Here is a 57,671-nt window from a genome sequence, read left to right on the forward strand (position 1 = left end):
CTCGGGGTGCCGGGAGAGGGCGATGAGCGCGCCGATGGAGGACATCCGGCTGGACTCGTCGCCGCCGAGGATCAGGCTGTAGCAGTTGAAGACGACCTCCTCCTGGCTGAGCGGCTCGCCGTCGACGGTGCCGGTCGCCAGGGCGCTGATCACGTCGTCGCCGGGGTGCTTGCGCCGCTTGGCGGCGAGGTCGGAGAAGTAGAGCAGGATCTCGTTGCGGGCCAGCCACTCCTCGGTCGCGGTGTGCTCGGCGCTGGTGCGGGAGAGGGTCTGGGTGTTCCAGTGGACGAGGCGCTCGCGGTCCTCGACCGGGACGCCCATCAGGTCGCCGATGGTGTTGATCGGGATGTGGTCGGCGAGGTCGGTGACGAAGTCGAAGGAGCCGCGGGCCAGGCCCTCCTGGAGCAGCGCGGCGGTCCGCTCGTGCACGCCGGCCACCACCGGGGCCAGCACCCGGGGCGAGAAGGACCGGAGCATCAGGTTGCGGATCTCCCGGTGCCGCGGCCCGTCGGTGACGGCGAGCATCCGGCGGGAGGCGGAGTCCTCGCCCTGCAGCAGGGTGGCGAGCACGTTGCCGCGTTCGGAGGTGAACCGCTTGTTGTCGCGGTAGACGGCGAGCACGTCGGCGTGGCGGGAGACCGCCCAGAACGGCGGGCCCTGGTCGGTCGCCGGGTGCAGGTGGACGGGCTGTTCGGCGCGGAACCGGGCCCACATCGCGCGGACGTCGAGGTCGAGGTAGGTGTGCGGGTCGGTGAGGTCGATCGTGGCGAGGTCGACGGTGGCCAGGTCGACGGGCGGGGAGGCTCCGTCGACCGTCGGGGGCTGGAGGGGCATGGTCGGCCGTTTCTGTGACGGGGGCGGGTCAGGAGGACGGCGCCGGGACGGCGGGGTCAGGAGACCGCGGACCGGTAGCGGCGCAGGCTCAGCAGCACGGTGACGACGAAGACGGTCCCGAGCGAGGCGGCGATGGTGAGCGAGAGGCTCGGGGTGGCGGCGCTGCCGGCCGCGTCCGGGTTGCCCCACAGCCGCCGCAGGGCCGTCACCACGGCGCTGACCGGGTTCCACTCGGCGACCAGCCGCAGCCAGCCCGGCAGCCGGTCGACGGACTGGAAGGCGTTGGAGAGGAAGGTCAGCAGGACGGTGACCAGCCCGGCGACGACATTGATGGTCTCCATGGTGCGGGAGAACATCCCGAGCATCAGGCCGACCCAGAGCATCGCGTACATGAAGGCGGTGAGCAGGGCGAGTCCGGCGAGGAAGGGCAGCACGCCGCTGTGCGGGCGCCAGCCGAACGCCAGGCCGGCCGCCGTGACCACGGCCAGGCCGATCAGCCCGACGACCAGGTCCCCGAGGGTGTGGCCGACCAGGACGGCCGGTCTGGAGATCGGCATGCTGCGGAACCGGTCGACCAGGCCGCCGCGCAGGTCCGCCGCGACGGCGACCGCGGTCGGGCCGATCCCGGCCAGGCCGACCTGGGCGGCCGCGCCCGCGAAGATGTACTCCTGGTAGCTGCCGCGGCCGGAGAAGGACAGCGAGCCCTGGAACAGGTAGCCGAGCACGATCATCGAGATGAGCGGGTTCATCACGATGCCGATCAGCCGCCCGGGTGCCCGGCGCAGCCGCCGCAGGCGCCGTCCGGCGACGGTGACGGATTCGAGGAGCAGGGCGAGCGGCGCCGAGCGGGGGCGGGGGGTGACGGCGGTCAGCATTCCGGGCTCCCGTCCAGGCGGCGCAGCTCGGCGTCGACGAGCCGTCCGATGACGGCCTGCGGACCGGCGTGCATCAGGTACTCGTGGCCGGCGGCGATCCGGTGGACGACCACCCGTCCGTTCACGTGCGGCTCCCATCGGCCGGTCTGGTCGGCGAGTTGGTCCGCGGTCCACTCCTCGGCGGCCGCGAACAGGTGGAGGTCCCCGGTGAACCGGCCGGGGGTGAAGCGCTCCATCAGCGCGCCGTGGTGGCGCGACAGCCGCAGCAGCCGCAGCAGCGACTCCTCGTCGAGGTCGGCCAGCGGGCCGGCCTCGCGCCGCAGCAGGTCGAGCAGGGCGGCGCGGGTGCGGCCGGGGCCGGCCAGCTCGTCGCGCCGGTGGCCGAGCGCCTCCAGGGCGCGCAGCAGGAGTTCGCGGTCGTCCTGGCCGCTCTCGCCGCGGCCGGTGCGGCCGGGATAGCCGTCCAGGTCGGCCAGGAAGTCGACCTGTTCGCCGGCCTCCTGGAGCCGGACGGCGATCTCGTGGGCGAGCACGCCGCCGTAGGACCAGCCGAGCAGCCGGTACGGGCCGTGCGGCCGCAGCCGCCGGATGGTCCGGACGTAGTCCTCGGCCACCGACCGGATGGACTCGGGCAGCGGGGCGGCGGCGTCCAGCGCGGGCGACTGGAGGCCGTACAGCGGGTAGCGCGGATCGAGGTACCGGGCCAGGCCCAGGTAGGGCAGGCTGAAGCCGAGTCCGCTGTGCACCAGGAACAGCGGGGGCGCGTCGCCGTCCGGCCGGATCGGCAGGACGGGCGCGAACGCGTCCGCGGACTGTTCGGCGGAGGCGGTCGGGCGGGCCCGCTTGGCCAGTTCCGCGACGGTGCGGTGCAGGACGACGTCCGCCACCGCCAGCCGGAGGCCGGCCGACTGGGCCCGGCCGACCAGCCGGACCGCCAGGAGCGAGTGGCCGCCGAGGTCGAAGAAGCTGTCGTCGATGCCGACCTCGGGGAGGCCGAGGACCTCGGCGAAGAGCGCGCCGAGGGCCTCCTCGACGGGGTTGCGGGGGCGGCGCGCGGCGGCGGGGGTGAAGTCGGGGGCGGGGAGGCGGTTGCGGTCGATCTTGCCGTTGGGGTTGAGCGGGAGTTCGTCGAGCACCACGACCGCGCCGGGGACCATGTACCCGGGCAGGTGGTCGGCGGTGTGGTCGCGCAGGGCGGCGGGGTCGGGTGCGGTGCCGGGGGTGGGGGTGACGTAGGCGACGAGGGTGGGGCCGGTGGGGCCGTCGGTGCGGGCGATGGCGACGGCGGTGCGGACGGTGGGGTGGGTGGTGAGGACGGCTTCGATCTCGCCGGGTTCGACGCGGAAGCCGCGGATCTTGACCTGGGTGTCGGCGCGGCCGAGGTAGAGGAGTCGGCCGTCGGGGGTCCAGCGGACGAGGTCGCCGGTGCGGTACATGCGCTCGCCGGGTGCGAACGGGCAGGCGAGGAAGCGGGTGGCGGTGAGGCCGGGGCGTCCGGCGTAGCCGCGGGCGAGTCCGGCACCGGCCAGGTACAGCTCGCCGGCCACACCCGGGGGCACCGGCCGCAGCCCGTCGTCCAGCACGTACGCCCGGGTGTTGCGGATCGGGCGGCCCAGCGTCACGACCCCGTCGCCCGCCAGCCCGGCCGCCGTGGACCAGATGGTGGTCTCGGTCGGCCCGTACAGGTTGGTGACCGTGTCGGCCCGGGCGGCCAGGGCGTCGGCCAGGGCGGGCGGGACCGCCTCACCGCCGATCAGGACGCGCAGGCCGCGCACCGACTCGGGGCGGTGGAGCACGAGTTCCTGCCAGAGCGCCGGGGTCGCCTGCATGATCGTGATGCCGTCGCGTTCGAGGGAGGCGGCCAGCGCGGCCGGGTCCAGGGCGACGCCCTCCGCGCCGACGACCAGCCCGGCGCCGGACAGCAGCGGCAGGTAGACCTCCAGGCCGGAGATGTCGAAGGACCAGGTGGTGACGGCCAGCAGCCGGTCGTGGGCCTCCAGCGGGAAGCGCTCCCGGGTGGACACCAGCAGGTTCAGCAGTGACCGGTGCTCGACCATGACGCCCTTGGGCCGCCCGGTGGAGCCGGAGGTGAAGAGCAGGTAGGCCAGCCGGGAGCCGTGCAGCGGGGCGGCCCGCTGGGCGTCGGTCAGCGGCCGGCCGTCGAGGGCGGCCAGCGCGGCGTCGACCTCGGGGTCGTCCAGCGCGACCGTGGGCACGCCGGTGCGCGGAAGCCGTGCGGCGATGGCGAGTTCGGTCAGCAGGAGGACGGGCGCGGCGTCGTCGAGCATCAGCCGGACGCGGTCGGCCGGGAGCGCCGGGTCGACCGGCAGGTAGGCGGCGCCGCTCTTCAGGACGGCCAGCTGCGCCACCACCATCTCCGCCGTCCGGGGCAGCGACAGGGCCACCGGCCGGTCCGGGACGACCCCGCGGTCGACCAGGTGGCGGGCGAGCCGGTTGGCCCGGGCGTCGAGTTCGGCGTAGGTGAGGGCGGTGGTGTCGGTGAGGACGGCGACGGCCTCGGGGGTGCGGGCGGCCTGGGCCTCGAAGAGGGCGACGACGGTGGTGGCGGTGCCGGCGGGAGAAGCGTCGTCGGCCGCGGTGTCGTTCCACTCGGTGAGGACCTGCCGGTGCTCCTCCGGAGTGAGGACGTCCAGCCGGGACAGCGGCGTCCGCGGGTCGCGGGCGACCTGGTCGAGCAGCCGGACCAGGCGGGCGGCCAGGGCCTCGGCGGTGGCCGGCTCGAACACGTCGGCGTTGTACTCCAGGGTGCCGACGAGACCGGCCGCGGAGTCGCCCGTGGCGTCGCCTGCGGAGTCGTCCGGGGAGCCGCTCGCGGAGTCGTCCGGGCGGCGGCGCTCGGTGACGGCCAGGGACAGGTCGAACTTGGCGCCGTCCGCCCCGACCGGCTGCTCCGTCGCCGTCAACCCCGGGAGGTCCAGGGACGGTTGGGTGTTGTTCTGGAGGGCCAGCATGACCTGGAAGAGCGGGTTGCGGCCCATGGAGCGTGCGGGGTCGAGGACTTCGACGAGTCGTTCGAAGGGGATGTCCTGGTGTTCGTAGGCCTTGAGGGCGGTTTCCCGGGCGCGGTCGAGGAGTTGGGTGAAGGCGGGGTCGCCGGTGGTGTCGGTGCGCAGGACGATGGTGTTCATGAAGCAGCCGACGAGGTCTTCCATGGCGTCGTCGGTGCGTCCGGCGATGGGGGAGCCGATGGGGATGTCGTGGCCGGCGCCGAGGCGGGTGAGGAGGGCGGCGAGGGCGGCCTGGAGGACCATGAAGAGCGAGGCGCCGTTGTCGCGGGCGAGGTGGGCGAGGCGGTCGTGGGTGTCGGGGTGGACGCGGAAGGGGACGGTGCCGCCGCGGTGGGTGGCGACCTTGGGGCGGGGGCGGTCGAAGGGCAGGGCGAGTTCCTCGGGGAGGTCGGCGAGGTTCTCCGTCCAGTACGCCAACTGCTGTGTGGCCAGCGAGGTTTGGTCGTGGTCGTCGCCGAGGAGGTCCTGCTGCCAGAGGGTGTAGTCCGCGTACTGGACCGGCAGCGGCTCCCAGCTCGGAGCGGTGCCGGTGGACCGGGCCGCGTACGCCCGTGAGAGGTCCCGGGCCAGCGGGGTGGCGGACCAGCCGTCGGCCACGATGTGGTGGACGATCAGCAGGAGCAGGTGCTCCGCCGGGCCGGTGCGCAGCAGCGTCGCGCGGATGGGGAGCCGGGTCGCGAGGTCGAAGCCGCGGCCGGCCTCGCGGGCGGCTTCCGCCGGGGCCTCGGCGGGGGAGGTCTCCCGGACGGTGAGTCCGGTCCAGGCCTCGGTGCCCAGGACCTCCTGGCGGGGCTCGCCGTCGGTCTCAGGGAAGACGGTGCGCAGCACCTCGTGCCGCTCGACCAGGTCGGCCAGCGCCGCCTCCAGCGCCGTGACGTCCAGCGCCCCGGAGAGCCGGACCGCGAAGGCCATGTTGTAGGCCGCCGAGCCGGGCTCCAGCCGGTTCAGGAACCACAGCCGCCGCTGGGCGGAGGACAGCGGCAGAGCGGCCGGGCGCGGTCCGGGCCGCAGCGCGGGCCGCGCGGAGCGGTCCCGGTGGAGGCGGCCGGCCAGCCTGGCCACGGTCGGCGCCTCGAACACGTCCCGGATCGAGACGGTCGAGCCCAGTGCCGTACGGATCCGGCTGACCAGCCTGGTCGCCAGGAGCGAGTGGCCGCCGAGGTCGAAGAAGCTGTCGTCGATGCCGACCCGGGGCAGGGCCAGGACCTCGGCGTAGAGGGCGCAGAGGCGCTCCTCGGCCGGGGTGCGGGGCGGCCGGGCGGCGGCGGGGGTGAAGTCGGGGGCGGGCAGCCGGTTGCGGTCGATCTTCCCGCTCGGGGTGAGGGGGAGTTCGTCGAGCACGAGGACGGCGGCCGGGACCATGTGGTCGGGCAGGTGGTCGGCGGTGTGGTCGCGCAGGGCGGCGGGGTCGGGTGCGGTGCCGGGGGTGGGGGTGACGTAGGCGACGAGGGTGGGGCCGGTGGGGCCGTCGGTGCGGGCGATGGCGACGGCGGTGCGGACGGTGGGGTGGGTGGTGAGGACGGCTTCGATCTCGCCGGGTTCGACGCGGAAGCCGCGGATCTTGACCTGGGTGTCGGCGCGGCCGAGGTAGACGAGGTGGCCGTCGGGGGTCCAGCGGACGAGGTCGCCGGTGCGGTACATCCGGGAGCCGGGCTCGTAGGGGCAGGCGAGGAAGCGGGTGGCGGTGAGGCCGGGTCGTCCGGTGTAGCCGCGGGCGAGTCCGGCGCCGGCCAGGTAGAGCTCGCCGGCCACGCCGGGGGGCACCGGCCGCAGTCCGTCGTCCAGCACGTACGCCCGCATGTTCCAGATCGGACGGCCGATCAGGGTGTCGGCGCCGTCCGGCCCGGCGCACACCTCGCCCCGGGTCGCGACGGCACCGGCCTCCGAGGCGCCGTAGAAGTTGAGCAGCCGGGCCGAGGGCAGGGCCTGCCGGAACGCCCGGACGGTGGCGGCGGGCAGCTGCTCGCCGCTGCAGATCCAGACCGCGCAGCCCGCGACGGCGGTTGGCTCGGCGCTGTCCAGGAAGGCGGTCAGCAGGCTGGGCACGACGGTGAGCCGGGCGATGCCGTGCCGGGCCGTGGCCGCCGCGAGCTCGGGCACGCTCCGGGCCGTGTCGGCGTCGACCAGGACGGTCGAGCCGCCGGACAGCAGCGGCGCCAGCAGCTCGGTGATCCCGTCGATGACGCTGACCGGCGACTTCGCCAGGATCGCGGCCTCCCGCTGCTCGGGGAGTTCCTCGGCGAACCAGGTCAGCCGGTTGACCAGGGCGCGGTGCAGTCCGAGCACGCCCTTGGGCCGGCCGGTGGAGCCCGAGGTGTAGATGACGTACGCCGGGTGGTCGGGCAGCAGCGGGCAGGTGCGGTCCGCGTCCGTGGGGGCGGTGCCGGGGAGGGCGGCCGTGGCGCGCTCCAGTGCCGGGTCGTCCAGCAGCAGGCGGGGCAGGCCGGTCTCCGGCAGCTGTCCGGCGGTCGCGCTGTCGGTCAGCAGGAGGACGGGCGCGGCGTCGTCGAGCATCAGCCGGACGCGGTCGGCCGGGTACGCCAGGTCGACGGGCAGGTGCGCGCCGCCGGCCTTGAGCACGGCCAGCAGGGCGACGACCATGTGCGGCGACCGGGGCGCCGCGAGCGCCACCGTGCTCTCCGGTCCGACGCCCCGGCCGATGAGGTGGCGGGCGAGCCGGTTGGCCCGGGCGTCGAGTTCGGCGTAGGTGAGGGCGATGGTGTCGGTGAGGGCGGTGGTGTCGGTGAGGACGGCGACGGCCTCGGGGGTGCGGGCGGCCTGGGCCTCGAAGAGGGCGACGACGGTGGTGCCCGGGTGGCCGCCGGCGGTGTCGTTCCACTCGGTGAGGACCTGCCGGTGCTCGCGCTCGGACAGCAGGTCGAGCCGCCCCAGCGGGAGCCCCGGGTCGCGGGCGACCTGGTCGAGCAGCCGGACCAGACGGGCGACCACGGCCTCGGCGGTGGCCGGCTCGAACACGTCGGCGCTGTACTCCAGGAAGCCGTCGATGCCGGCCGGGGCGGCACCGGCGTCCTGCTGTTCGGCCAGGAAGAAGTTCAGGTCGAACTTGACCGAGTCGGCGGCCGGCGGCTCGAAGGCCGCCCGGACGCCGGGCAGGGCCAGCTCGGGACGGGTGTTGTTCTGGAGCACCAGCATGACCTGGAAGAGCGGGTTGCGGCCCATGGAGCGTGCGGGGTCGAGGACTTCGACGAGTCGTTCGAAGGGGATGTCCTGGTGTTCGTAGGCCTTGAGGGCGGTTTCCCGGGCGCGGTCGAGGAGTTGGGTGAAGGCGGGGTCGCCGGTGGTGTCGGTGCGCAGGACGAGGGTGTTCATGAAGCAGCCGACGAGGTCTTCCATGGCGTCGTCGGTGCGTCCGGCGATGGGGGAGCCGATGGGGATGTCGTGGCCGGCGCCGAGGCGGGTGAGGAGGGCGGCGAGGGCGGCCTGGAGGACCATGAAGAGGGAGGCGCCGTTGTCGCGGGCGAGGTGGGCGAGGCGGTCGTGGGTGTCGGGGTGGACGCGGAAGGGGACGGTGCCGCCGCGGTGGGTGGCGACCTTGGGGCGGGGGCGGTCGAAGGGCAGGGCGAGTTCCTCGGGGAGGTCGGCGAGGTTCTCCGTCCAGTACGCCAACTGTTGTGCGGCCAGGGAGGTTTGGTCGTGGTCGTCGCCGAGGAGGTCCTGCTGCCAGAGGGTGTAGTCCGCGTACTGCACCGGCAGCGGTTCCCACGCGGGGGCCGTACCGCGTGCCCGCGCCGCGTACGCCCGCGAGAGGTCCCGGGTGAGCGGTGCGGCGGACCAGCCGTCCCAGGCGATGTGGTGGACGATCAGCAGCAGCAGGTGCTCTGCCGGGCCGGTGCGCAACAGGGCGGCCCGCAGCGGGAGTTCGGTCGACAGGTCGAAGCCGCGGGCGGCCTCCGCCGGGGCCTCGGCGGCCTCCCGGACGGTGAGCCCGGTCCAGGCCTCGGTGCCGAGGACCTCCTGGCGGGGTTCGCCGTCGGTCTCCGGGAAGACCGTGCGCAGCACCTCGTGCCGCTCGACCAGGTCGGCCAGCGCTGCCTCCAGCGCCGGGACGTCCAGCGCCCCGGAGAGCCGGACCGCGAAGGTCACGTTGTAGGCCGCCGAGCCCGGCTCCAGCCGGTTCAGGAACCAAAACCGCCGCTGGGCGAAGGATAGTTCACCGGAACGGTCGCCCTGGAGGGCGGGCCGCAGCGGCGGCCGGACCGCGCCGCCGGCCGCGAGCTCCCGGGCGACGCCGGCCACCGTCCGCTGCTCGAAGAGCGTACGGATCGGCACCTCGGTGCCCAGGGCGGAGCGGACCCGGCTGATCACCTGGGTGGCCAGCAGGGAGTGGCCGCCGAGGTCGAAGAAGTCGTCGTCGATGCCGACGGCGGTCCGGCCGAGCGCGTCCGCGAAGATCCCGCCGAGGATCTCCTCGACCGGGGTGCGCGGCAGCCGGCCCGCCGGGGCGGGGGCGCTGTCGGGGGCGGGCAGGGCCCGGCGGTCCAGCTTGCCCTGCGGGGTGAGCGGCAGCGCGTCGAGCACGACGACGGCGGCCGGGACCATGTACTCGGGCAGGGCCTCGGCGACCCGCTCCCGCAGCGCGGCCGGGTCCGGTACGGCCGGGGGCCGGGCGACCACGTAGGCCACCAGCCGGTCCTCGCCGTCGTCGGTGCGGACCACGACGGCGGCCTGCGCCACCTCGGGCCGGCCGGTCAGCACGGACTCGATCTCGCCGAGTTCGATCCGGAAGCCGCGCAGCTGCACCTGGTCGTCGGCCCGTCCGGCGTAGTCGAGTTGGCCGTCGGGGCGCCAGCTCGCCAGGTCGCCGGTGCGGTACATCCGCTCGCCGGCGGGGCCGAAGGGGTCGGCGACGAAGCGTTCGGAGGTCAGGCCGGGCCGGTCCAGGTAGCCGCGGGCCAGGTTGCCGCCGACGTAGAGTTCGCCGACCACCCCGGCCGGGACGGGCCGCAGCGCGGAGTCGAGCACGTAGACCCGGTGGGCCCGGGTGGGCCGGCCGATCGGGGGCCGGCCCGAGCCACCCGGCCGTTCGCCACCACTGAGCCGTTCGCTGAGCCGTTCGCCGCCACCCAGCCGCTCGCTCACCGTCGAGGCGAGGACGGCCTCGGTGGGCCCGTAGCCGTTGATCATCTGCAGCTGCCCGGACCAGCGGTCCACCACGTGCGGCGGGCAGGCCTCCCCGGCGACGACCATGGTCAGGTCGGCGGGCAGCCGGGTGCCGTCCGGCAGCGCGGCGGCGACCACCGGAGGCAGCCCGGCGAGGTTCACCCGGTGGCGGTGGATCAGGTCGACCAGCGGCCGGCCGGGGACCCGGCACTCCTCGTCGGCGACCACCAGGGTGCCGCCGCCGAGCAGGGACAGGCTCAGCTCCCAGACCGAGGCGTCGAAGCTGAACGATGCGAACTTCAGCACCCGGGTGTCCGGGCCGACGCCGAAGCGCTCGACCAGGCTCGCCACCATCGCGGCGAAGCCGGAGTGGTCGACCGTCACGCCCTTGGGCCGGCCGGTCGATCCGGAGGTGTAGATGACGTACGCCGGGTGCCGGGGCAGCAGCGGGGCGGTCCGCTCGGCGTCCTGCGGGGCGTGCGCCGGGAGGCCGGCCAGCTCCGCCAGGGTGGCCGGGTCGTCGAGCAGCACCGTGCGGCAGTCGGCCCCGGCGAGTTGCGGGGCGAGGGCGCCGGTGGTGAGCAGGACGGCGGGCCGGCTGTCGGCCAGCATGAAGGCGATCCGGTCGGCGGGGTACTTGGGGTCGATCGGCAGGTACGCGGCGCCGGTCTTGAGCGCGGCCAGGACGGCGCAGGTCATCTCGACCGGGTCCGGTACGGCCAGCGCGATGATCCGCTCCGGTCCGACGCCGTGGGCGATCAGCAGCCGGGCCAGCCGGTTGGAGCGCTCGTCCAGCTCGCGGTAGGTCGTCTCGCGGTCCTCGAAGACCACGGCCACGGCCTCGGGCGCCCGGGCGACCTGGGCGGCGAACAGCGCGGGGACGACGGTGCGCGGGGCGGCGGCGGCCCGTCCGGCCCAGTCGCCGAGGATCCGGTGGTGCTCCTCGTCGGTGAGCAGGGGCAGCCGGCGGAGCGGGACGTCCGGGGCCGCCAGGACGCTCTCCACCACGTGGGCGAAGCGGTCCAGGATGCGGACGACCTCGTCGCGGTCGTAGCGGTCGGGGCGGAACTGGGCGCTCAGCGTCAGTCGGGTGTCCGGGTAGGCGAGCACCGCGAGGCCGCGCTCGCCGGCCAGCCGGGTGCGGGCGTTGCCCAGCCGCAGTTCGGGCACCAGCGCGTTGAGCCGGCCGACATCGGCCTGCGGCTGGTTCTGGTAGCTGAACACGGTGTCGAACAGCTCGCCGGCCCCGGCGATCCGCTGCACCTCGGCCAGGCCGAGGTGCCGGTGGTCGAGCAGGGCCGTCTGCTGCTCGTCGATCCGGTGGAGGAGCGCGGCGACGGGCAGGTCCGGGTCGAGCCGCACCCGCACCGGGAGCATGTTCAGGAAGAGGCCGACCAGCGACTCGATGCCCGGGAGCTCCGGCGGCCGCACCGAGTTGACTGCGCCGAACACCACGTCCGGGGCGTCGGTGAGCCGGCCGAGCAGCAGCGCCCAGCAGCCCTGGAGGACGGTGTTGAGGGTGAGGTTCTCCGCGCGGGCCCAGGCGACCAGCCGGGCGGTGAGCTCCTCGGGCAGGGCGAGGTCGACGGCCTCGGGCAGCCCCGGGTCGCCCGGCCGGTCGGCCGTGCCGAGCCGCAGCGGCTCGCCCAGCCCGTCCAGTGCCTGCCGCCAGGCCGCGCGGGCGGCCTCGGTGTCCTGGGCGGCGAGCCAGTCGAAGTACGCCCGGTAGGAGGGCGCCGGGGGCAGGACGGCCGGGTCGCCTCCGGTGGCGTACAGGGTGAACAGCTCCTGGGCGATCACGCCCATCGACCAGCCGTCCACCAGCAGGTGGTGCAGGGTCCAGAGCAGCCGGACCCGGTCGGGGGCCAGCCGGAGCACGGTGAAGCGCAGCAGCGGGGGCCGGGCCAGGTCGAAGCCGCGGGTCCAGTCCGCGTCGGTCAGCCGTTCGGCCTCGGCCGTCCGCTCCGCCTCGGTGGGGAGCCCGGACAGGTCGACCTCCTCCCAGGGCACCGGCACCGCGGCGGCCACGACCTGCCGGGCGTCCTCGGCGGACCGCTCGGGGAAGTGCACCCGCAGGCCGGCGTGCCGGGCCAGCAGCGCGGCGGCCGCGGTGCGCAGCGCGGCCGGGTCGAAGGGCCCCTCGATGTCGAGGACGGCCTGCATCAGGTAGGAGTTCATGCCCTGCTTGTCGAACTCCGTCTGGAAGATCAGGCCCTTCTGGAGCGGTGACAGCTCCAGCGCCTCGCCGTCCGCCGCCCCGTCCTGCTCGCCGGGAGCGGTCTGCTCGCCGGGGACGGCCTGCTCGGTGTGGGAGGCGTGGGCGGCCAGGGCTTCGAGGGCGCGGAACCAGGCGCGGGCGATGTGCTCGGCGTCGGCGTCGGCCAGTGCCTCCGGGGCCCAGAGCCAGTCGGCGACCAGGTGCGGCCCGTCCGGCCGGTCCTCGGTGACGGGCGTGGCCGCGAGCACGTGCCGCAGCGGCATGCTCGGGTGCGCCCCGGTGCCGACGACGGCGTGCCGGGCGTCCGGCAGCCAGTCCCCGGCGCTCTCGTCCCGGTCGGTCCGGAACCGGCCGAGGTAGTTGAAGCCGAGCTCCGGCACGCCGTTCCGGGCCAGGGCGGTGACGGTCTGCGGGTTGAGGTGGCGCAGCAGCCCGTGGCCGAGCCCGTGGTCGGGCAGCCGGCCGAGTTGCTGCCGCACCCGGCGCACGGCCGCGTCGAGCGGCTCCCGCCCGGCGTCGCCCGGGTCCAGCCGTACCGGGAAGACGCTGGTGAACCAGCCGACCGTACGGGAGAGTTCGGCCTCGTCGGTGAACGGCTCGCGGCCGTGGCCCTCCAGTTCGACGGTGACGGCGCCGGCCGGGCGGTCGCGGTGCCGGCGCCAGTCGGCGACGGCGAGCGCGAGGCCGGTCAGCAGCAGGTCGTTGATCTCCCCGCCGTAGACCCGGCGGGCGGCGGCGAGCAGCGTCGCGGTGGTGTCCGCGGGCAGCTCCAGCCGGAGCCGGTGGGCGGAGCCGTACACGTCCCGCTCGGGGTCCAGCGGACGGGAGCCGAGCGGCTCCGAGGCCGCCGACTGCTCGGCCCACAGCGGGAATTCGCGCACCCGCTCGGCGGTGCGGGCCTGCTCGCCGAGCAGCTGCGACCAGCGGCGGTAGGAGGTGCCGACCGGTTCCGGGGCGAGGCCCCGGCAGGCGGCGGCGAGGTCGGCGACCAGGACCCGCCAGGAGACCCCGTCGACGCACAGGTGGTGGGTCAGCCAGACCAGCCGGCCGGGGCGGCCGGGGCCGGCGTCGAGCAGGACGAGCCGGGTCACCGCGCCGTCCTCGGGGACCAGCCCGGTGCGGGCCGCGGCGATCTGCTCGTCGACGGCGGCGGCCAGCGCGGCCGGGTCGTCGGCGAGCGCCGAGACGTCGACCCGGCGGATGGCGTCGGCGGCCCGGACGGCGCCCCTGGGCAGGGCCTCCAGGGACCACAGGCCCGGCGCCACCACGGTCAGCCGCGACCGCAGCGCGGCGTGGTGGTCCAGCAGGACGGCGGTGGCCGCGGTCAGCCGGTCGAGGTCCAGGCCGGCCGGGGTGGTGAGCACCTGGTACTGGCTGTACTCCCTGGTCCGCTCGTCCAGGACGCCGAGGTCCTCGCGCAACTGGTGGGCGATCGGCAGGAGTTCGACCTCGCCGGTGTCGTCCGGCGCGGCGGCCGGGCGGGCCGGTCCGCCCGGTGCGGCGAGCGCCGCGATGGCGGCGGGGGTGTGGTGGGTGCGGATCTGCAGCGGGGTGACGGTCAGTCCGGCCCGGCGGGCGTGGCCGACCGCCAGGATGGCGCTGATGCTGTCCCCGCCCAGCTCGAAGAAGTTGTCGCCGGGGCGGACCTCCGGCACGCCGAGGACCTCGGCGAACGCGGCGCAGACGATCTCCTCGGCCCGGCTGCGCGGCGTGTCCGGCCGGGCCGGGGCCTCGGCGCCGGCCGGTGCCGGGTCGGGCAGCGCCCGGCGGTCGACCTTGCCGTGCGGGGTCAGCGGCAGGGCGTCCAGGAGCAGGACGTTCGGCGGCACCATGTACTCCGGCAGGACGGCGGCCAGGCGCTCGCGGACCCCGGCCGGGTCGAGCACGGCCCCGGCGCGCGGGACGCAGTAGCCGACCAGCCGGGTGCTCCCGCCGGTGCCGCCGACCGCCCGTACCGCCGCGTCGGAGACGTCCGGCAGCGCGCGCAGCGCCGCCTCGATCTCGCCGAGCTCGATCCGGTGGCCGCGCACCTTCACCTGGTTGTCCCGGCGGTCCAGGAAGACCAGTTGCCCGTCCGCGCCGCGCACCACGCGGTCGCCGGTGCGGTACATCCGGCTGCCCGCCGGGCCGTACGGGTCGGGCACGAACGCGGCGGCGGAGCGGGCCGGGTCGGCCAGGTAGCCGCGGCCGACGCCGGCGCCGCCGACGTACAGCTCGCCGGGCGCGCCCTGGGGGACCGGGAGCAGGGCGTCGTCGAGCACGTAGAGCCGGGTGTTGCGGACCGGGCGGCCGATCGGGACGGCGCCGTGTTCCGGCAGCCCGTGGCCGAGGTGCGCGTGGGTGACGTCGTCCGAGCACTCGGTGGGCCCGTACGCGTTGACCAGTCCGACCAGCGGGTAGCGGCTGGTCCAGCGCCGGCACAGGTCGGCGGGCAGTGCCTCGCCGGTCGCCACCAGGTGGCGCAGCGCGGCCAGCACGGGAGCGCCGGCGCCCAGGTCCCAGGCGTCCAGGGCGGCGCGCAGCAGTGAGGGGACGACCTCCAGGACGGTGACGTCCTCGGTGTCGGCGAGGGCGAACAGCAGGTCGGGGTCGGCCGCGGTCTCCCGGCGCACCACCCGGACCCGGCCGCCGACCACCAGCGGCGCGAGCATCTGCCACACCGACACGTCGAAGGTGACCGGGGCGTTCTGCACCACGCTGTCGGCCGCGTCCAGCGCCAGGTCGTCGACCTTCGCCAGCAGGTGGTTGACCATCCCCGCGCGGTGCACCATGGCGCCCTTGGGCGCCCCGGTGGACCCGGAGGTGAAGATCACGTACGCCAGGTCCAGCGGGGTGCCGAGGACCGGCGCGAGGTCGTCGGCGGCGTCCCGCTCCCGCGCGGAGACCTCCAGCAGCCGGACCGGTCGGCCGGCGGCGGCCGCCACCCGCTCGGCGAGCGGCCGGTGGGCGGCGTCCGCGACCACGGTGGTGATCCCGTTGTCGGAGAGCAGGGCGACGGTCCTGGCCTCGGGCGCGCCCGGGTCCAGCGGGACGTAGGCCGCGCCGGCGCCGATCACGCCGAGCACCGAGGCGATGAAGTCGGAGCCCGGGGTGACCAGCAGGGCCACCAGGCCGGCGTCGCCGACCCGGCGGGAGAGGGCGCTGGCCCGGCCGACCAGCTCGGCGTACGTGGTCGTGCCGCCGTCCTCGGCGACCGCCACGGCCTCGGGCCGCCGGGCGGCGAGTTCGCGGATCCGGGCCACCGCGCAGTCGAAGCCCGCCGGGCGCTCGGGCCCGCTCGACTCCCGCACCCAGGCGGCGCGGTCCCCGGTGTCCACGGCCAGGCCGCCGACCGGCTGCTCGTCCCCGGCCTCGGCGAAGCGGTCCAGGAACTCCACCAGCCGGGCGAGGTGGCCGTCGATCTCCGCGTCGGTGTAGCGGTCCGGGTTGCCGTTGAGGTGCAGCTCGATGCCGGCCCCGGCGGTCTCGACCACGGTGACCATCAGGTCGTCGATCAGCCCGGTCGACAGGTTCACCACCCGCGCCGTGCACGGGCCGAGGGCCAGTTCGGCCTGCTGCGGCAGCAGGTTGACGAACGGCCCGAAGGGCCGCCGGTCGTCGCTGCGCAGCCCCATGGCGCGGCGGATCGCGCTGACCCGGTGGCGCTGGTGGCGGAGCGCCTGGGCGAGCTCCTTGGAGGTGTGGCGCAGTAGCCCGGCCCTGGTCAGAGTGGGGCGGACGGGCACCCGCAGCGGCAGGTAGTTGGCCAGCATGCCGGGGATCGACCGCTCGTGGGCGGTCGGCCGGGCGGTCACCGGCAGGGTCAGCAGGACGTCCTCGACCCCGGTCATCCGCTGGGTGTACACGGCGACCGCCGCCATCACCGCGGTCGGCCAGGTGACGTCCGCGCGGCTGGCGGCCGCGCGCAGCCGGGCGCTGGTGTCGGCGGACAGGGCGGCGGTGCGGCGCAGGAAGCCCTGCGGCGCGGCCGTCGCGGGCTCCCGGTGGGAGAGGTCGGCGGGCTCGGGCGGCTCGGGGAACCGGCGCTGCCAGAACTCGGCGTCCCGCCGGGCCCGGGAGGAGCCGAGGTAGGCGGCCTCGGCGGCGAGCAGGTCGGCGAGCGGGGGCAGGGCCGGGCCGGCGTCCCCGCCGTCGGCCTCGTACAGTTCGGCCAGCCGGCGCCAGAGCACCACCTGGCTGAAGCCGTCGCACAGCAGGTGGTGGACGGAGAGGTAGAAGAGCGCCCGGTCCGGGCCCAGGGTGAGGACGGCGAGCCGGAACAGCGGGAACCCGGCGGGGTCGTAGGGCTTCGCCAGGTCCGTCCGCATCCAGTCCAGCGCCGCCGCGGACGGATCGGGCCCGGCGCCGAAGTCCAGCTCGTCGAGCGGGAGTTCGGCGACCTCGCGGAGGCGCTGGCGGGGTTCGCCGTCGACGTCGAGGAACTGGGCGCGCAGGCACTGCGCCTCCTCGACCAGCCGGCCCAGCGCGGTGCGGAAGCGGGCCCGGTCCAGCGGGCCGCGGACGTCCAGGTAGCCGGCCGAGTTGTACGCGTTGCTCCCGCCGGCCCCGTTGACGTCGAGCCAGATCTCCGTCTGGCCGGCGGTGAGCGGCAGCGAGGTCCCCAGGACCGATGTCATCACAGGCTCCCAACGGAGGTCGGGCCGATCGAGGCGAGGCCGGTACCGGGGGCGGCCGCCTCGGCGGCCAGGGCGTCGGGGCCGAAGGACTCCAGCACCCACGCGTCGTCGTAGACGGTGTCCAGGTAGCGTTCGCCGAGGTCGGGCGCGATGGCCACGGCGGTCAGCTCCTCGTCCGGCCGGTTGGCGCCCAGCCAGCGGGCCGCGCCGCTGAGCACCGTGCCGGTCGAGCCGCCGAGCAGGAAGCCCTCGCGCAGCAGGGCGCGGCAGGCCCGGACGGTGTCGGTCTCGGCGACCAGCACGGTGTCGTCCACGTAGGACTCGTCGAGGATGGCGGGCCGGACGCTGGTGCCGATGCCGGGGATCAGCCGGCCGCCCGGCTCGTGGCCGAAGTTGACCGAGCCGACGGCGTCGACCGCGACGATCGTCACCCCCGGGTTGTTCTCCCGGAAGTACCGGGCGCAGCCCATCAGGGTGCCGGTGGTCCCGGCGCCGACGAACAGCACGTCCAGCTCCGGGAAGGCCTTGGCGATCTGCGGCCCGGTGGTGCGGTAGTGGGCGGTCCAGTTGCCCGGGTTGGCGTACTGGTTGAGCCAGTGGAAGTCCCGGTGCTCGGCGCACAGCCGGGCGACCAGGTCGAGCCGGGCGCCGAGCAGGCCGCGCTGCGGGTCGGGCTCGGTCACCACCCGCACGTCGGCGCCCAGGCGCTGCATCAGCCGCCGGGAGACGGTGGTGCAGCGGGAGTCGGTGACGCAGACGAAGGTGAGCCCCCGGCTCGCCGCGACGAGGCTCAGCGCCACGCCGAGGTTCCCGGAGGAGCTCTCCACGATGGTCATCCCCGGCCGCAGCGCCCCGGACCGGAAGGCGGAGTCCACCATCTCGCCCGCCGCCCGCAGTTTGACCGAGCCGGCGAAGTTGAAGCCCTCGCACTTGAGGTACAGCGGACGGCCGATCATCCGTCGGAGGTCGACGTACAGGTCCTCGACGTCGAATTCCTGCGGTGTCGTGATAACTGGCATGCGTCTACTCCCACCCGGTCGTTCCGTGGTAGCGGGTGCCCAATCGGTCCGAAGCGATGGCCCCATGGTTTCCGAACACACTGACGTCGCACTGATTCGCAACTGATGGGGCGAAGGCCCTGGTCAGAGGCCCGGGACGGGCCCCGGGGCGCCGCCGGGGGCGCCTGCCGGGGCGGCCCCGGGAGGCGCTGCTAGGCGCGCCCGACCTTGCCGGTGAGCAGTCCCTGGAAGAGGTTCAGCCGGTGGATGTTGGCGGCGCCCTCGAGGAACTCCATCGCCCGGGCGTCGCGCGCGAGCTTGTCCAGCAGCGGGTGCGCCAGCCGGGCCCCGGGCCCGAAGAAGCCGCAGGCCGCCAGCGTCACGTCCTCGGCGAGCCGGGCGGCGCGCAGTTTGGCGGCCGAGGCGAGGTGGCCGTCGGCCGGCCGGGCGTCGACCGTCGCGGCGGCGTCCAGCACCAGGCGGTGGACGGCGTCGATCCGGCGGCCGATCGCGTCCAGCCGCTCCTGCTCGGCGGTGCGCAGCGGGCCGCGGTGCGCGGTCACGTAGTCGTGGGCGGCGCGGGCGATCCCGACCGCGATCGCCGCGACGCCCGGGCGCAGCTGGTTGAAGATCTGGACGAAGGACCAGACCCCGCGCCGGCTGGCCGGGAGGTGGCGGCCGAGGACGTGTTCCTCGGGGACGGCCACCGACTCCAGCCGGACGGCGCTGATCCGCGCGCCGCGCAGCCCCAGCATGTCCAGCGGCTCGGCGTCGAACCCTGGGGTGTCGGTGTCGACCAGGACGGCGGTGATGCCGAGCGGGCCGGGCCGGGTGCGGGCGAAGACCACCGCGAGCCGGGCCCGCGAGGCGTTGCCCACGTAGCGCTTCTCGCCGCTGAGCAGCGCCCCGCCCGGGGCGGGGGTCAGCGCGGTGGTCAGGGCCGCCGCGTCCGAGCCGCGGTCCGGTTCGGTCAGCGCGAAGCAGGTCCACAGGGGTTCGCGCAGCATCCGGCCGTAGAACCACTCCTTCTGCCGCTCGTCGGCGCACAGGCCGACCGCGACGCCGGCCAGGAACGGGCCCGGCGAGGCGACCATCGCGCCGACGTCGGCGCGGGCGAGCTCCTCCATGACGACGGCGCGTTCCAGCGCCGAGTCGCCGCAGTGGCGCTGCCCGTCGATCTTCTCCGGCTCGTTCCCGTACGCGGCCGGGATGCCCATCGTCGCCAGGTAGCGCACGGCCGGGAGGTCCAGGTGCTGCCGGATGGCCTCCGGGTCGCGGTCGATCTCCAGCGCGAGCGGGCGCAGCCCGGCGCCCCACTCGCGGGCCCTGGCGCGCAGCGCGGCCAGGTGCCCGTCCGGCCCGGTCATCGCGGTTCCTCCCCGGTCACGTGGACCTCCGCCAGCAGCTCCGACAGGTAGCAGGGCATCCCGGGGCCGTCCCGCAGGTAGCCGCTGGCGCCCAGCAGCCGGACCTGCTCCCGGTCGGCCGCGGTGATCCGGGCGTGGACGTCCGCCAGCACCGCGGCGGGCAGGTCGCCCGGCCCGGCGCCGGACAGCACCGCCCGGACCTCCAGGTGGTCGGCCACCGCCTCGGCGACGGTGCCCTTCACCAGCTGCTGCTGCAACAGGTACGAGTCGCCGCTGCGGCGCCGGCCCAGGTAGCCCAGGCAGGCCGAGCGCAGCGACTCCGACAGGCCGAGCCGCACCCAGGCCAGGCCCAGGACGAAGGCGGCGCCGGCCTCCCGCTCGGCCGCACCGCGCCGGGCCGGCGGCGCGGTCGTGACGGTGGCGGCGACCACCTCGCCGCCGGGCAGTGCGGTGCGCGACAGCACGGCCTCGTCGGCGGGGCGGCGCGGCCGGGTGGCGCCGGCGACCCAGAGCCCGCCGGCCTCGGCGAAGGTCCGGGCGTCGGCCACGGTGTGCCCGCCCGGCCCGCAGGGCAGCAGGCCGGGCGTCAGGGCGGAGGCGAGCAGCCGCAGCGCCGGGGCGAGGCCCCGCTGCCGGGCGGCGTCCTGGCAGCGGGGCCACAGGTCCGTGTCCCGGTGCGTCACGGTGGTCACCGCCCGCCCCGTTCGATCAGGCAGACGGCCAGGTCGCCGGTGTCGGGCTCGTGGTCGACGACGGCGATCCGCTCCTCCCTCCCGGCCGCCCAGGCGGGGTCGGCGGCGAGGGCGGTGAGGGTGCCGGAGGCCGGGTGGCCCGGCGGGGTGCGCACGATCCGGCCGGGGTGGCCGGGCAGGTCGCGCGCCGGGTCGAGGGCGGCGCCGAGGACCAACGGGCAGCCGGTGGCGTCCAGTTCGGCCAGGGCGGTGCGGACGGCGGCCGGCACGTCGTCCGGTCCGGTGCCGGTGCGCTGCCACAGGGTGAGCCGGCCGAGGGAGCCGGTGTCGGTCAGCAGCAGCGCGAGGCCGGCGTCCCCGGCGAGGTCCCGTCCGGTCTCGTACGGGAAGGTGGCCTGGTCGAGCACGAACACCGCGACGCTGCGCAGGTCGTGCCGCCGGGCGTAGGCGTCGGCCAGCCGCAGCGCGGCGAAGGGGGCGTTGGAGCCGCACTCGGAGACGGCGAAGGAGAGCGGCCCGCCGGGGACGCGCTCGGAGAGGCTGGTGACGGCGGCGAGCCGGCAGTCCAGGTCCGGGGTGGCGTGGGCGACCACGGCCAGCTCGATCGGCGGCGCCTGCGTGGCCGCTGCCGCTCGTCGGTCCTGCGGGTCGAGCGCGGCGAGCAGCTCCCCGGCCATGTCGGCGAAGGTGTTCCCGGCCGCCTCCCGGACCAGCTCCGGCCGGTGGTCGACGCCGTAGGCGGCCGTCAGGTCGGCGAAGTGGCGCAGCGAGAAGGCGTCGTCGATCCGTGCCCTGCCCGGCGGGAACCTCCGGTGGGTGATCGCGGCGAGCCCGAGCGGGAAGACGGCGGGCGCCTCCCAGGGGCCCTTCGTCGGTACGGTCCGGACCGGCATGCTCAGCCGCCCAGTTCCGTGGCCACGAAGTCGGCCAGCGAGCGGACGCTCGCGAAGTGGGCCATCTCCAGCGAGTCGGTGTCGAACTCGACGTCCAGCGACTCCTCCAGCCGCATCAGCAGCTCGAAGACGCCGGTGGAGTCGAGGCCGAGCTCGTCGAAGAGCCGGGACTCCTCGGTGAGTTCGGGCAGGTCGTAGTCGAGCACCTCGCCGAGGGCGGCGGAGATCTCGGTGACGATCCGCGCGCGGTCCGTGCCGGTGGCTCCGGTCATGGTCGGCACTCCTTCCGGGGGTTGGGGGTGGGGACGTGCGGCAACTAGCTGGAGCGGTCGAGGAGTTCGGGGGCGATCGGGCGCTGGTGGCGCAGCAGGTCCTCCGGGCGGTCGGGCTCGCGGACCAGGTGCGCCTCGCCGTCGAGCACCAGCACCTCGGCCGGGTAGCCGTGGCTGAGGAAGTGCACGGGGGAGGCGGTCGGCCCGTACGCGCCGGAGCGCAGCACGCCGAGCAGGTCGCCCGGCCGCACCGGCGGCAGCTCGGCCTTCTTGGCCAGGGTGTCGTTGGGCGTGCAGAGCGGGCCGGTGACGTTCCAGACCTCGGTGGCGGGCTCGTCGAGCCGGTTGAGCAGCAGCATCGGGAAGTTGCGCTTGACGAAGGAGCCGATGCCGACCGCCGCCATGTGGTGGTGGGTGCCGCCGTCGGCGACCGCGAAGCGCTCGCCCAGCGACTCCTTCACGTACCGGATCCGGGTGACGTAGGTGCCGGCCAGCGCGGTGAGGTAGCGGCCGAGCTCCATCACCAGCCGGGTGCCGGGGTGGCGTTCGGCGAACGCGGCGACCAGCGGGTTGATCCCGGCGGCGAGCTTCGGCAGGTCGAGGTCCCGTTCGCCGTCGAAGTAGGCGACGCCGAGGCCGCCGCCGACGTCCACCAGCTCCAGCTCGAAGTCCAGGGCGGCGCTGAGGCGTTCGGCCAGGTCGAAGATCCGCTCGGTGTTCTCGACGATGGTGTCCTCGACCAGGATGCGGGTGCCCATGTAGACCTGGACGCCCATCACCCGCACCGCCGGGTGGCGCGCCACCAGCCCCGGGTCGGCCAGGAGTTGGGCCTCGTCCATGCCGAACTGGCGGGGCTTTCCGCCCATGGTGAGGCCGGAGCCCTTGACCGAGAAGCTCGGGTTGACCCGCAGCGCGACCGGCGCCACCGTGCCGCGCTCGCGGGCGAGTTCGTCGATCAGCGCGAGTTCCTGGAGGGACTCGCAGACGATCGCCGCGATCTCCTCGTCCAGGCAGGCGAGCAGTTCCTCCCGGCTCTTGCCCGGCCCGAGGAAGAGGATGTCCCGGCCGGCCACCCCGGCCTGCCGGGCGGTGCGCAGCTCGGTGAGCGAGGAGACCTCGGCGCGGGCGCCGTGGGCGTGGAGGAGGGCGCAGATGGCGAGGTTGGGGTTGGACTTGAGGGAGAAGAACACCTGGAGCCTGGGGTCCAGGTGTTCGCGCAGGTCGCGCATCCGCCCGGTCAGGGCGTCCCCGTCGTAGAGGAAGAGCGGGGTGCCGTACCGCTGGGCGATCTCGGTGACGGGTGTGCCCTGGATCTCGAAGACGTCGCTCATGGCCGGTCCCCTCTCTCCCGCCGGTCGAGCCGGTCGGCGATCTCCGCGTCGATGGTGGTCAGTTCCTCCGCCGAGTCCGCGAGGACGATCCCGTACAGCCGGCCGTCGACCGGGGCGTCGCCGCCGGTGAACGCCGCGTTGACGGTGGCGAAGTTGTTCACCAGCAGGCCGGTGCCGCCGGCCGGGTCGAGCAGCAGGCCGTCGAGCAGCCGGCGCAGTTCGTCGAAGGCCAGCGGTTCGGTCAGCCGCAGCGGGTAGTGGCGGGCGACGGCGACCTGTTCCGGCTTGACGAACCGTTCCTGCAGACGGACCTGGTAGGTGGACATGTTGTTGCGGGCGTTGATCTCCACGACCGGGTAGATCCCGCCGTCCGGGTCCACCATGGCGTCCACCCCCACCACGCCGTGGAAGCCGTCCGAGGCCAGCCGCTTGCCGAGCAGGTCCGCGGCGGTGCGCAGCTCGTCGACCTGGTCGGCCCCGAGCCGGGCGGGCATGCGGTGGCCCTTGTGGACGCCGTCCTCGGTGAGCTGCTCCTTGACGAAGTCGAACGCCACCGAGCCGTCCAGGCCCACCGTGAACTGGTAGTTGAGGTCGGTGCTCTTGGCGACCCACTCCTCGACCACCATGGCGATCCGCGGCCGGCCGGAGGCCTCGACCTGCTTGGCGATCAGCCCGAGGATCCGCTCGCCGCGGCGCCGGCTGGTCAGCCGGGCGATGCCCTTGCCGGAGACGCCGAACGCCTCCTTCACCACGGCCCGGCCGTCGCCGAGCTCGGCGTCCACCGCCGCGAAGGCGTCGGCGAGTTCGGCGAGCGTCTCGCAGGCCCAGCCGCGGGGCTGGCGCAGGCCGAGCTCGTCGGCGATCCGGCGGCTGTAGACCTTGCTGTTGACGGCCTTGCAGGTGGCCGCGTCCGGCCCGGCCAGGCGCAGCCCGGTGGCCGCGGCGAGGCGCTCCTCCGGCTCGGACACGCCGTGGGCGGCGATCCGGCAGCCGTCGGCGGCCAGGCCCGCCAGTTCGGCGAGCAGGGCCGGGTCGGCCAGGGCGTCCTCGGTGACGGTGCGCTGCGGGTCCTGGGCGGCGGGGACGTGGACGTGCGGCAGGTCCAGGCCGAGCCCGGCCAGGTAGCCGAGGTAGTCGCCGTCCGGCCGGGTCTTGAGCACCACGTGGTCCCGGCCGCCGGCCAGCAGCAGCGCGAACTCGTCCATCCGGTTGACCACGGCGCTGGAGGTGGCGGCGGAGAGCCGGGGCAGGGTGTGCTCGCCGAGCGCCCACTGCTGCTCCACCTCGAAGTTGCCCAGGAAGAGCAGCCGGGCGTCGGGGGAGCCGGTCAGGGCGAGGGCCAGCCGGTCGGCGGCATCGGGGGTCCGGCCCCCGTCGCGGGCGCCCATCAGTGCCTCACGACCATCGCGGCGAAGGACTGGCCGAGCCCCGCGGAGGTCATCAGGTAGGTGTCCCCGGGCCGCAGCAGGCCGAGTTCGAGCGCCGACTGGTAGTTGATGAAGGGGTCGGCGCAGAAGCAGTGGCCGGTCCGGCCGATGTTCTCCAGGAAGATGCGGTCCCGGTCGATGCCGAGCGCGTTGGCGGCGACCGTCCAGGAGACCCGGTTGACGTTGTGCGGCAGCACCAGGTCGAGGTCGCCGACGGCCAGGCCGGCCGCGGCCAGGGCGCCGTCGATGACCTCGGCCATCGCGTCCTGGTAGATCCGCTTGGCCTCGCGGGCGCCCTCGGCGTCGAGGTCGATGACGCCGTCCTCGCGGCCGTGGATGCGGGCGTGGTAGCCGAGCACCCGGTTGCGGTCGCCGCCGGCGCCCACCAGGACGGCGGTGACGCCCTCGCCCATGATCGAGACGTCCTCGACCCACTGGGAGAACGGGGTGAGCGTCTTGTCCCCGGCCAGCACCAGCGCGAGCGCGTCCGGGTCGCCGTCCGCCGCCAGCAGGGTGCCGGCCGCGTCCACCGCGAGCAGTCCGGTCGCGCAGCCGTGGTCGGCCACCGAGAAGACCTTCGCCCGGCGCAGCCCCAGCGACTCGCAGACCGTCCGCAGCGGGCTGACCGGGTACGGTGCGGTGGTGCGCAGCCCCTTGGCGCGCACCACGTACCGGATCCGGTCCTCCTGCCCGGCGAGGGCGTCGAGCTTGCCCGCCGCGGTGGCCAGCAGCTCCGCCTCGGACTGGTCGGGCGCCTGGCAGATCCGGTCGAGGCCGTACAGCCTGGTGAACCGGCGCACCTGCTGGTCGGTCAGCCCCAGCGGCTCCCGCAGCTGTTCGACCGAGACCGTCGGTGGCAGGTAGCTCGATACCGCTTCTATCGACGTCATGCGACGGGGCCTCCTCGCGACAAGGATCGGAGCCCCACCAGATTCGCCGGGAACGCTGACAGGCTGCTGACGCCCGGCTGATCGCCGGACGGCAGCCCGTTGCGCGGGTTGTCAGGCCTGCTTGACCTGGATGCGCCCGTTGCTGGTGCTCAGGTCGAGCTGGTAGCGGCCGGACGGGTCGTCGGAGACCCCGATGTCCTTGTGGCCGTTGCCGGTCTTCGCGGACACCTTGTACGTGGCGCTCGGCACGACCAGGGTGATGGCGCCGTTGGACGTCGACGCGGAGACGTCCTGCGGCTTGGTCGAGACGAGGTCGATCGCCCCGTTGTGGGTCTCGGTCTGGATGCGGCTGCCGTTCAGCCCGCGCCCGGTGATGGCGCCGTTGGTGGTCTTCACCTCCGTGGTGCCGTTCACCCCGTCCAGGCTGACCGCCCCGGAGTGGGTGGACACCTGCACGTTGCCCACCTGGGTCAGGTTGACCGACCCGGAGTTGGTCTGGCCGCTGACCGGCAGGCCCGGGGGGACCTCGACGGTGTAGGTGACCGAGCAGTACTGGCCGCAGCCGCCCAGCACCAGGACGCCGTTCTCGACCCGGCTCGTCACCCCGGGCTTGTCGTTCTTGTAGCTGACCGACCGGTGCACGGAGACCTTGTCGAGGCCGTCCTTGCCGCGCAGGGTCACGCCGCCGGAGGTGGTGTCGAGCCGTACGGCGGTGATCTTGTCGCTCACCGTGGCGTCGTCGTCGAAGTTGTTGTCGGGAGCCAACCCGCACGCGCTGAGACCGCCCACGGCGGCCGCGAGGACGACGAAGGACGCGAGACGGCCGGACTGCTGGCGCATGTCATTCCCCAGATCTGAAGGACGTTCCTGGACAGGCCCCGTCGCGGGGCGGACCCCACGAAGCTATCCCGCTGGGAAAGCCGGGGACCATGGGGCTAACCCCCGTCTCCTGAGGGGGAGTTCCCCCAAACGGTGGATGTCAGGCGAATGTCAGTTCCGGGTCAGCGCAGCCGTCCAGAGTCGAGGCATGACAGCGCTGACGGCACGGGCTCCCGAGCGGACCCTGGGCGTACTGGGCGGCATGGGCCCGGCGGCGACCGCGGAGTTCCTGCGGCTGCTCGCGGCCGACGCGCCGGCCTCCCGGGACCAGCAGCACCCCCGGTTGCTGCTGCTGTCCGAGCCGGGCATCCCGGACCGCACCGCCGCGATCCTCGGCGGCGACGACGAGCCCGGGCGGCGGGTGCGGGAGTGCCTGCGCACGCTGGCCGGCTGGGGCGCGGACCTGCTGGCCGTCCCCTGCAACACGGCGCACGTCTTCCTGGACGGCTTCGCCGCCACCTCGCCCGTCCCGGTGGTCGACATCGTCGACGCCACCCTGGACGAGGCCGTCCGGCTGAGCCCGGACGGCGGCTGGCTCACGGCGACCACCGGGACCGTGCGCAGCGGCCTCTACCAGCGGCGGGCCGCGGCCCGGGGCTACCGGCTGCTGGTGCCCGACGGCGGGACGCAGGAGGCGGTCCACGGGGCCGCCGAACGGGTGAAGGCCGGACGGGCCGAGGAGGCCGGCGCCGCCTTCCGGGAGGCCGTCGGACGGCTCTGGCGGCGCCGGCGGCTGCCGGTGGTGGCGGCCTGCACCGAACTCCCGCTCGCCTACCGGAGCGCGGGCCTGCCGCCGGAGCTGATGGTCTCCAGCCTGGCCGCGCTCTCCCGGGCCTGCATCGCCGAGCTGTACCGGAGCGTCCCGGTGCGGTCCTGAGGCGCGCGTGTACGCGTACGGCACGGCCCCGGCGGAGGAACGCCGGGGCCGTGCCGTACGCGTGCGGGCCGGTCAGCCGCAGCCGCCCGCGTGGCCGTCGTCGACCGCCCGGGCGCCGAGCCCGACCGCCGGGGCGGCCGGCGGTGGCAGCGCCCCGTCGCCGCCGGCCCGGGCCCGCAGGTGGGCGACGAAGTCCGGCAGCCGGTCCAGCCCCCAGAAGCGGTTGAAGCCCTGGACGAAGAACGGGACGCCGAACACCCCGTCGTCGCAGATGTCCTTGAGCAGCAGGGCCCCCTGCCGGCGCAGCTCCGGGTCGTCGCTCGCACCCGCCAACTCCGCCGGATCGAGGCCCAGTTCGGCCCCGATCCCGGCGATGACCGTCCGGTCGCAGATGTCCCGGCCCTGCTCCCAGCGGGCCCGGTAGGCGGCCGCGACGAACTGCGGGCCGAGACCCCCGCGCAGGGCCCGCAGATAGGCCAGGTGGGGGACCTCCCAGACCGGGTCGCGGTCCACTGGCCAGCGGAACGCGATCCCCCGCGCGGCGGTGAGGCGCCGCACGTCCTGGAGGACGTACAGGTGCTTGGCGCGGGACATCGCGGTGTACGGGAACGAGCCGCCCAGCTCGGCCAGCAGCCGCTCGCTGGTGTCGTCCGGCTCGAAGAAGGGCCGCCACTCCACCGCCCCGGCGACGTCCGGGTGCCGCTCCAGCAGCTCGCGGTAGGCGAGCCAGGAGTACGGGCTGCGCAGCGAGAAGTAGAACCGCGGAGCCCTGCCGGACCCGCTCACCTCGGGTCTCCCACAAGGCCCCGGCTTTCGAGCCGGGGAGACAGGGGTCCATCCGCCCAGGGAGTGGGGGACACTCCTTGGTTTGGAGCCGCGATACGACGGAGCGAGCTGCGCGGGTTCGGGCGGAGGTCGTTGTCAGTGGTCCTCGATAGGTTGATCGTGTGCATCTTCGGTACTCCTATCGCATCTATCCGACGGTTGGTCAGCGCGAGGCTCTGGCCCGTACGTTCGGGTGTGCGCGGGTTGTGTACAACGACGCCTTGGCGGCACGGAAGGACGCCCGCAAGAGCGGCTTTCCGTACCCTAGGAGCTCCGACCTGCAGAAGCAGGTCATCACGGCGGCGAAGGGGACACCGGAGCGCGCTTGGCTTGCTTCGGTCGGGGTGGACCCGTTGATCCAATCGCTGAGGGACCTGGATGCGGCTTACCAGAACTTCTTCGACTCCGTCTCGGGCAAGCGTGCCGGCTGCCCTGTGGGGCTTCCCCGGTTCAAGTCCCGCAAGGACAATCGGCAGTCGCTGCGGTTCACCCGCAACGGGTTCCGCATCCGGGGGAACAGGAAGCTGAACCTGGCGAAGATCGGCGACGTGCGGGTGAAGTGGTCCCGGAACCTTCCGGCCGACCCGTCGTCGGTGACGATCGTGCTCGATCCGGCCGGCCGCTACCACGCCTCGTTCGTGGTGGACGTGGAGCCAGAACCCTTGCCCGAGGTTCAGGCCGAGGTCGGCATCGACCTCGGCCTGACCACCTACGCCGTCCTCTCCGACGGCGGCGTGATCGACAACCCGCGCTTCCTGCGCAAGGCGGAGAAGAGGCTCAAGGTCGCGCAACGGGAGTTGTCCCGTAAGGCCAAGGGCAGCAAGAACCGGGAGAGGGCCCGGGTGAAGGTCGCCAGGGCGCATGCCAAGGTGGCCGACACCCGCCGGGACTGGCTGCACAAGCAGACCACCAGGATCATCCGCGAGAACCAAGCGGTATACCTGGAGGACCTGAATGTGCGCGGCCTCGCACGGGGCCGTCTGGCCAAGTCCGCTCACGACGCCGGATGGGCCGCCTTCCGGCGCCTGCTCGAAGAGAAGGCGGCCCGGTACGGGCGTACCGTCGGCATCGTGCACCGCATGTTCCCGTCGTCCCAGCTCTGCTCGCGGTGCGGACACCGCGACGGTCCCAAGCCCCTGGTGGTACGGGAGTGGGCCTGTGGTGCGTGCGGTGTGCTGCATGGTCGTGACCTCAACGCTGCTCGGAACATCCTGGCCGCCGGGCAGGCGGACAGGCTAAACGCCCCTGGAGGGCCGGTCAGTCCCGGCGTGGCAATCCCACGCCGGGCACGGCCCGTCGAACGGGGAACCCACCTCGGCGACTTGCGACCCACGGGCAACCGTGCCGCAGGCGTGGGAGGAATCCCCATTCATTAGGGTGGGGAGGATGTCAAAGCACGAGCCCGCCGTCGACGCCGAAGACCTGCCCGGTGATGTACGAGGCGCGGTCGGAGAGCAGGAAGGAGACCAGGTCGGCGACCTCCTCCGGGCGGCCGAGGCGGCCCAGCGGGATGCGTCCGGTGAGGTCGGCGCCCTCGGCGAGGGCGGAGGTCATGTCGGTCTCGATGAAGCCGGGCGCCACGGAGTTGACCCGGATGCCGCGCGGCGCGACCTCCTTGGCCAGCGCCTTGGAGAACCCGATGATCCCGGCCTTGGACGCCGAGTAGTTGGTCTGGGTGGCGTTGCCGTACACGCCGGCCACCGAGGACATCGTCACCAGGGCGCCGGCGCGGCGCTTCATCATCGCGAACACCGCCGCCCGGCAGACGTGGTACGTGCCGTCCAGGTTGACCCGCATGACGTCCTGCCAGGCCTGCTCGGTGAGCAGCACCAGCGGGTTGTCCCGGACGATGCCGGCCGAGGAGACGACCGCGTGGAGCGGGCCCAGCTCCTGCTCGGCGGCCTTGACGAAGGCCTCGGCCTGGGCGCGGTCGGCCACGTCGACCCGCCGGGCCAGCACCCGGGCGCCGGCCGCCTCGGCCTCCTTCGCGGTCTCCGCCGCGGCCTCCTCCCGGGACTGGTAGCAGAACGCCACGTCGTAGCCGTCGGCGGCGAGCCGGGCCACCACGCTGCGTCCGATGCCCCGGGACCCTCCGGTCACCAGGGCGACCCGTCGTGCGGACATCAGGACCTCCCGTCGGTCGTGCTTCCAGGGGCCCGGAGGAGTTCCGCCGGGCGCAGCGCCAGCGTCAACTGGCCGACCTCCAGCACCGGGTGGCCGTCCACGGTGCTGCGGCCGGAGGTGATGAAGGAGTCGCCGAGGGCGCGGACCATGGTGACCTCGTGCACCACGACCGAGCCGGGGCGGACCGGGCCGAGCATCCGGACGTCCCGGGTCCTGGCCAGCAGCACGACCTGCCCGTCCAGCACGTTGGCGTTCGGCCGCTCCCAACAGGACAGCAGCACCGCGCACTGCGCCCAGGACTCCAGCAGCTGGCCGAGCGGGTAGTCGTACTCCTCGTTGGCGGCGTCCTCGGGCACGTCCCGGTAGGCGGGCTCGGCGAGGGTGACCGCCTTGTACGCGACGAGCCGGCGGCCCGGTTCGATCTCGGCGATCCGGTCGACCAGCAGCGCGGGGTGGCGGTGCGGGACGACCGAGGTGATGGCGGCGATGTCCTTCACAGGGCCTCCCGGGGGTAGAACAGGGTGATCTCGGCGGCGAGTCGGTCGTCGGCGTGGACCTGGGCGCAGACCCGGGCCCCGTCGTGGTCGCGCTGGATCCGGGCGTCGACGGCGATCTCGTCGCCGGGCCGCACCGGGCTCAGGAAGCGCGCCCGGGTGAGCTCGGCCCGGCCGGGGCCGGGGACGGCGGCCGCGGCCGCCAGCTCGTGGACGTACTGCACCAGGCCGAAGCCGGGGACCACCGGCAGGCCGGGGTAGTGCCCGCGCAGGAACGGTTCGGCCGCGGTCAGCACGACGGTGCCCCGGACGTGCCGCGCCACCGGTTCGCCGGCCGCGCCGGGGGGTTCCGGGCGGCCGTCCGGCTCCGCCACGGTCAACGCTGTGAGCATCATGGTCTGTCCCTCCTCTGTGTCGGGGCCGTCCGGGCCTGCAGACCGGGCCCCGCCGGGGCCGGGCCTGCCGCGACCGGGCCCCGCCGTGTCCGGGCCGCCGCGGTCAGCCGCCCAGGAGCGCGCAGCCGACCGTGCCGTCCCGGTCGACGCAGGTCACCAGTGCCAGCCCGCCCTCGGGCAGCCGTCCCTCGCCGGCCGCGGCCAGCACCGCCGCCAGCTGGAGGCCGGTCGCGGCCGCCGAGGCGTCGCCGAGCAGCGGCCGGCAGCGGAGCCACTGCGGCTCCGCCCCGGCGGGCAGGGCCGCGCGCACCGCCGCCTCCTCGTCCGGTCCGCCGAGCGGGGCCGCCAGGCGTACGTCCCGGCCGTCCGCGCCGGCCTCGGCGAGTGCCGCGCGCACGCAGTCGGTCAGCGCCCCGGCGGCCTGTTCGAGCCGGTGGTAGGCGCGGAAGCGGGTGCCGAGCAGCCGTGCCAGGACCGGGCGGTGCGCCGCGCGCGCCTGCTCGGCGGACTCCAGCAGCCAGGCGACGCCGCCCTCGCCGAGTGGGGTCCGGCCGTCCTCGCCCGCGCTGTGCCACTCCAGCCAGGCGCGCTGGACCGAGTACTCCTCGGCGGCGCCGCACAGCACCCGGTCGCAGTGCCCGCCGCGGTACAGCCGGGCGGCGTAGCCGAGGGCGAGCAGGCCGGCCGACCAGCCGCCCGCGATGGTGCTGTTGGGGCCCTTGATGCCGTGCCAGATCGCGCACTGGCCCGCGGCCCGGTTCATCACGGTGTTCGGGAACCTGGCCGGGTCGACCAGGTAGGGGCGGTCGCCGGTGAGCGAGTCCTTGGTGAAGTCCATGATGCTCTGCACGCTGCCCGAGCCGGTGCCCAGGACCAGGCCGACCCGTTCGGGGCGTTCCAGCAGGCCGGGCCCGCAGCCGTCGAGCAGGGTGCCGAAGGTGTGCACGGCGAGCGCGGTGACCCGGTCCATGGTCCTGGTGCCCTTGCGGCCGAGGGCCGCGGCGGCGCTGAAGTCCGGTACCAGGGCGGCCTGTTCGTAGGGGCCGGGGTACGCGGTGCGGTCCAGTGCGGCGACGGCGCCGGTGCCCGCGCGCAGCCCCGCGCCGAAGGCCTGCGCGCCGACCCCGAAGGGCGAGACCGCCGACCAGGCGGAGAACACCGGCTCGGGCACCGCCCGGTCCGGGCCGGCCGGCCGGGCCCGGGCCCGACTGTCGGTCGCCGTCATGCCCGGCCCCGGCCGAGGGCCTTGCCCGCCTTGCCGGTCAGGGCGTCGGTCAGCCGGTCGTCGAAGTCGACCAGGCTCCAGTCGCGGCGGTTCTCGATCACCGCCCAGCCGTGGGTGATCCGGCCGGTGGCGGTCGGCACCAGGACGCCGTCGCGCAGCACGTAGGCGTCCATCCGCGCGGTGTAGGTCAGCCGCTTGAAGACGCTCTCTACGGTGTAGACGGTGTAGAGCGTCTCCTCCATCAGCGCCTCGTCGAGGAGGGTGATCCGGGAGTGCGGGACGACCGGGATCCAGTCCTGCTCGTCCAGCAGGGTCTTGATGGAGACGCCGCGGTCCGCCAGGAAGAGGTCGACGACCTCCTCCATCTGCCGCAGGTACCCGGACATCTGGACCCGCTCGGTGAAGTGGCAGTAGAAGTACGGCATCCGCCACGCCCAGCCGAAGGCGTTGCGGCCCGCCGTCAGCTGCTCGAGCGGGTCGGTGCCGGGCTCCAGCGGGACGGGCGCCGCGCCCGCGCCCAGCCGGTCGACGGTGAGTCCGACGAGCTCGGCGGGCGGTTCGGCGACGGCGTGGCCGCGCGGGTCGGAGCGGAGGTGGACGGTGGCCTTGGCGGCGACGGCCTTCACCGTCTCGCCGGAGCGCTCCACGGTCAGCTCCACGCCCAGGCGCAGCCCGCCGCCGTCCTGGGCGGGCAGCCGGCGCACGGTGGCCGTCACCACGTCGTCGATGTGCAGCGCGGTGAGGATCTTGGTGTCGAGATCGGTGAGGTCGACGCCCAGGCCGTACCGCTCGAAGAGCTCCCCGGGCGGGAACCCGTGCTGCCGGGCGTGGTCGTAGACCGCCTCCTCGACCAGGTAGTTGACGTGCTTGAAGCCGATCCAGGTGCAGATGTTCGAGCCCTCGTAGCGGGGGCGCAGCCGCACCCGCGTGGTCGGGTCGGCGGCGGGGGCACTGCTGGTCATGGCAACTCCTGGGGTGAGAGGGTGGTGGCGTCGGCGTGCGGCGCCCCGGGCACGGCGGCGCGCAGGAACTCGCACACCAGCCGGGTGACCAGGTCGGGCCGCTCGACCATCGGGAAGTGCCGACAGGCCGGCAGCAGTTCGTACCGCGCCCCGGGCACCCGGGCCGCGAGGGCCCGGCCGTCCTCGGGCCGGGCGGCGGTGTCCCGCTGCCCGGACAGCACGAGCAGCGGCGAGCCGACGGCGCCGAGGTCGAGCGTGGGGGAGCGCAGGTAGGCCTCGAAGAACCGCATCCAGCCGTACGGCCCGACCTGGTCGCGCAGTTGGCGCGCCATCCAGTCGCGGTGGGACCGGGCGAACCGCGCGGTCTCGCCGACCTCCAGCGCCTCCTCGAAGACGCGGTGGAAGTCGTTGAGGTAGTACGAGATCACCGACCAGTCGAAGTCCTTGGGGCTGGGCCGGTAGAAGGGGCTGATCAGCACGGTCGGCCGGGGCGCGGTGCGGCCGGCCGCGGTCGCCTCGACGACCAGGTTCGCCGCGTACGAGTGGGCCACGACGGCGTCGAAGCGCTCGTCCAGCAGCTCGACCAGGAACCGGCCGGGGTCGGGCCGGGCGCCCCAGCCGTCGCCCTCGGACTGGGCACGCCACGGCAGTTCGACGTCCCACAGCTCGAAGGCGGCCCCGGCCCGCCGGACCAGCGGGCTCCACACCGAGGGTTTGCCGCCCAGGCCGTGCAGCAGCAGCACCCGGACCGGGTCGGGGCCCTCGGCGGCCCTGCGCAGCCGGGGGGTGGGCGCGCTCATGCGTCCGGGTGCGCTCGGTACGCGCCGAGGATGAGCACCGCGTTGTTGCCGGCGAAGGCCAGCGCGTTGTTCTGCACGATGCGCACCTCGGCGGGGCGGGCCCGGTTGGGGACGGGGTCCAGGCCGCACTCCGGGTCGGTCTGCCGGTGGTTGATCGTCGGGGGGATGAAGCCCTCCTTGATCGCCAGCGCGCAGGCGGCGGAGGCGAGGGCGCTGGCCGCGCCCATGGTGTGGCCGAGCATGGACTTGATGGAGACGGTCGGCGGCGGGGTGGCGAACACCTGCCGGATCGCGCCCGCCTCCGTCACGTCGTTGGCCTTGGTGCCGGTGCCGTGCGCGGAGATGAAGTCGATGTCCTCCGGCTTCACCCCGGCGTTGCGGTGGGCCAGTTCGATGCAGGCGGCGAGGCTGTCGCGGTCCGGTGCGACCGGGTGGTGGGCGTCGCAGTTGAGCCCGTACCCGAGCACCTCGGCGTAGATCCCCGCGCCGCGGGCCAGCGCCGACTCCAGGCTCTCCATCAGCAGGATGCCGGCGCCCTCGCCGGTGAGGATGCCCTTGCGGTCGACGTCGAAGGGCTGGCTCAGCTCCGGCGCGATGGTGCCGAGCCGGTAGAAGCCGGTGAAGGTCTTGCGGCAGACCGCGTCGGCGCCGCCGGACAGGGCGACGTCCGCCTCGCCGGAGCGGATCGCGTCGAAGCCGGAGCCGATGGCGTAGTTGCCCGCGGCGCAGGCGGTCGCGATGGTGACGGCCTCCACGTCGGTGAGCTCCAGTTCGCGCACCACGCTGCTGGACAGCAGGCCGGCCGCCGACCGGCGGGCCACCACCGCGGGCAACCCTTCGGGTCCGTGGTGGAGTTGGTGCTCCGTCAGGGCGTCGAGGTCGCGCGACTCGCCGTCGGTGGTGCCGACCGAGACCAGGACGCGCCTGGCGCGGAGCTCCTCCAGGGCGAGGCCCGCGTCGGCCACCGCCATCCTCGCCGCCGCGACGGAGAACTGGCTGGCCCGGCCCAGCTCTTCGGGATCCCCGTGCTCGATCCACTGGGCCGGGTCGAAGTCGTCGATCTCGCAGCCGTTCGCGTGGGCGTAGCCCGTGGTGTCGAAGGACGTGATCGGCTTGACGCCGCTGCGGCCGCTGCGGAGCCCGCCGAGGAACTCGGCCGCCCCGGTGCCGATGCTGGTGACCGCGCCCAGCCCGGTGATGACGACCCGGCGCGGTTCCCGGTCTCCGCTGCCCACCATTGCTGACTCCGTTCTGTCGACTCGGCGCTGCGGCGGGCTACTTGGACAGGCTCTCCTGGACGACGGCGACGACGCCGTCCAGGTTGACCATCCGGATCAGCTCGGCCTGGTCGATCTCGATCGAGAAGGTCCGCTCCAGCGAGGAGAGGATCTCGATGGCGCCCAGCGAGTCGGCGTTGTGGTCCTCCTTGAACCGGCTGGTGTCGGTGACCTCGTCGGCCTCCAGTTCGAGGATGTCGCAGACGATCTCCTTGATCTGGGCGCGCTGTTCGGTGGTGACGACCGCGGTGCTGGGCATTTCGCCTCCCGGTGAGGGGGTGGGTGCGACAGATGATGATCTGAATTCTTCTCGCCCGCGCTGACGGACAACTGACGTGCAACTGACGGTCGTTGATCGGCTTGACAGTGCTCGCCAACACCTGTCAGTCTCAACTTTCAGGTAGGAGGAAGAGGGTGGGGGTGCCGACAAGCGCGGAACTACTGGCCCTGCTCGCCGCCGTCGGGCACACCCAGCGCCTGCGGATCATCGGCGAACTGGCGCAGGGCCGGGTCCACGTCAGTGAACTGGCCCGGCGGCTGGGCATGTCCAGGCCGCTGCTCTACATGCACCTGGAGCGGCTCGAACACGCCGGCCTGGTCGCCGGCGCGCTGGAGCTCTCCGATGACGGCAAGGCCATGAAGTTCTTCGAACTCACTCCGTTCGACATCCGCGTCACGGTCGACACCGTCATCGCCGCCCTCCGGGAGGACCGGGCGCGGGTCGACGGGCGCAACGCGACGCCCGAAGGCAGCGACGCCTGAACCAGGCGCCGCCCGGAGGAAGGCGCGACGCCCGAAGGAACAGAAGGGACCCTCATGAGCGGCGGCGTGATCGCCATCGTCATCACACTGATCGTCATCGGCGGGATCAGCGTCAGCATCGTCTCGTACTTCACCCTCCAGCGGCACCGCGCGGACGCCGCCGCGATGGCCGCCTACCGGCAGCTGGCCGAGGAGACGCTGACCGGACAGAAGGCGCTCCGGGGTGAACTGCGGGCGCTGACCGCCAGGTTGGCATCGGTCGAGGACCTGCTGCGAAGCGTCGACGAACTCTGAACCACCCGTCCCACCCGTTCCATCCGCGCCGGCCGGCGCCATCCCGTCCCATCCGTCCTGGTCACCCACGGAGTCGCCATGACCACCGCCACCGTGCACGGCATCGACGATGCCGTGCGACTGAGGAACGTCTGCCGTGGCTACGGCAACGAGCGCAACCGGGTCGTCGCCCTCGACGACGTGTCGGTGGGCTTCGGCCGCAGCACCTTCACCGCGGTGATGGGCCCGTCCGGTTCCGGCAAGACCACACTGCTGCAGTGCGCCGCCGGGCTGGACCGGCCGGACTCCGGCTCGGTCTCGCTGGACGGCATGGAGCTCGCCGGGCTCAGCGAGAAGGAGCTCACCAGGCTCCGCCGGGACCGGATCGGCTTCATCTTCCAGGCCTTCAACCTGCTGCCCGCGCTGAGCGTGGCCGACAACGTGGCCCTGCCGCTGCGGCTGGCCGGGCGCCGGCCCGGCCGGGAGAGCGTCGAGCGGGTGCTGGAGCAGGTCGGCCTCGGCGCGCGCAGCAACCACCGGCCCGGCGAGCTGTCCGGCGGCCAGCAGCAGCGGGTCGCCATCGCCCGGGCCCTGATCACCCGGCCCGCGGTGCTCTTCGGCGACGAGCCGACCGGCGCGCTGGACACCCGCACCGCGGTGGAGATCCTGCGGCTGCTGCGCCAGGCCGTCCACAACGACGGGCAGACCGCCGTCATGGTCACCCACGACCCGGTCGCCGCCTCCTACGCCGACCGGGTGCTGTTCCTGGCCGACGGGCGGATCGTCGACGAGCTGAGCGGCGCCTCGGCCGACACCATCGCCGAGCGGATGACCCGGCTCGGCGCCTGGGGCGACAGCTCCGACGGCTCCGGCACGGCGGTCGCCTCCGGCACCCCCGTCGCCCGCGGCGGAGAGGCGGCCCGCTGATGTTCGCCCTGGCCCTGCAGACCCTGCGGTTCCGCAGGACGAGCTTCATCGCCTCCACCGTCGCGCTGTTCTTCGGCGCGGTGATCCTCACCGCCTGCGGCGGCCTGATGGAGACCGGCATCCGCCACCGGGTGCCCCCGTTCGCGGCCGTCCCGCCGGGCACCCAGCAGGCGGCCAGCCGGCTGATCTCGATGTCCGCGGTGTTCGGCGGGATCGCCGCGATGGTCACCGTCTTCATCGTCGGCTCCACGCTGGCCCTGGTGGTCCAGCAGCGCCTCGGCGAGATGGCGCTGCTGCGCGCGATCGGCACCCTGCCCGGCCAGCTCCGCCGGATGATCGTGGTGGAGACCCTGGTCGTCGCGCTCGTCGCCGTCGCCCTCGCCCTCGTCCCGGGCTACCTCGCGGGCGGGTGGATGCTGGAGCAGATCGCGGCCAGCGGCGTGGTCACGAAGGGGATCACCTACCACGCCGGCTGGATCCCGATGGTCACCGCGGGCGGCACCTCGATGCTCGCCGCGCTGACCGCGGCCTTCATCGCCTCCCGGCGGGCGGCGCTCTCCCGGCCCGCCGACGCGCTCGCCGAGTCCCGCCTCCAGCACCGCTGGCTGAGCGGCCCGCGGCTGGCCTTCGCGGTGCTCTGCCTGGCCGGCGGCACCGCGCTGGCGGTGGTCACCGGCACCGTGATGAACGGTGAGGTCGCCGCCAGTACGGCCGGCCCCTCGGCGATGCTCTGGGCGGGCGGGATCGCCCTGCTCGGCCCCGGGCTGACCAAGGTGCTCACCGGGGTGTTCCACCGCCCGCTGCGCGCGCTGTTCGGCCTGACCGGGGACCTGGCGATGGACAACGCCCGGGCCCGCCGGATCCGGATCGCGGGCGCGGTCAGCCCGGTGATGCTGGCCACCGGGCTGTCCACCGCGCTGATCTACCTCCAGACCACGCTCTCCGCCGGCCAGGGCGGTGACGGGGTCGGCGCCTGGGTCGACTACCTGCTGGCCGGCAGCATCATCGCGTACGCGGTGATCTCCCTGGTCAACACCCTGGTGGTGGCCGCCGCCGAGCGCCGCCGGGAGTTCGCCCTGCAACGGCTGGTCGGCGCCACCCCCGGCCAGATCCTGGCCATGACCGGCATCGAGTCGCTGCTCGTCACCATCGTCGGCACGGTGCTGGGCACCTTCGTCGCCGCGGCCACGCTCGCCCCCTTCCGGATGGCGCTGGACGGCTCCTGGCTGCCCCGCGGACCGGTCTGGATCTACCTCTCGATCGTCGGGTTCGTCGGGGCGCTGACCGCCCTCGCCAGTGTCTCGGCCACCGGCGCCGCCCTGCGGACGCCGCCGGCCGAGGCGCTCGCCACCCTGTGACCGGCCCCGGGCCCGGACCACTCCGGGCCCGCCCGGCCGGCCCCGCCCCACTGCACCCGGGGCGGCAGGAAGGACTCCAACTCGGCGAACTGGTCCGGGTGTCGGATGACCCACGACCAGTACCCGGGGATCGTGCGGGCGTACTCGCAGTAGTAGCGCCGGAGCGTGGTGAGCAGTCTGCGCTGGATGTCGTCGGTCACCGAGTCGCTGCGCCACACCAGCAGCATGTCGGTGCCCTCGGCGACGGAGACCGGGACGAGCCGCACCTCGCGGGTGACGCCGGTGGGCGGCGTCAGCGCGGCGGCCCGGACGTCCCGGACCCAGTTCATCGCCTCGTGGTGGCCGTCGACGTAGTGCAGCACCTCCAGGTCGGCCCGGCCGACGGCGGCGAACAGCTGCTTCTCGATCGGGTGGAACCAGTGGTCGCGGGTGTAGCGGACCCACCGCAGCGAGGCGAGCTGCGCCGGGCTCACCGCCTCCTGGCCGACCAGGTGGTGGTCGTGCGGGAGCGCCACCCAGACGGGCTCCCGCACGATCACCGTACTGGCCAGGGCGGGTTCGTCCGCCTCGGCCGAGGCGGCCAGCGCGACCCCGGGCACCATCGCGGCGTGCAGGGCGCCGCGGGACACCTGCGCGATGGCGGCGTCGGGGCTGAGCGTCTCGGTCTGCACCTCCTTGACCGGCAGCGCGGACTTGAGCGCGCTGCGCAGCGACGGCGGCGTCCACTCGGCGTTCCCGAACCGGAACACCTCCGAGAAGTGCGCGGCCGCCTCGGCGATCACCCGGTCCGCGTGCTGGACGAGTTCGGCCAGAATCGGGATGAGCCTTTCCCCCAAGGCGGTCGGAATGGTTCCGGTTCTGGTCCGTACGAACAGCTCGCCGCCCACGGCTCTTTCGATCCGCTTCAATTGTGCGGTGAGGCTCGATTGGGGAAGGCTCAATTGGGCGGCGGCTCTGGAAATGCTGCCCAGCCGGTCGATGGTGGTAACGATCTTGGCATGCCTCAACTCAACGTCCACTGGGCCCCCGTCCGCGATTCCGACTTCCTCGCGTAGCCACCAGGAAAAATCCAAGGCGGTCGCCACGCTAACAGAGTGATCCTTGACCGTCCACAGTCGGAAGCGGCGTGAACGGGCCGGAACGGGACGGGAGTCGGGAGGGGGGAATGCGCGGCGCGGCCGGTGATCGGAAACCGGTATTCCGGGATTTTCCGGAACGGGCATATGCCGAGCGGGATCAGGCCGGTACGGGTCCGGCGAAGTCGAGCACCCGCCGCGGCTCGCCGAGCAGGTCGGCCTGCCGGAGGATCGCCTGGTAGGCGTGGTGCAGCGCGCGGCCGGGCTCCAGCCCCAGGTCGTCGGCGAGCCGGCGGCGGGTGCTGTGGAAGACCTCCAGCGCCTCGGCCTGCCGGCCGTCGCGGTAGAGCGCGAGCATCAACAGCTCGCTCAGGCGCTCCCGTTCGGAGTGCTCGACGGCGAGCTGCCGCAGTTCGGACACCGGGACCCGGGCCGAGTCCACGGCGAGCTTGGCGGCGGTCAGGTCCTCGTACGCGCTGATCCGGCGCTCCTCCAGGTGCGCCGCCCGGATCCGGCAGCGCAGCCCGTCGCAGGAGTCCATCAGGGCGCCGCCGCGCCACAGGCCGAGCGCCTCCTCCAGGGTCGCGATGGCGCGGTCCGGGTCGCGCCGGGCGAGATCGCCGCCCGCGTCGGCGAGCCGCAGGAAACGGTGCGCGTCGATCGCGTCCGTCGGGACGTCGAGGAGATAGCCGCCGTTGGCGGTGCGGAGGGTTTCGTCGCCCTTGCGGCCGGTCACGGATTCCAGCAGCCGGCGCAGTCGGCCGACATTCGCCTGGAGGGCGTTGCGGGCATTGGCCATCGGCTGGTCGCCCCATAACTCGTCCACGATCTCGTCGAACGGGACCGGGATCCCCGGTGAGGTCGCCAGCAGGGTCAGCACGACGCTGGTCCGCTTCGACGCCATGGTGTAGTGCACGTTCTCGTGCGACAGGAGCAGCGGACCGAGAAGCTTGATTTCCACAGCAGCACCCCATGATTTTCCGAGCCGTCCAGGTGAGTCTGCGCGACGCCGGTGCGGACCGGGAGATACCAGCCGGGCGGGGCGGCCGGGGGCGGATGGTATGACACGCCCTGTGCATGACACCCGGAGGGGCGCCGGATCGACGGGGGAGCGATCCGGCGCCCGGCTCGGAGGCGGGGGTGCGGCCTCGCCGCGCCACCCGGGACGGGCCGACGGGGACGCACCGTGACGGCGGGCCCGTATCTGTCGACCTGTCAGAAGAATGCTACAGGTGGCGGGTTGAGCTGTCCATGGGAAGTCGGAGGTGCGGCTACGGCTGCCCGGCGCCCCGGCCGTAGCGGTCCAGCTCGTGGAAGAAGCCGTCCACGACGGCGAGTTCACCCCGTGCGGCCAGCTCGTCGTAGACGTACCGGCCGACCGCGAGGTCGAGCACGCCGAGCCCGAACGGCGAGAACACCACCGGCCGGTCGGTCGGCACCCGGACCTTTCCGGCCATCACCTCGTGGAGCGTGCCGTCGATGAAGTCCCGGTTGCCGGTGAGCTGTTCGGTCAGGTGCGGGGAGGTCTCGGCCTTCAGGCAGTGCTCGACGTCGTCCAGCACGTTGGCCGAGGCGAGCAGCACCTCGGGCGCCAGGTCGCGCAGCGAGACGTTGAGTACCACCGGGTTGTGGGAGAACCACGAGGGGTCGGTGAGGTGCGGCTTCGCGGCGACGGTCGCCAGGACCACCAGGTCCGAGGCGCGGACCAGTTCCTCGGCGCTCCCGTGCACGGTGATCCGGGGCGAGGCGCCGGCCTGCTCCCGGTCGGCCCGCTCCGGGTCCGCGCGCTCCAGGTAGGAGCGGAAGCCGGCCGCGTGCTCGGCGGACAGGTCGTGCACCCCGACCTCGTCGAACTCCCAGCCGGTGCGGGCCAGATAGGTGTGGATGTGCCGGGCGATCAGCCCGGTGCCGATGAAGCCGACCCGCCGCGGCCGGGGCCGGCCGACGGAGAGCCGGTCGGCCGCCAGCGCGGCCGAGGCGGCGGTGCGGGCGGCGCTGATGATCGAGCTCTCCAGGCAGGCGATCGGGTAGCCGGTCGCGGGGTCGTTGAGCACCAGCACCGCGGAGGCCCGGGGGAGGCCCGCGGCCACGTTCTCCGGGAAGCTGGAGATCCACTTGATCCCGTCGACCGGCGTGCCGCCGCCCACCGAGGCCGGCAGCGCGATGATGCGCGAGCTGGGCCGGTCCGGGAAGCGCAGGAAGTACGACGGCGGGTTGACCGTGTCCCCCTCGCCGTGCACCCGGTAGGTCGCCGCGACCAGGTCGACGGTCTGCTTCTCGTTGCCGGACAGCACGCCGTGCACCTGCGCGCCGGGGACGACGGCGAACTGCGGGATCTGCCTCTGCTGCGTCATGAGTGGCTCCGTCTCGGGGGAGATCTGGCCACAGCAGTGTGGCTGACCTGCGCTGACACCGCGCTGATGGCCCGTCAGGCGTTCGAATGGTCCGACAGGTACGGGTCAATCCGACCTGCGACTTTCGACCAGTGCCAAATGACCTGGTCGGACCTTACGAGGATGCCTAGAGTCACTCTCTGGTGGCGCCGCCCTCAGCTTCTACCAGCGGGGTGACGACCGACGGCGCCACCTCGGCCGGTATCCGGCACCTCCCCTGCCGGAAACACGTGGACCACCGAAGAGGAGTCACCAGTGCTCGACCGGGTTGTGATCGTAGGCGGCGGAACAGCGGGTTGGATGACGGCTTCGTACCTGAAGGCCGCGTTCGAGGACCGGGTGGACATCACCCTCGTGGAATCCGGCAACATCTCCACCGTGGGCGTCGGCGAGGCCACCTTCAGCGACATCCGCCACTTCTTCGAGTTCCTCGGACTCAAGGAGAAGGACTGGATGCCGGCCTGCAACGCGACGTACAAGCTCGCCGTCCGCTTCGAGGACTGGCGCGAGCCCGGCCACTACTTCTACCACCCGTTCGAGCAGATGCGCTCGGTCAACGGCTTCCCGCTCACTGACTGGTGGCTCAAGCAGGGGCCGACCAGCCGGTTCGACAAGGACTGCTTCGTGATGGCCTCGGTCATCGACGCCGGCCTCAGCCCCCGCCACCTCGACGGCGCCCTCATCGACCAGCCCTTCGACGAGGGCGCGGACGAGATGCAGGGCCTCACCATGTCCGAGCACCAGGGCAAGACCCAGTTCCCGTACGCCTACCAGTTCGAGGCCGCGCTGCTCGCCAAGTACCTGACGCAGTACGCCACCGACAGAGGCGTCAAGCGCATCGTCGACGACGTCCAGGACGTCCGGCTCGACGACCGCGGCTGGATCAGCGGACTGCGCACCGCCGAGCACGGCGAGCTCACCGGCGACCTCTTCATCGACTGCACCGGCTTCCGCGGGCTGCTGCTGAACAAGGCGCTGGAGGAGCCGTTCATCTCCTACCAGGACACCCTGCCCAACGACAGCGCCGTCGCCCTCCAGGTGCCGATGGACATGGCGAAGCGCGGCGTGCTGCCCTGCACCACCGCGACCGCCCAGGACGCCGGCTGGATCTGGACGATCCCGCTGATGGGCCGGGTCGGCACCGGGTACGTCTACGCGAAGGACTACCTCTCGCCGGAGGAGGCCGAGCGGACCCTGCGCGCCTTCGTCGGCCCCGCCGCCGCCGACGTCGAGGCCAACCACATCCGGATGCGGATCGGCCGCAGCCGCAACTCCTGGTCCCGCAACTGCGTGGCCGTCGGCCTCGCCAGCGGCTTCGTGGAGCCGCTGGAGTCCACCGGGATCTTCTTCATCCACCACGCCATCGAGCAACTGGTCAAGTACTTCCCGGCGCAGGACTGGAACCCGGTCCGGCGCGACCTCTACAACCGGGCCGTCGCCCACGTCATGGACGGGGTACGGGAGTTCCTGGTCCTGCACTACGTCGCCGCCAAGCGCACCGACACCCAGTACTGGCGGGACACCAAGACCCGGAAGATCCCCGACTCGCTGGCCGAGCGGCTCGAACTCTGGAAGGCCCAACTCCCGGACTCCGAAACGGTCTTCCCCTACTACCACGGCCTGCCGCCGTACTCCTACATGAGCGTCCTGCTGGGCATGGGCGGCATCGAGGTGGCGCACTCCCCGGCCCTGGACCTCTCCGACGGCGCCGCCGCGGAACGGGAGTTCGCGCAGATCCGGGAGAAGACCGAACGGCTCGTCGCGACGCTGCCCAAGGCGTACGACTACTTCGCCCGGATGCGCTGACCACGATCCCGGGAAAGGGGCCCGTTCGTCATGGACGTCCTCCAGCTCCTGACACGCGTCGTGCACGCGGCCGCCGTCCTCGGCGTCGTGCTGCTGATCGCCGTGGCGGGCAGGAGAGTCGCGCGCCGTCTCCGGCAGCCGGAGGTGATCGGGGAGATCACGGGGGGCCTGCTGGCCGGGCCCGCCGTGATCGCCCTGGCCGGCCGGCCCGCCTTCGACGCCGTGCTGCCGGGGCCGGTGTTCGACCTCGTCAAGACCGTCGCCGAGGCCGCCCTGGTGCTCTTCCTGGTCGGCCTCGCCCACAAACTGCGCCGCGGCCGGGACCGGCTGCCCCGGCGCGCCACCACCTGGATCACCGTCGGGGCGCTGGTGCCGCCGCTGGCCACCGGAGGCCTGCTGGTCGGGCTGATCGCCCTCACCGGCGACCGGGCGGCCCGCGGCGGCGCCCCGCTGCCGGCCTTCCTCCTGATGGTCGCGGTCACCATGGCCATCACCGCCGTCCCGGTGATGGCCCGCATCCTGGCCGACCGCGGGATGAGCGACGGCGTCCCGGGCCGGCTCTCGCTGGCCTCCGCCGTCGTCATCGACGCCTGCGGCTGGCTGCTGCTCTCCCTGGCGATCAGCCTGGGCGCCGGGGACCCGGCACGCTCGCTGCACTCGCTGCGCGCCCTGGCCGTCGGCGTGGTCTGCGCGCTGGCCATCCGCTACGCGCTGGGCACCCGGACCGCGTCCCGGCTCTGCGGCCGCTCGCCCCGGGCGATGGCGGTCCTGGTCGCGGCGGCCGCCCTCGCGGTGGCCTTCGCCATGAAGCACCTCGGCATGACGTCGATCCTCGGCGCCGCACTGGCCGGGCTGGCGATCCCGCACGACGACGGCGGCCCGTGGACCCGGGTGGTGTCCACGGTCTCCCGGTCGGGGCAGTTCCTGACCCCCGCCTTCTTCGTGGTCACCGGGGTCACCGTGCTCACCGGCGCCTTCTCCGCCACCTCCGGGGTGCTGATCGCCGGCACCGTCCTGCTGGGCTTCCTCGGCAAGGGCCTCGGCGGCTACCTCGGGGCCCGGATCGGCGGCCAGCCGCCCCGGACCGCCCGGCGGATCGGCGCGCTGATGAACACCCGCGGCCTCACCGAACTGATCGTCCTCCAGGCCGGCTTCGCCTCCGGGGTGCTGCCCGCGCCGCTGGTCCTGGCCCTGGTGGTGATGGCACTGGTCACCACGGCGGCCACCGGGCCGCTGCTGGAGCTGTTCGACCGGATGGAGGGCCGCCCGGCGGCCGAGGGGATCAGCGCGACGGCCATGGCGCCGGTGGAGTCCGTCGAGACAGAAAGCGGTGCGAGATGACCGAGTACGCGGGCGACCGGGCCCGGTTACGGGCCGGGGCCTCCGGGGCGTCCGGAGCCGTGGGGACGGCGGGAGCCACCCCCGACGAGTTCCGGGCCATGATGAGCGGGTTCCCCACGGGCGTGAGCGTGGTGTCCGCCACCGGCCCCGACGGCGCCCCGAGGGGCATGACCTGCTCCGCGGTGTGCAGCGTCTCACTCGACCCGCCCACCCTCCTGGTCTGCCTGCGCTCCGGCAGCCCCACGCTCGAAGCGGTCACCGACAGCGGCCTGTTCGCGGTCAACCTGCTGCACGAGGACGCCCAGGGGACCGCCGAACTGTTCGCCTCCGGCAACCCGGACCGGTTCCAGCTGCTCCCCTGGGAGCAGGCCCCGGAGGCGGCCGGCCCGCACCTGGTGCGCGACGCCCACACGGTGGCCGACTGCGACGTGGTGCTGGCCCAGCGGGTCGGCGACCACGTCACCGTCTACGGCGAGATCCGCCGGGTCGTACGGCGCCACCACCCGCGGCCGCTGCTGTACGGGCTGCGCCAGTTCCGGGCCTGGCCGCGGAGCTGATCCCGGAACGGCGGGAAGGGTGAGGACCCCCGGCACCGGACGGCGGCCGGGGGTCCAGCCCGCTGCGCCTACGAGGCGAGCAGGTGCGAGGCGCTCCGCGGCCGGGCCCCGCGGGCCGGCCGCTCGGACCGGTCGCAGCCCGTCGCCACCGGCCGTACCGGCCCGCCGTCCAGCAGCGCCATCCCGAGCGGCGTCACCGAGTGCAGCACGGTGTTGCGCACCCGGCGGGTGGTGATCAGCCCGCTCCGGCGCAGCACCGCCGCGTGCTGGCTGGCGCTGGCCGCCGAGATGCCCAGCCGGTCGGCGAGCTGGCTGGTCGTGCAACTCGCCCGCAGCGTACGCAGGGCGGCCGCCCGGGTCTGGCCCACCAGGGCGCCGAGCGGCCGCGAGCCGCTGTCCCGCTCCTGCCACAGCTGGGCCCCCTTGCGGGCGTGCGGCGGGGCCGCGAACACCAGCACCACCTGCGCGTCCGGCCCCTCGGCGTCGATCGCCAGGCCCGGCCGGTGGTTGAGGAACACCGAGGGGGTGAGCACCAGGCCCCGGCCGCCCAGCCGGATGTCCTGGTCCGGCCCGCCGGGGATCTCCAGGACCGGCGCCCGCCAGGTCATCCGGGGGTGCGCGGTGGACAGCAGCAGCTCCACCCCGCCGGCCATCACGATCCGGCCGCGCGCCTCGCACTCGGCCACCAGGTAGGCGTGCAGGTGCTGCCAGAACGGCGCCACGGCCAGCTGCCAGGCCTCCAGCAGGCAGGCGTCCACGCCTGCCCCGGGCCGCTGCGGCAGCTCGGCGGCCTCGGACGCGTCGAACGGCCCGGACGGCTCGGGCGGCGCGTCGGGCGCCTCCGCGTACCGCAGCGCCTGCCGGAGCAGCGAGTCCACGTCGTGCTCGGGACGGCTGCGCGGGCGGGGCACCGGCCGCCGGGGGAGGCGCTCGTTCACCTGCTTTCGCCACCGGGCGTACGGCGCGCTCACGCCGCGGTCCAGCAGGTCGCAGGCGAAGGCCGATTCCACGAGCGGGCCCATGGTGCTCTTCAGCCGGGTTCTGGCGAGGTCGGCTGCGGTGAAGTGAATCCTCTGCACGATGAAGGTCCCCGTTTCCGTGTCGATGAGGGAGAAATCGACGTGGCCCGGCCGCCGCCACGCTGGCAGGCCGGGCCCTTCCTCGGATGGATCGGACGTCGCCGCTACGAGGCCCGGGCGGCGGAGGCCTCGCGCAGACTGCGCGGGCGCATGTCCGTCCAGTTGGCCTCGACGTAGGCCAGCGCCTCCTCGCGCGGCCCCTCGGCCAGGGCCACCGCCCAGCCGTCCGGCCGCTCGGCGAACGCGGGCCACAGCGAGTGCTGGCCCTCGTCGTTCACCAGCACCAGGAAGGTCCCGTCCGCGTCGTCAAAGGGGTTCGACATGTCGCACACTCCATTCCGGGTAGGGCGCGGTGCGGCCCTCGGGTCATCGGCGCACGCGGGACAACCGGGTGGGCCCGCTCCGCACATGCTCCCTCGGCTCGCTGACATGGTGCTGACCGCACCCTGATGGGCCCTCGGCGAGCCCGCCGGGACTCGGGAGGGGGCGGTGAACTCTCCTTGGTCACAACGAATATGACACAACGTCCGTTCCGATACCGGCGTTCCGCACCGTTGCGGCCGGCGGCGCGGAGCCCGGCCGGGGGAGCCGGTGCGGCCGACGTCCCGGACGGGCGCCCGCACGGACGTGCCCCCGAACGGACGGCCCCCGCACGGACGTGCCCTACCATGGCCCCGTGTTCCTCTTCCGTGACTAGGGCCCCGCGCGGCGACCGCACCCCGGTGGTGCGGTCCTTCGGCGTCCCGGTCCACCGGCGCGCGGCGCGCGCCAGCTCCAGAGGAACCCCTCCATGTCTTCGTCCTACGCGACGGTCCTGCGCACCCCCGGCGCGGCCCGGCTCTTCAGCGCGGCCCTGACCGGCCGCCTCTCCTACGGTGTCGTCCCGCTCTCGCTCCTGCTGGCCGTCACCGCCACGACCGGCTCGTACGCCCGGGCCGGCTGGCTGACGGCGCTGTTCGCCGCCTCCAACGTGCTGCTCTCACCCGCCCGGGCCGGGCTGGTCGACCGCCACGGCCCGCGCCGGACACTGCCGCCGATGGCGGCCGGGTACGCGCTGGTGCTGCTCGGCCTGGCCGCCGCCACCTGGCGCCCCGGCGTCCCGTACCCCGTCCTGCTCGCCCTCGCCGTGGCGGCCGGCGTGCTCGCGCCACCCCTCGGCCCGGTCACCCGGGCGCGGTGGAGCGCCCTGCTGTCCGATCCCGGGCTGCGCCGCCGGGCCTACAGTCTGGACACCGTCGCCGAGGAACTCCTGTACGTCATCGGCCCGTTGCTGGCCGGGGTGATCGCGGCGACGGCCCGCCCGGCGCTCGGACTGGTGCTGGGCGCCGCCCTCGTCCTGACCGGCTCCCTCGCCCTGGCCGCCTCGGTCCGCGGTGTCGGGCCGGACCGCGCCGAGGCCGACTCCGCCGCCACCGGCGGCCGTTCGCGCCCCTGGCGGCCGCCGTCCCGGACCGGCCAGCCGCTCGCCGCGGCCGCCGGGGCCGGGGCCGGACTCGGTGCGTTCGCCCTGCTGACGGTGGTCTTCGCCCGGCGGCACGGGCAGGCGGCCGACGCCGCCTGGGTGGAGGCGGCGCTGGCGGCCGGGAGCGCGACCGGCGGCCTCGCCCTCGGCGCCCTCGACTGGCGGGCCCCGGCCCGGCGGCGGCTCGCCGTCCTCACCGCGGCCTTCGCCGGCGCGCTGGCCCTGACCGCCCTCGCCCCGACGGTCCCGCTCCTCGCGGCCGTCGCCGCCCTGGCCGGCCTCACCGTGGCCCCGACCCTCACCACCGCCTACCTGCTCGCCGACGAACTCGCCGAGCCCGGCCACCGGACGCGCGCCGGCGCCTGGGTCAACACGTGCTTCAACGCGGGCAGTTCGGGCGGCACCGCGCTGGCCGGCCTGCTCGCCGACCACCTGCCGCTGCCCCTCTGCCTCGCCCTCGCCGCCACCCCGGCCCTGGCCGCCCTCAGCACCGCCCGGCCCCGTCCCACCACCCCGCCCGACCGCCTGCCCGCCTGATGCCGGGCCACCGCGCGGGCGGCAGCACCCGCCCGCGCGGCCTCCGGGGCCTGGGCGGCGCATCGGAGGACGGAGCGGCGCGTGAACCCGGCGGTCACGCCCCGCGCGCGATGAGTTCCCGTACGCCGTCCGCGACGGCCTTGCTGGTGCGCCACCTCCGGAGGAGGCGGTCCGCCGCCAGTTCCTCGACGACGGAGGTCAGCCAGGTGTCGTCGCCGAGCCGTTCGACCCGGCCGAGGTCGACGATGTTCCCCAGCAGCTGGTGCAGCAGGGTGATCTCGGGCGCCGGGTACCACCGCCGGTGGTGGACGAACCGGGGGCTCCACAGGTCGTAGGGGTGCCGGACCATGGCGCTCAGGCAGGAGCCGTGGGTGCCGATCGCCTCGTGGGGCGCGTGGTGACCGGTCAGGAGTCCGCCGGCCGGTGTGCTGCGGAACCGGCCGCTGGTGACCCCGAGCTTCAGGCTCATCAGGCGCTTCCACGGGACCAGGAAGGGCTCCCGCCCGGTGACGCGGTGCTCGAACCCCTCGGGGAGGACGGCGAGATACGCCTTGCTCTCGTGGTCGCCGATGTACCAGTCGCCGTCGACCCGCACCAGCGGGCCGAGGCCGGGACCGAGGTCGCGGCCGGCCCCGACGGGCGGCGCGGCGGTACCGGAGGCGGCGGGGCGGTCGGTGTTCATGGCTCTCCTCAGGACGGGCGAGCAGCTGCCCGCCGACCAGACTTCCCGGCACACCCCCCGCGGTCACCATACCGGCGGACAGCGGCCGTTGGGCGGGAGGACGCGCAACGGCCCGGAGGGTACTACCCGACGTCGGACGGCTCCGAGGCGGCCGGGACGGTCTCCAGCGCCGTCATCCGCGGGAGCAGGAACAGCACCGCGACCAGCAGGACCAGCAGCAGTCCGCCGCCGACGAGCAGCGGGGTGCGGATGCTGACGACGGAGGCGATCCAGCCGCTGAGGGCGGCGCCGGCCATGATGCCGAGGCGGCTCAGCAGCATGTAGCAGCTGTTGACTCGGCCGAGCAGTTCCTTCGGTACGGCCTGCTGGCGCAGCGAGATCGCCTGGATGTTCCAGGTGACGATCCCGAAGCCGATCACGCCGTACAGCGCGGCGACTTCGGCCACCGAGGTGCTCAGGCCCATCAGGATCAGCGAGACGCCCATCAGCAGGAAGGCGAGGGCGATCCGGGTGCCCCGGCCGAGCAGCCGGCTGAGCCGGCCGGCCAGGGTGCTGGCGGCGGTGCCGCCGATGGCGCCGGCCGCGAGCACGATGCCGTAGGAGGCGGCGGGTGCGTGGATGACCTTGGTGACCATCAGGACCATCATGGTGGTGCCCATGAAGCAGGCCAGCGCGCCGAGGGTGGAGAGCACGGCGAGCATCCGCACGTCGCGGTGGCGGAGCAGCCAGTCGACGCCCTCGCGGATCTCGGTGAGCACCGGGCGTCGGTCGGCCCGGGTGCTGGGGGCGGTGGAGCGGCCGGTGGCGGCGACCAGGACGGCGGCGAGCGCGAAGGAGACGCCGTCCACGGCGAAGGGGTGGGCGGCGGCGACGGCGAACAGCGCGGAGCCGAGCAGCGGGCCGATCAGGTTGCCGCCGACCAGCATGTTGGCCTGCATCCGGCCGTTGGCGGCGTCGAGTTGGTCGGGGCGGACCAGCTCGGGGACGGCGGAGGTGGCGGCGTTGGAGAAGACCGTCTCGCCGCAGCCGAGGAGGAAGGCCAGGGCGGCGAGCGCGACCAGCGGCGGGTCGGCGAGGAAGACCCAGGCGGCGAAGCCGAGGACGACGACGGCGCGCGCGGCGTCGATGGTCCACATCAGCCGCCGCCGGTCGGCCCGGTCGGCGAGCACCCCGCCGTAGAGGGACATCAGCAGGAAGGGCAGCGAGGCGGAGACGGAGACCACGGAGACCGCGCTGGGGGAGTCGGAGACGGCCACCGCGAGCAGCGGCAGGGCGGAGTCCCGCATGCCGTCGCCGACCGATGAGATCGCCGACGCGGACCACAGCAGGTTGAACTTCCGGCCCAGTTGGGGACGGCTTTTGGACGGCTTCGCGGCCAGGTCTGCTGAGGTCACCGAGGCAGTATGTCATGTCCGCGGAGGGCCGTTCGGGCGGTTTCCGAAGTGCCCGGGGCGTCCCGAACTGTCCGTGTCGGTACGGGTGTCGGGCTCATCCGGGGGCGTCCGGAGTGTCCGGTGGGTTTCAGCCGGTTTCCGGTGGTTCGTCGGACGGCGGTGGAGGGCCGGGCGCGCTCAGCCCAGCCCCGAGACGCCCTTGACGAGGGTGGTCAGCCCGCCCGCCAGGGCCAGGCCCAGCACGACCAGCCGGGCGCGGGCCTCCGGCACCCGGGCGGCGAGCAGTCGGCCGATCGCCGCGCCGCCCGCGAGCGCGGTGGCCACCAGCCACCAGGCGGTCCCGGACAGCGCGGGCGGCCCCTTGCCCGCGAGGGAGAAGGCGTTCACCACCACGCCGTAGAACTGGGCGTTGGGCAGGAACTCGCGCGCCGTCCAGCCGGTGTTGACGGCGTACAGGGAGACGGCCGGACCGCCCACCCCGGCGGCCGAGTTCATGAACCCGCTGGTGGCGCCCGCGACCAGGGCGCCGCCGACCCCGCGCAGCGCGGCCGCCCGGACCCCGCGCAGCACCAGCAGCGAGGCCAGGGTGACCAGCGCGCCGATGCCGACGAGCAGTCCGGGCGTCGGAACCGTCGCCGCGACCCAGACCCCCGCCGGCACCGTGCAGGCCGCGGCGAGGATCAGCGGCAGCATCGCCGCCAGCCGTACCTGGCGCCAGCTGCCCAGCAGACCGACGGCGCTGATGGCCCCGGCGGCGAGGTTCGACAGCGTGACGCCGTCGCCCGGCCCGAGCAGCAGCACCAGGACGGGCGCCGCGACCAGGGCGAAGCCGATCCCGGCGAGCCGTTGGACGGAGGCGCCCAGCAGGACGGTGCAGCCCAGTACGAGGTCGGTGGTCAAGCCGTCGGGCATCGGGCGCGGCCTCCCTCTCGGCGGGCTCCGCCGTCGGCGGGCGGTGCGTACCGATCATGCCGCACAGGCGGGTCGGGCGTGCCGTCGGTCTCATCGGGGACGGCCCGGAGATGTGGTCGGGAAGTATGCGAACTAGTGAGGCCGTGTCCGAACTCGATGCGATTTCCCGGCGCTTTCCGTCACCCGCGCCGGTGAACGCGGGGTGAGTGCGGGACGTGGACGACCGGTGGCCGCTGTCCTGGGGGTCCTGTCCGGATCGGGCCTGCGCCCGTCGGTGAGGGGAGACGGAACCTTGAAGAGGACGAGAAGACGGACGCGCCGGGCCGCGCTGACGGCGGCCTTCGCCGTCGTGCTGGCCGGCGGAGGACTCGTGGCGGCCCCGCCGGCCTCCGCGCAGGGCGGTGTCGGGGCGGTGACGGTCCGGGTGGTCCGGGCGGTGGACGCCACCGGCGTGTGGACGCCCGCGCTGGAGCCGGGCATCGCGGGCGTGACGGTGACGCTCACGGATGACGCGGGCACCAGGACCGAGGGCGCCACGGGCACCGACGGCACGGTGACGCTGGCCCCGGCCGCGAGCACGGCGACCGACGGCAAGTACCGCGTCCGGGTGGTGAATCCGAAGCCGGGCACGCTCTTCCCGGCCTTCGCCTCGCGCCAGGGCCTGGACGGCGCGCCGAACCAGTTGAGCTCCAACGAGGAGTTCGTCGACCTCTCCGACGGCCGGAACGTCGCGTACACCACCGGGTTCTGGTACCCGGGCGACTACTGCCAGAAGAACGCCCCGCTGGTGACGACCTGTCAGAACACCACCTGGCAGGGCGGGGAGCAGCGCACGCTGGTGTCGTTCCCGTACGGCGCGCGCGGCCAGGACGGCGTGGACGTCGACGTCACCGGCATCGCCACCGACGCGCAGACGGGCACGCTGTTCGGCATCGCGTGGAACAAGGCCGACCGGCGGGTGTTCTCCTCGGCGGCGGCCAAGCGCACCACCGACTACGGTCCGGGCGGCGCCGGCGGGATCTACGTGACGGACCCGGCGCGGAAGACCACCACGCTGTTCGCCACCGTCCCGGACGCCGGTGGCACGGCGCACGCGCCGGGGTCGGACGACGCGTTCCTGGCCGTGCCGGGCAAGGAGAGCCTCGGCGGGCTCAAGGTCACCGAGGACGGCCGGGACCTGTTCGTCGTCAACCTCAACTCCCGTGCGCTGTACCGCTACGACGCCACCGCGGCGACGGCCGCGACGCCGACGGCCGTCTACCCGGTCCCGGACCCGGGCTGCCCCTCGGCCGGGGACTGGCGGCCGTTCGGCCTGGGCCTCCAGGACGGCGTCGGCTACCTGGGCGGTGTCTGCTCGGGCGAGTCGACGGGCCGGGCCTCGGACCTGCGGGCGGTCGTGCTGCCCTTCGACCCCGCCACCGGGCTGTTCCAACCGGCCGTCCTGGACCAGCCGTTGGACTACCCGCGGCAGTCGACCGTGGGCAGCGGCCCGTGCGACGGCGCCGGCTGGTTCCCGTGGACGGACACCTATCCGACCTCGCAGAACGGCCAGGCCTGCTCCGGCTACCGGGCCCAGCCGGAACCGGAGTTGGCCGAGGTCGGCTTCGAGACGGACGGCTCGATGCTGCTGGCCTTCCGCGACCGCCTGGCCGACCGGGCGACGGGCCAGTCGGCCTCGGGCGCCGCGGTCGGCGAGGTGCTGTCGGGCGGTGACCTGGACAAGGCCTGCGCGGAGAACGGCACGTACGTGCTGGACACCAACAACGGGTGCGGGCTTTCGCCCCGGGGCACCCGCTTCTTCGACACCAGCCGGTTCGGCGTCCACCACAACGCGGACTACGCCGGGATGGCGCTGTCCAAGGTCGAGAGCACCATCGGGATCTCCGGGTACGACCCCAACAACACGGCCTTCGGCTACGGGACGGCCTTCGTCCAGCGGGCGGACGGCCGGCAGGCCCCGGGGACCGGCCTGCGGCTCAACCCGGCGGACGTGCCCGCGCCGTTCGGCAAGGGCGCCTCGATGGGCGACCTGGAGGTGCTCTGCGACCGGGCGCCGCTGCAGATCGGCAACCGGGTCTGGTACGACCCCGGGCGCACGGGCATCCAGCGGCCGGGCGGGCGCCCGGTCCCCGGCGTCACGGTGCACCTGTACGACGGGGCGGGCGCGCTGGTCGGCACGACGAGGACCTCGGCGCGCGGCGAGTACTACTTCGACGACTCGAACGTCACCGGCGGCCTCGCGCCGCGCACCCGGTACACCCTCCGGCTGGACGAGCCGGCCGACTACGCCGAGGGCGGCCCGCTGTTCGAGTGGGCGCCCACCCGGCACGACGTCGGCGACGACCCGTTCGTCAACTCCAAGGGCGTCGTCCCGAGGGGCGGGAAGTACGCCGAACGGGAACTGACCACCGGCGGACCGGGCGAGAACGACCACACCCTCGACTTCGGCTTCCGCCCGACGAGGGGCGTGCTGACCCTGGTCAAGGTGGACCAGGACGGCAGGCCGCTGGCCGGGGCGACGTTCCAGCTGTGGCGGGTCAGCGGCGGACCGGGGTGGCCGGGGTGGCTCGGCTGGCCGGGCCCCGGCCGCGAGCGCGGGGACACGCCGGTCGGCGAGCCCTGCACGACCGGGGCCGACGGCATCTGCCGGGGCAGCGGCGGACCGGGGACGTACTACTGGGTGGAGCTGAGGCCGCCCGAGGGCTACGCGGCGGACCGGACGGTCTTCGGGCCGCTGGTGCTCACCTGCGACAACCTCGGCGACGGGATCACGGTGACGGTGGTCAACCGGCTGATCCCCGGCCCCTGGCTGCCGCACGACCGGTGACCGGCGCCGGGCGGCCCCGCGGGGAGCAGAGTCCGCGGGCCCGCCCGGTGCGGCCGGTTCAGTGCTTCGGGACGGCGTCCGCGGACTCCGGCAGCGGGTAGGCACCCGGGTCGACCGGCCCCGGGAGGTCGGTCGCCGGGCGGCCGGGCGCGGTCGGGTCCGGCAGCGAGGGCTGCGCGGGCGGGACGGGCACCTGGCTGAACGGGATGCCGGGCGGCGCCTGGACGGGGCTGGTGCGGCCGAAGGGCGGGGCGCTCCGGCCCTGGGCGGCGCAGCCCGCCAGCGTCTCCAGGCCGTCCGGGCTCTGGACGGCCGGCTGGTTGCCGGTGAAGCAGTTGCCCGGGTCGACGGAGGCGAGCACCAGGTCGGTGCCGTTGCCGGTGGCCCGGTTGCCCTCGACCCGGTTGCCGCTCGCCGGGTGCCCGGGCGGGTCGGTGATGACGATGCCGGCCGCGCGGTTGCCCTGGACGAGGTTGCGCTGCACCTGGTTCGCCGTGCCGCCGCCGATCCCGATCCCGATCCCGTAGGCGCCGTCGGCCTGTTGGGGGGTGTCGGTGGCGTTGTTGTCGGTGACGACGTTGCCCACGATCACCGCGCCGTGCTGCGGGGCGAGGGCTTCGAGGTCGTTGGAGTTGACGGTGACGCCGACCCGGTTCCCGGTGACCCGGTTGCCGACCACGGTGAGCCCGTCGGAGGCGTTGGTGATCTCGATGCCGACGGCGTTGCGCTCCACGGTGTTGCCCCGCACCAGGGTGTCGCAGGGCTTGCACTGGCCGACGTAGATGCCGGAGTCGGCGCCCCCCGAGGCGTACGAGTCCTCGATGACGCCGCCGCGGGCGTCGAAGGCGTAGATCCCGTACAGGCCGTTGTTGTAGGCGGTGACACTGCTGGCGCGGAAGCCCTCGACCACCGGGAAGCGCACGGTGTCCAGCGGGTTGTAGGCGGAGCCGCCGGCGCCGTGCTGCTGGAGCTTCTCGTCGGTGACGCCGGTGAACAGCACGCCGTTGGCGAGGTAGCCGTGGACGGTGAGGTTCTCCACCACCGAGCCGGGGCCGGAGGCGGTGATGCCGTTGACCAGCCGCAGCCCGCCGTCCAGCACCACGGTGTTGCGGTCGGTGCCGCGCAGCACGATCCGGGGCTTGGTGACGCGCACGCTCTCCCGGTAGGTGCCCGGGTCGACCAGCACGGTGTCCCCCTCGCGGGCGACGTCCACGGCCTGCTGGATGGTCGGGAAGTGCTGCGGGACGCGGATGACCGTGCCGTCCGGGTGCTTGGCGTCGGAGGAGGACGAGCCGCCCGAGGAACAGCCGGCCAGCGCCAGGACGGCGGCGGCGAGCAGGGCGGGCAGGCGCCTGGCGACGCGGGCCCCGGGTGGGGGTGTCGTGCCGGACCGCGGGTGACGTGTGGTCAAAAGTTGCATACGGCGTGTTCTATCGTCTCCAATGTCGCCCATGCATGCCGAAACCGGAAAGGCGCAGGACCAGCCACCGACCGCGCGGGGCGCCGGGGTGGATCGAAGGGGGCTGCTCGCGGGCGGGGCGGTGGTGGCCGCCGGGCTCGGCGCGGGGGTCACGGCACTGGCCATGGGTACCGGCGGCGTCCGGGGGCACGGCCGCGGCGCCCGACCGGCGGCGGCACCGGAGCCACCGGCCGTCCCCTTCCACGGCGAACGGCAGGCCGGGGTGACGACCGCGCAGCAGCCGGCCACCCAGCTGCTGGCCCTCGACCTGGCGCCCGCCGCGACCTCGGACGGGCGGGCCGCCCTGCGCGGCCTGCTCGGCGAGCTGACCCGGGTGCTGGCCGGGGCGACCGGCGGCAGCCCGGCCGACGCCCGGCTGCAGGGCGGCCAACCGGCCCGGCTCAGCAGCCTGGTGGGCGTCGGCCCGGGCCTCGCCGCCCGGCTGGGGTTGAACGTCCCGCCGGCCCTGCTGACCGAGCTGCCCGCCTTCCCCGGGGACCGGCTCGACCCGGCGCGCGGCGGCGGCGACCTGGTGGTCCAGCTGTGCGCGGCCGACCGCTGGCCGCTGTCCGTGGTCGCCGAACAGGTCGACGCGGCGGCCCGGGCGGCGGGCGCGACCGCGCGGTGGACGCAGTCCGGCTTCCTGGCCCGGACGGCCGGCGGCGCCACCCCGCGCAACCTGTTCGGCTTCAAGGACGGCACGGCGAACCCGGACGGAACCGAGAGCGGGCAGTGGGTCTGGGGCCCGCCGGGGCCGTACGAGCACGGGACGGTGCTGGTCTACCGCCGGATCCGGATGGACACCGCCGCCTTCGCCGCCCTCCCGGGGGTCCAGCAGGAGCAGGTGATGGGCCGCCGGGCCGGCGACGGCGCCCCGCTCACCGGCACGGCCGAGCACGACGAGCCGGACATCTACGCCAAGAACCCGGACGGCTCGTACCTCATCCCGGCCACCGCGCACGTCCGCCTGTCCAGCCCCCGGCTGGACGGCGGCGCCCGGATGCTGCGGCGCGGCTACAACTACGACGACGGCCCGGGCGACCGCGGCCTGCTGTTCTGCGCCTTCATGCGCGACCCGGCCCAGTTCACCCGCGTCCAGAACCGCCTGGCGGCGCGCGACGCCCTCAACACCTTCATCGAGCACACCGCCTCGGCGGTGGCCTACGTCCTGCCGGGCGCGCCGGAGGGCGGGACGCTGGGGGAGGGGTTGTTCGGGTGAGCCGGGGGCGGTGGTCGGCCGCCTCGCCCGACGGCTGAGGCCGGGCGGGCGACCGCCGGTGCCGGCTACCGGCCTACCACCGGCTCCCGGTCGACCTACCAGTCGACCGGGAGGCGGGCCGGGCTCCGGGTGGTGCCGCCGAGCTGCCAGGCGAGCTCCGCGACCGGGGTGGTGAGGCGCAGGCCCGGCAGGGCGGTGGCGAGCCGGTGCAGGGACTCCCGCATCTCCAGCCGGACCCGCCAGGCGCCGATGCAGTAGTGCGGGCCGGAGCTGAAGGCGAGGGTCGGGGCGGGGAGCGGGAGGCCCAGGTCGGCGTCGAGGCCCTCGGGGTAGACGGCCGGGTCTCGGTTGGCGCTGCCGAGGCTGACGGCGACGATCGAGCCGGCCGGGATGGTCACGTCGCCGACCTCGACCGGCGCGGTGGTGCGGCGGATGGTGGCCTCGTCGTCGCCGAGCGGGATGTAGTGCAGCAGCCGTTCGGCGGTGCGCTCGGCGGTGTCCGGGTCGGCGAGGCGCGGCCAGTGCTCGGGGCGTTCGCCGAGCACGTAGACCAGGGCGTTGGCGAGGGCGCCGGCGACGCTCTCGTTGCCGCTGGCGGTGAGCCCGGCGACCAGGAAGACGAGGGACTCCTCGGGGACGCCGCCGTCCTGGTCGGCGGCCCGGACCAGCCGGCTGACCAGGTCGTCGCCCGGCTCGCGGCGCCGGCGGGCGACCAACTCGCCCATGAAGGAGCCGAATTCGGCGAGGGTGGCGTCGTGGTCGGGGTCCGTGTCCGGTTGCTGTCCGCCGTCCTGCCCGCCGTCCAGACCGCCGCCCGGCTCGCCGCCCTGGTCCTCGCCCTGGGCGAGCAGGGCGCGGGTCCAGCGCCGCAGCCGCTCCTCGTCCAGGTGGTCCGGCCCGTCCCCGTCGAGCCCCATCAGCCGGGTGGTGACGGCGAACGGCACCGGCCGGGCGAACGCGGGGACCAGGTCGGCCGTCGGGCCGGCGGCGACCAGCCGGTCCACGGACTGCTGGACGGCGGCGGCGACCCACGGCTGCCAGCCGGCGATGGCGCGCGGGGTGAAGGCCCGTTGGGCGGTGCCGCGCAGCCGGCGGTGGGCGGGCCCGTCCTGGTTGAACAGGGACGCCGGGTTGGCGGCCACGTCGGCGGTGGCGCCCGCGGTGCCGACGTCATGCAGGTCGGCCC

Annotated in this window: 43 protein-coding genes and 1 pseudogene (2 of these 44 running past the window's edge); 12 read left to right on the plus strand and 32 right to left on the minus strand. The window is 74.4% G+C overall.

Features of this window, described 5'->3' with window-relative positions; translation table 11 throughout:
- The 12 genes from ACFY4B_RS07650 to ACFY4B_RS07705 all read right to left on the minus strand — a co-directional run.
- Positions 1–834 carry the 5' portion of a cytochrome P450 gene (locus tag ACFY4B_RS07650; RefSeq protein ID WP_049649278.1) on the minus strand. 420 nt of this gene lie to the left of the window's left edge, so 834 of the gene's 1,254 nt are visible here — the first part of the coding sequence; its start codon is at positions 832–834; its stop codon lies beyond the left edge, outside the window.
- Between the two features lie 56 nt (positions 835–890).
- Entirely contained in the window at positions 891–1,709 is an 819-nt protein-coding gene (locus ACFY4B_RS07655; protein ID WP_049649277.1) for an ABC transporter permease, read from the minus strand.
- Complete coding sequence (locus ACFY4B_RS07660) at positions 1,703–16,693, minus strand: amino acid adenylation domain-containing protein (RefSeq protein ID WP_387966808.1); 14,991 nt, start codon at positions 16,691–16,693, stop codon at positions 1,703–1,705. The genes ACFY4B_RS07655 and ACFY4B_RS07660 overlap by 7 nt, the downstream gene beginning before the upstream one ends.
- Positions 16,693–17,712 carry a 2,3-diaminopropionate biosynthesis protein SbnA gene (gene sbnA / locus ACFY4B_RS07665; RefSeq protein WP_049658253.1) on the minus strand — a complete coding sequence of 340 codons (1,020 nt, stop codon included), beginning with the start codon at positions 17,710–17,712 and terminating at the stop codon, positions 16,693–16,695. The genes ACFY4B_RS07660 and sbnA overlap by 1 nt, the downstream gene beginning before the upstream one ends.
- 191 nt (positions 17,713–17,903) lie before the next feature.
- Positions 17,904–19,058 carry an acyl-CoA dehydrogenase family protein gene (locus ACFY4B_RS07670; RefSeq protein WP_387966810.1) on the minus strand — a complete coding sequence of 385 codons (1,155 nt, stop codon included), beginning with the start codon at positions 19,056–19,058 and terminating at the stop codon, positions 17,904–17,906.
- Positions 19,055–19,750 (minus strand): hypothetical protein, encoded by a 696-nt coding sequence (locus ACFY4B_RS07675; RefSeq protein ID WP_387823078.1) that lies wholly within the window; start codon positions 19,748–19,750, stop codon positions 19,055–19,057. The genes ACFY4B_RS07670 and ACFY4B_RS07675 overlap by 4 nt, the downstream gene beginning before the upstream one ends.
- The gene (locus tag ACFY4B_RS07680; RefSeq protein WP_387966812.1) at positions 19,747–20,643 is read right to left on the minus strand and encodes a hypothetical protein; all 897 of its coding nucleotides are present in this window, start codon (positions 20,641–20,643) and stop codon (positions 19,747–19,749) included. The genes ACFY4B_RS07675 and ACFY4B_RS07680 overlap by 4 nt, the downstream gene beginning before the upstream one ends.
- 2 nt (positions 20,644–20,645) lie before the next feature.
- Positions 20,646–20,915 (minus strand): acyl carrier protein, encoded by a 270-nt coding sequence (locus ACFY4B_RS07685; protein WP_049655074.1) that lies wholly within the window; start codon positions 20,913–20,915, stop codon positions 20,646–20,648.
- A 44-nt stretch (positions 20,916–20,959) separates the two neighbouring features.
- Positions 20,960–22,246, minus strand: a complete 1,287-nt coding sequence (locus tag ACFY4B_RS07690; RefSeq protein ID WP_387966813.1) for a type III PLP-dependent enzyme — start codon at positions 22,244–22,246, stop codon at positions 20,960–20,962.
- Entirely contained in the window at positions 22,243–23,634 is a 1,392-nt protein-coding gene (locus ACFY4B_RS07695; RefSeq protein ID WP_387823087.1) for a hypothetical protein, read from the minus strand. The genes ACFY4B_RS07690 and ACFY4B_RS07695 overlap by 4 nt, the downstream gene beginning before the upstream one ends.
- Positions 23,634–24,563 carry a 3-oxoacyl-[acyl-carrier-protein] synthase III C-terminal domain-containing protein gene (locus tag ACFY4B_RS07700; RefSeq protein ID WP_049655080.1) on the minus strand — a complete coding sequence of 310 codons (930 nt, stop codon included), beginning with the start codon at positions 24,561–24,563 and terminating at the stop codon, positions 23,634–23,636. The genes ACFY4B_RS07695 and ACFY4B_RS07700 overlap by 1 nt, the downstream gene beginning before the upstream one ends.
- 111 nt (positions 24,564–24,674) lie before the next feature.
- Positions 24,675–25,403 (minus strand): DUF4097 family beta strand repeat-containing protein, encoded by a 729-nt coding sequence (locus tag ACFY4B_RS07705; protein WP_049655082.1) that lies wholly within the window; start codon positions 25,401–25,403, stop codon positions 24,675–24,677.
- Between the two features lie 187 nt (positions 25,404–25,590).
- On the opposite strand from ACFY4B_RS07705, the gene ACFY4B_RS07710 reads away from it, so the two are divergent.
- Entirely contained in the window at positions 25,591–26,319 is a 729-nt protein-coding gene (locus ACFY4B_RS07710) for an aspartate/glutamate racemase family protein (protein WP_053112228.1), read from the plus strand.
- A 72-nt stretch (positions 26,320–26,391) separates the two neighbouring features.
- Here ACFY4B_RS07710 and ACFY4B_RS07715 read toward each other — a convergent pair whose 3' ends face one another.
- On the minus strand, positions 26,392–27,105 hold the full coding sequence (locus ACFY4B_RS07715) for a 2-hydroxychromene-2-carboxylate isomerase (RefSeq protein ID WP_387966815.1): 714 nt from the start codon (positions 27,103–27,105) through the stop codon (positions 26,392–26,394).
- A 161-nt stretch (positions 27,106–27,266) separates the two neighbouring features.
- Between ACFY4B_RS07715 and ACFY4B_RS07720 the strand changes: the two genes are divergently transcribed.
- A complete protein-coding gene (locus ACFY4B_RS07720) occupies positions 27,267–28,520 on the plus strand; it encodes an RNA-guided endonuclease InsQ/TnpB family protein (RefSeq protein WP_387966816.1) in 1,254 nt (417 codons plus the stop codon).
- 13 nt (positions 28,521–28,533) lie between these two features.
- Here ACFY4B_RS07720 and fabG read toward each other — a convergent pair whose 3' ends face one another.
- The 8 genes from fabG to ACFY4B_RS07760 form a co-directional block, all read right to left on the minus strand.
- Positions 28,534–29,268, minus strand: a complete 735-nt coding sequence (fabG, locus tag ACFY4B_RS07725; RefSeq protein ID WP_049655090.1) for a 3-oxoacyl-[acyl-carrier-protein] reductase — start codon at positions 29,266–29,268, stop codon at positions 28,534–28,536.
- On the minus strand, positions 29,268–29,765 hold the full coding sequence (locus ACFY4B_RS07730; protein ID WP_387966817.1) for a 3-hydroxyacyl-ACP dehydratase FabZ family protein: 498 nt from the start codon (positions 29,763–29,765) through the stop codon (positions 29,268–29,270). The genes fabG and ACFY4B_RS07730 overlap by 1 nt, the downstream gene beginning before the upstream one ends.
- Complete coding sequence (locus tag ACFY4B_RS07735) at positions 29,762–30,157, minus strand: hypothetical protein (RefSeq protein WP_074002437.1); 396 nt, start codon at positions 30,155–30,157, stop codon at positions 29,762–29,764. The genes ACFY4B_RS07730 and ACFY4B_RS07735 overlap by 4 nt, the downstream gene beginning before the upstream one ends.
- Positions 30,158–30,260: 103 nt before the next feature.
- Entirely contained in the window at positions 30,261–31,382 is a 1,122-nt protein-coding gene (locus ACFY4B_RS07740) for a beta-ketoacyl synthase N-terminal-like domain-containing protein (RefSeq protein WP_387966818.1), read from the minus strand.
- Entirely contained in the window at positions 31,379–32,344 is a 966-nt protein-coding gene (locus tag ACFY4B_RS07745; protein ID WP_380742025.1) for a hypothetical protein, read from the minus strand. Before ACFY4B_RS07745 ends, ACFY4B_RS07740 begins: the two co-directional genes overlap by 4 nt.
- Positions 32,341–33,144 carry an alpha/beta fold hydrolase gene (locus ACFY4B_RS07750; protein WP_387966819.1) on the minus strand — a complete coding sequence of 268 codons (804 nt, stop codon included), beginning with the start codon at positions 33,142–33,144 and terminating at the stop codon, positions 32,341–32,343. Before ACFY4B_RS07750 ends, ACFY4B_RS07745 begins: the two co-directional genes overlap by 4 nt.
- Positions 33,141–34,382: a beta-ketoacyl synthase gene (locus ACFY4B_RS07755; RefSeq protein WP_049652156.1), complete on the minus strand. Its 1,242-nt coding sequence runs from the start codon at positions 34,380–34,382 to the stop codon at positions 33,141–33,143. Before ACFY4B_RS07755 ends, ACFY4B_RS07750 begins: the two co-directional genes overlap by 4 nt.
- Before the next feature lie 37 nt (positions 34,383–34,419).
- Positions 34,420–34,680: an acyl carrier protein gene (locus ACFY4B_RS07760; protein WP_049652157.1), complete on the minus strand. Its 261-nt coding sequence runs from the start codon at positions 34,678–34,680 to the stop codon at positions 34,420–34,422.
- 155 nt (positions 34,681–34,835) lie between these two features.
- Here ACFY4B_RS07760 and ACFY4B_RS07765 point away from each other — a divergent pair, with 155 nt between their 5' ends.
- From ACFY4B_RS07765 to ACFY4B_RS07780, 4 genes are all read left to right on the plus strand, one after another.
- Complete coding sequence (locus tag ACFY4B_RS07765) at positions 34,836–35,183, plus strand: winged helix-turn-helix domain-containing protein (RefSeq protein ID WP_220450033.1); 348 nt, start codon at positions 34,836–34,838, stop codon at positions 35,181–35,183.
- A gap of 54 nt (positions 35,184–35,237) precedes the next feature.
- On the plus strand, positions 35,238–35,477 hold the full coding sequence (locus ACFY4B_RS07770; protein WP_049652159.1) for a hypothetical protein: 240 nt from the start codon (positions 35,238–35,240) through the stop codon (positions 35,475–35,477).
- A 78-nt stretch (positions 35,478–35,555) separates the two neighbouring features.
- Positions 35,556–36,383, plus strand: coding sequence for an ABC transporter ATP-binding protein (locus ACFY4B_RS07775; protein WP_387966820.1), 828 nt, complete (start codon positions 35,556–35,558; stop codon positions 36,381–36,383).
- Positions 36,383–37,741 (plus strand): FtsX-like permease family protein, encoded by a 1,359-nt coding sequence (locus ACFY4B_RS07780; protein WP_049652161.1) that lies wholly within the window; start codon positions 36,383–36,385, stop codon positions 37,739–37,741. The genes ACFY4B_RS07775 and ACFY4B_RS07780 overlap by 1 nt, the downstream gene beginning before the upstream one ends.
- Here ACFY4B_RS07780 and ACFY4B_RS07785 read toward each other — a convergent pair.
- The 4 genes and pseudogenes from ACFY4B_RS07785 to sbnB all read right to left on the minus strand — a co-directional run bounded on the left by ACFY4B_RS07785 (position 37,633) and on the right by sbnB (position 41,171).
- Positions 37,633–38,577, minus strand: coding sequence for a substrate-binding domain-containing protein (locus tag ACFY4B_RS07785; protein ID WP_234348408.1), 945 nt, complete (start codon positions 38,575–38,577; stop codon positions 37,633–37,635). The genes ACFY4B_RS07780 and ACFY4B_RS07785 overlap by 109 nt on opposite strands.
- Before the next feature lie 3 nt (positions 38,578–38,580).
- Positions 38,581–38,964 (minus strand): annotated as a pseudogene (locus ACFY4B_RS07790) (LysR family transcriptional regulator); the annotation flags it as partial.
- Positions 38,965–38,977: 13 nt separating this feature from the next.
- Positions 38,978–39,778 (minus strand): AfsR/SARP family transcriptional regulator, encoded by an 801-nt coding sequence (locus tag ACFY4B_RS07795; RefSeq protein WP_234348407.1) that lies wholly within the window; start codon positions 39,776–39,778, stop codon positions 38,978–38,980.
- Positions 39,779–40,088: 310 nt separating this feature from the next.
- Positions 40,089–41,171 carry a 2,3-diaminopropionate biosynthesis protein SbnB gene (gene sbnB, locus ACFY4B_RS07800; RefSeq protein ID WP_387966822.1) on the minus strand — a complete coding sequence of 361 codons (1,083 nt, stop codon included), beginning with the start codon at positions 41,169–41,171 and terminating at the stop codon, positions 40,089–40,091.
- Positions 41,172–41,465: 294 nt separating this feature from the next.
- Here sbnB and ACFY4B_RS07805 point away from each other — a divergent pair, with 294 nt between their 5' ends.
- From ACFY4B_RS07805 to ACFY4B_RS07815, 3 genes are read left to right on the plus strand one after another with little or no spacing between them, the layout of a single operon-like run.
- Positions 41,466–43,016 carry a tryptophan halogenase family protein gene (locus tag ACFY4B_RS07805; RefSeq protein WP_074002444.1) on the plus strand — a complete coding sequence of 517 codons (1,551 nt, stop codon included), beginning with the start codon at positions 41,466–41,468 and terminating at the stop codon, positions 43,014–43,016.
- 30 nt (positions 43,017–43,046) lie between these two features.
- The gene (locus ACFY4B_RS07810; protein WP_387966823.1) at positions 43,047–44,357 is read left to right on the plus strand and encodes a cation:proton antiporter; all 1,311 of its coding nucleotides are present in this window, start codon (positions 43,047–43,049) and stop codon (positions 44,355–44,357) included.
- Positions 44,354–44,914 carry a flavin reductase family protein gene (locus tag ACFY4B_RS07815; RefSeq protein ID WP_387966824.1) on the plus strand — a complete coding sequence of 187 codons (561 nt, stop codon included), beginning with the start codon at positions 44,354–44,356 and terminating at the stop codon, positions 44,912–44,914. Before ACFY4B_RS07810 ends, ACFY4B_RS07815 begins: the two co-directional genes overlap by 4 nt.
- Before the next feature lie 68 nt (positions 44,915–44,982).
- On the opposite strand, the gene ACFY4B_RS07820 is transcribed toward ACFY4B_RS07815, so the two are convergent.
- The gene (locus ACFY4B_RS07820; RefSeq protein ID WP_387966825.1) at positions 44,983–45,993 is read right to left on the minus strand and encodes an ArsR family transcriptional regulator; all 1,011 of its coding nucleotides are present in this window, start codon (positions 45,991–45,993) and stop codon (positions 44,983–44,985) included.
- A gap of 104 nt (positions 45,994–46,097) precedes the next feature.
- Entirely contained in the window at positions 46,098–46,316 is a 219-nt protein-coding gene (locus ACFY4B_RS07825; protein WP_074002447.1) for an MbtH family protein, read from the minus strand.
- 467 nt (positions 46,317–46,783) lie between these two features.
- Between ACFY4B_RS07825 and ACFY4B_RS07830 the strand changes: the two genes are divergently transcribed.
- On the plus strand, positions 46,784–47,992 hold the full coding sequence (locus ACFY4B_RS07830) for an MFS transporter (RefSeq protein ID WP_387966826.1): 1,209 nt from the start codon (positions 46,784–46,786) through the stop codon (positions 47,990–47,992).
- 94 nt (positions 47,993–48,086) lie between these two features.
- On the opposite strand, the gene ACFY4B_RS07835 is transcribed toward ACFY4B_RS07830, so the two are convergent.
- The 3 genes from ACFY4B_RS07835 to ACFY4B_RS07845 form a co-directional block, all read right to left on the minus strand.
- Complete coding sequence (locus ACFY4B_RS07835) at positions 48,087–48,674, minus strand: hypothetical protein (RefSeq protein ID WP_387966827.1); 588 nt, start codon at positions 48,672–48,674, stop codon at positions 48,087–48,089.
- Between the two features lie 122 nt (positions 48,675–48,796).
- The gene (locus tag ACFY4B_RS07840) at positions 48,797–50,068 is read right to left on the minus strand and encodes an MFS transporter (protein WP_387823133.1); all 1,272 of its coding nucleotides are present in this window, start codon (positions 50,066–50,068) and stop codon (positions 48,797–48,799) included.
- Positions 50,069–50,245: 177 nt separating this feature from the next.
- Entirely contained in the window at positions 50,246–50,980 is a 735-nt protein-coding gene (locus tag ACFY4B_RS07845; RefSeq protein ID WP_387966828.1) for a TSUP family transporter, read from the minus strand.
- 292 nt (positions 50,981–51,272) lie between these two features.
- Here ACFY4B_RS07845 and ACFY4B_RS07850 point away from each other — a divergent pair, with 292 nt between their 5' ends.
- Entirely contained in the window at positions 51,273–53,807 is a 2,535-nt protein-coding gene (locus ACFY4B_RS07850; protein WP_387966829.1) for an SdrD B-like domain-containing protein, read from the plus strand.
- Positions 53,808–53,865: 58 nt separating this feature from the next.
- Here the strand turns inward: ACFY4B_RS07850 and ACFY4B_RS07855 are convergent, their stop codons facing one another.
- Positions 53,866–55,218 carry a right-handed parallel beta-helix repeat-containing protein gene (locus ACFY4B_RS07855; protein ID WP_387966830.1) on the minus strand — a complete coding sequence of 451 codons (1,353 nt, stop codon included), beginning with the start codon at positions 55,216–55,218 and terminating at the stop codon, positions 53,866–53,868.
- 40 nt (positions 55,219–55,258) lie between these two features.
- Here ACFY4B_RS07855 and ACFY4B_RS07860 point away from each other — a divergent pair, with 40 nt between their 5' ends.
- Entirely contained in the window at positions 55,259–56,485 is a 1,227-nt protein-coding gene (locus ACFY4B_RS07860) for a Dyp-type peroxidase (protein WP_387966831.1), read from the plus strand.
- A gap of 95 nt (positions 56,486–56,580) precedes the next feature.
- Here the strand turns inward: ACFY4B_RS07860 and ACFY4B_RS07865 are convergent, their stop codons facing one another.
- Positions 56,581–57,671, minus strand: partial view of a cytochrome P450 gene (locus ACFY4B_RS07865; RefSeq protein ID WP_387966832.1) — the 3' portion only. 169 nt of this gene lie beyond the right edge of the window; only the last 1,091 of its 1,260 coding nucleotides appear in the window; its start codon lies beyond the right edge, outside the window; its stop codon occupies positions 56,581–56,583.

The sequence above is a fragment of the Kitasatospora sp. NPDC001261 genome (assembly GCF_042896795.1).
GTDB lineage: Bacteria > Actinomycetota > Actinomycetes > Streptomycetales > Streptomycetaceae > Kitasatospora.

Coding starts and splice junctions, on each gene's coding strand:
- ACFY4B_RS07655 (WP_049649277.1), bottom strand. CDS start 1,709: ATGCTGACCGCCGTCACCCCCCGCCCCCGCTCGGCGCCGCTCGCCCTG.
- ACFY4B_RS07660 (WP_387966808.1), bottom strand. CDS start 16,693: ATGACATCGGTCCTGGGGACCTCGCTGCCGCTCACCGCCGGCCAGACG.
- sbnA (WP_049658253.1), bottom strand. CDS start 17,712: ATGCCAGTTATCACGACACCGCAGGAATTCGACGTCGAGGACCTGTAC.
- ACFY4B_RS07670 (WP_387966810.1), bottom strand. CDS start 19,058: ATGACCGGGCCGGACGGGCACCTGGCCGCGCTGCGCGCCAGGGCCCGC.
- ACFY4B_RS07680 (WP_387966812.1), bottom strand. CDS start 20,643: ATGCCGGTCCGGACCGTACCGACGAAGGGCCCCTGGGAGGCGCCCGCC.
- ACFY4B_RS07685 (WP_049655074.1), bottom strand. CDS start 20,915: ATGACCGGAGCCACCGGCACGGACCGCGCGCGGATCGTCACCGAGATC.
- ACFY4B_RS07690 (WP_387966813.1), bottom strand. CDS start 22,246: ATGAGCGACGTCTTCGAGATCCAGGGCACACCCGTCACCGAGATCGCC.
- ACFY4B_RS07695 (WP_387823087.1), bottom strand. CDS start 23,634: ATGGGCGCCCGCGACGGGGGCCGGACCCCCGATGCCGCCGACCGGCTG.
- ACFY4B_RS07700 (WP_049655080.1), bottom strand. CDS start 24,563: ATGACGTCGATAGAAGCGGTATCGAGCTACCTGCCACCGACGGTCTCG.
- ACFY4B_RS07705 (WP_049655082.1), bottom strand. CDS start 25,403: ATGCGCCAGCAGTCCGGCCGTCTCGCGTCCTTCGTCGTCCTCGCGGCC.
- ACFY4B_RS07710 (WP_053112228.1), top strand. CDS start 25,591: ATGACAGCGCTGACGGCACGGGCTCCCGAGCGGACCCTGGGCGTACTG.
- fabG (WP_049655090.1), bottom strand. CDS start 29,268: ATGTCCGCACGACGGGTCGCCCTGGTGACCGGAGGGTCCCGGGGCATC.
- ACFY4B_RS07735 (WP_074002437.1), bottom strand. CDS start 30,157: ATGATGCTCACAGCGTTGACCGTGGCGGAGCCGGACGGCCGCCCGGAA.
- ACFY4B_RS07740 (WP_387966818.1), bottom strand. CDS start 31,382: ATGACGGCGACCGACAGTCGGGCCCGGGCCCGGCCGGCCGGCCCGGAC.
- ACFY4B_RS07745 (WP_380742025.1), bottom strand. CDS start 32,344: ATGACCAGCAGTGCCCCCGCCGCCGACCCGACCACGCGGGTGCGGCTG.
- ACFY4B_RS07750 (WP_387966819.1), bottom strand. CDS start 33,144: ATGAGCGCGCCCACCCCCCGGCTGCGCAGGGCCGCCGAGGGCCCCGAC.
- ACFY4B_RS07755 (WP_049652156.1), bottom strand. CDS start 34,382: ATGGTGGGCAGCGGAGACCGGGAACCGCGCCGGGTCGTCATCACCGGG.
- ACFY4B_RS07760 (WP_049652157.1), bottom strand. CDS start 34,680: ATGCCCAGCACCGCGGTCGTCACCACCGAACAGCGCGCCCAGATCAAG.
- ACFY4B_RS07770 (WP_049652159.1), top strand. CDS start 35,238: ATGAGCGGCGGCGTGATCGCCATCGTCATCACACTGATCGTCATCGGC.
- ACFY4B_RS07775 (WP_387966820.1), top strand. CDS start 35,556: ATGACCACCGCCACCGTGCACGGCATCGACGATGCCGTGCGACTGAGG.
- ACFY4B_RS07780 (WP_049652161.1), top strand. CDS start 36,383: ATGTTCGCCCTGGCCCTGCAGACCCTGCGGTTCCGCAGGACGAGCTTC.
- sbnB (WP_387966822.1), bottom strand. CDS start 41,171: ATGACGCAGCAGAGGCAGATCCCGCAGTTCGCCGTCGTCCCCGGCGCG.
- ACFY4B_RS07810 (WP_387966823.1), top strand. CDS start 43,047: ATGGACGTCCTCCAGCTCCTGACACGCGTCGTGCACGCGGCCGCCGTC.
- ACFY4B_RS07815 (WP_387966824.1), top strand. CDS start 44,354: ATGACCGAGTACGCGGGCGACCGGGCCCGGTTACGGGCCGGGGCCTCC.
- ACFY4B_RS07825 (WP_074002447.1), bottom strand. CDS start 46,316: ATGTCGAACCCCTTTGACGACGCGGACGGGACCTTCCTGGTGCTGGTG.
- ACFY4B_RS07830 (WP_387966826.1), top strand. CDS start 46,784: ATGTCTTCGTCCTACGCGACGGTCCTGCGCACCCCCGGCGCGGCCCGG.
- ACFY4B_RS07835 (WP_387966827.1), bottom strand. CDS start 48,674: ATGAACACCGACCGCCCCGCCGCCTCCGGTACCGCCGCGCCGCCCGTC.
- ACFY4B_RS07845 (WP_387966828.1), bottom strand. CDS start 50,980: ATGCCCGACGGCTTGACCACCGACCTCGTACTGGGCTGCACCGTCCTG.
- ACFY4B_RS07860 (WP_387966831.1), top strand. CDS start 55,259: ATGCATGCCGAAACCGGAAAGGCGCAGGACCAGCCACCGACCGCGCGG.